Below are 54,300 nucleotides of genomic sequence, written 5' to 3'. Positions count from 1 at the left end.
CAGTTTCGATCTTAACCAACTCGGCAGTGCGAATGGTTTCGTCCGATGCCGAGACCGCAACCATGATTGCCACAAGGCAATCTTGCGGGGACATTGGGTGGGGAACTTGCTCGGTCATGGGTTCGTCCTGCTTGGGTATAACTCGTCGCGCACGATATGAGGGGCCGGGAGCAGGTTCAACACCTTGTTTGCACCGGAGGCAGAGTCGACTTGGTTGGTGCGCACACGGGTCTCACTTGCCACTTGCCAATACCGTTAAAATGACAGGGCTGACCGGCAACAGTGTCCCAATCTATCTAAAATTCGCGTTCTGATCTATCTAGGCAGGTTCAAAGCAACTGCGCTCTTGCGGTCTGCAAGAAACGTGAGACTTCCAGCCCAAGACGGGATTCTATTGCAATTTGCAGTTCGGAATTCTGTGCAAATTCAGCATTTAAATCTGGCAGGTTCCAAACAATGATGCGTGATGGCTTTTTGGTGCGTACCGTGACAGGTGCAGTGAAGTGTTCGTCATTGCTCAGCAAGGCGGTGCCTCCGAGAAAGCGACCCTCGCCAAGTGTGTCCATTGGAGTGCCGTTCATTTCGACGCTGACTTCGCCGTCGGCAATGAGCGAAAGGTTGCGAACGTTTTCACCTTGTTGGAGCAGCGTAGTTCCCGTTGGAACCGATTTGCTGACACCCATCCGAAGAAGCTTGAAGGCCTCCGGTTCACTAAAATTTCGGAGGGCCAGTTCGTACAGTCGTCGTTCTTCTTCGGTAAACGGCGGAGGGCGGCGTTCCAACAAAAGGCGGGCAACCCAGTATATATTAATTGCCATGAAAAACAGGTTCCATCCAATCGGTGCCCATAGCGGCGTGCTTTGGAGATAGTAATAGGGCAACAGGATAACTGCGCCGACTATCGACAAGATACGTAGCCAAAGAATGTCTTTTACAGAGTAAGACAACAGATAAAAAACGTTCGCAGCGTTGACCAGCAGATCTAGTCCCAACATGTCTTTGCCCCATCCATGATGTACAGACGCCGACCACCGTAAAACACATTTAGAAATGGGCAAGACAAGTCCACTGTCACGGAAATAGTGGTAGACATGTGGCGAAAAGAGCCGTGCTTTATTGACTCATGCTGCATGAGCACAATAGGAGAAGCCGGGTCGGTTGCATGGGGTAGCTGGCACTGTTCCCCCGATGGAGATCAAATCAAATGTCTGAACTGCGTGAAACCGCGATGTCGTCCAAGGCCTGGCCTTTTGAAGAGGCGCGCCGGTTGCTCAAACGCTACCAAAAAGGCGCTCCGGAGAAGGGATATGTGTTGTTCGAGACCGGATACGGTCCTTCCGGCCTGCCGCATATCGGAACATTTGGCGAAGTCGCGCGGACCACGATGGTCAAACGCGCGTTCGAGTTGTTGTCTGATATTCCGACCAAGCTGATTTGTTTCTCGGACGATCTGGACGGGATGCGCAAAGTGCCCAGCAATGTTCCAAACCCGGAGATTCTGGAACAACATTTGCAGCGCCCGCTGACTTCGGTGCCGGATCCGTTTGGCGAATATGACAGCTTTGGCGCGCATAACAACGCGATGCTGCGTCGGTTCCTCGATACCTTTGGGTTCGAGTATGAGTTCTACTCGGCTAAGGAATTCTACGAGTCCGGGCAGTTTGATGAGGTCCTCAAGCGCGCGGTTGAGCGCTATGACGAGATCATGGCGATCATGCTGAAAAGCCTGCGTGAGGAGCGTCAGCAGACTTATTCGATCTTCCTGCCGCTGCACCCCGAAAGTAGGCGGGTCATGTATGTGCCAATGAAAAAGGTCTGCGCCGAGACCTACACTGTCACATTCGACGACGAGACGGGCAAAGAATGGACCGTTCCCGTCACCGGCGGCAACGTGAAGCTGCAATGGAAGCCGGACTTCGGCGCGCGCTGGGCGGCACTGGGTGTCGATTTCGAGATGTACGGCAAAGAGCACGCCACGAACGAAAAAATCTATGACTCGATCTGCCGGGCTCTGGGCGGTCGCGCGCCGGAACATTTCTCGTACGAGTTGTTCCTGGATGAGAATGGTCAGAAGATTTCGAAATCGTCCGGTAATGGCGTATCAATTGACGAGTGGCTGACCTATGCGCCGACCGAGAGTCTGGCATACTTCATGTATCAGAAGCCAAAGACGGCCAAGCGGATGCATTTTGATGTGATCCCGAAGGCGTACGACGAATATCATCAGCAACTGAGGGCCTACCCGGGGCAGGAGTTGAAGGCGCAGTTGAATAACCCGGTTTGGCATATTCATGGCGGAAACGTTCCGGAATCAACACTGATCGTGCCATTTGCGATGCTACTGAACCTAGCATCTGTTTCGGGCGCGGAAGACAAAGAGGCGCTATGGGGTTTCATCCGCCGTTATGCACCGGAGGCTACCGCGGAAAGTCACCCCGACCTGGATCAGGCGGCTGGATTTGCAGTGCGTTACTTCAACGATTTCGTCAAACCGACCCGCAAGCATCGCGCACCGACGGACCAGGAACGTGAAGCATTGGAAGCGCTGAAAGCTGCGTTGGAAACCTATGACGGGCCGATCGAAGACGAGGCACTGCAATCTGTGGTATATTCCATAGGGCGCGAGCGATTTGACCCGATGCGCGGCTGGTTCACAGCGCTCTACGAAGTACTGTTGGGCGCATCCCAGGGGCCTCGGTTTGGCGGGTTCATCGCGCTATATGGCGTGTCCGAAACCATTTCGCTGATTGACAAGGCTTTGGCCGGGGAACTGGCCTGATTTGACCTGATTACGCATGGGGCTACTCTTCCTTCAGGAGGTGGCCCCATGCGTCGTTTTTTACTTGCAGTGTCCGTGAGCATCGGATTGGCCTCGGGGGCGTTTGCCCAGAACGCCGAGATTGAGGCCAGCATCGCGGCGCAGATACAAGCCTTTAAAGCGGATGATTTTGCGACCGCCTTTACCTTCGCCAGCCCCAACATTCAGCGTCTGTTCCAGAACCCCGAGAATTTTGGAGATATGGTGCGAAATGGGTATCCTATGGTTTGGCGACCCAGCGATGTGCGTTTTCTGGAATTACGCGAGGTTGCCGGAGCATTGTGGCAAAAGATCATGATCACCGATGGTGGTGGCCGGGTGCATATTCTGGACTACCAAATGGTGCGGCAAGGCGGCGGCTGGAAGATCAACGGTGTGCAAGTACTTGGGAATTCGGACCCCGCCGCCTGAGGCAACACCACCGTAACGGAGGTATGAGCAGCGGTTAATCCCTTTTCGGTATTCAAACTTTCGCGCTCGGGAATTGCCCGGGCCTTGGGTTTTGACGCGCGTAGCGGGCGCGATTGGGAAAGGGATATCAATGAACAAGGCAATCACCGACGGTATCGTGTTTATGCCGCCTGCTTTCGCAGATGGTCTGGGCGTCTGGTCTAGTGGCGACGGGACGCCAGGTTCTCCGACATATGACGGGTCGGGCACCGGCGTGTTTGTGCCTGCGGACGCGGATTTCGGAGGGTGTCTCGAGGTTTTTAAGTCCAGCCCCACCCAGCAGCTGCGCTTTATGGGTCAAACAGTTTTGCTGCCCGGCTGCTACATTCAGGTCAAGGCTCGGGTCAAGGCGATCAGCGGCCCGCTTCCGTCTGTCCGAATTGCTGGGTGGGCTGGGGGCGCGGGCGACGTGCATGTCTCCGGGGTGGTCGAACAAGGACCGGTGACACAGCTTTCTGGCTATGGAACGGTGCACGAGATTTCAGCCATTATTGGCACCGGTCGTCGGGCTGGCGTTGACATGTCGTGGGGACCGTCCGCCATTTTTGGTCACTTCGGGATCGACATCGAGGGCACTAACGGCGCCGTCGTGCGGATCGACGATATCGTTGTCACTGACATTACATCGGTTTTCCTGCGCGACATGATAGGAGTAGTCGATGTACGGGATTTCGGTGCGGTTGGTGACGGTGTTGCAGATGACACAGCAGCGTTTGAAGCTGCGGATCAGGCCGCGAATGGTCGTCGGGTTTATGTACCGCAGGGTAGTTTTCTACTGAACCAGAACACCAGCATCGGATCGGAGATTGAATTCGACGGCACGGTCACAATGCCTGACGACAAGATGCTGTTGCTGACCAAGAGCTTTGATCTGCCTACCTATATAAACGCTTTTGGGGACGAAACTCTGGCATTCAAAAAGGCGTTTCAGGCGCTGCTGAACAATTCGGACCATGAATCGCTGGACATGTGCGGCCGCAAAATATCGGTCAGCGCGCCAATCGACATGCAAGCCGCTGTGCCCAACCGCACGGGCTATTCCACACGCCGGGTGGTGCGCAACGGACAGTTCGATGTCAAAAGCAGTTCGGCCTGGGATACCGAAACTTTCACCTCGGTCGCGACGTACAACCCCAACACCCCATACAAGCTTTCGAATGTCGCAAATGTCGTGAACATTCCTGTCGGCTCGCTGATTACAGGCAGCGGCGTCGGGCGCGAAATTTATGTGCGGTACAAAAACGACGTTTCCGGAGAGATAACGTTGAACGCCCCGATTTATGACGCAGCGGGAACTCAGAACTTCACGTTTACTTCCTTCAAATATCTGCTGGATTTCAGCGGTTTCAGCGCGTTGCAGAAGTTCAACATGGAAGACATCGAGTTCCAGTGCAACAGCCGTTGCAGCGCAATCCGCTTGTCCCCAGGGGGCAATACCTTCGTTCTGAAGAACTGCTTTGTTAGCCGCCCAAGGGATCGCGGGATTACCTCAACTGGTGCTGGTTGTCAGGGGATGTTGATCGACGGTTGTCAGTTTCTGTCGGCAGAAGAAAGCCTGAATGTTTCGGCGCGGCGTTCAATTGCGCTCAATTCCAATGCCAATGACGTCAAGCTGCGCCACAACCGTGCCTCCCGGTTCCATCACTTCGCCGTTCTGGGCGGTGACAACAATCTTGTGTTAGGCAATCACTTCTTCCAGGGTGACAGCGTTCCCAACGGTGTGCGCAACGCGGGTTTGGTGATGATCGGTGGATACAACAGTTCGTCCATAGCCGAGAATTACGTGGATAACTGTTTCATACAATGGACTAACGAGCGTGACCCCAAACCCAATTTCACTTCCGGGTACTCTTTCAGCGCAATGAGCGTCACGGACAATATCTTTTATTCCAGCAACGTCGCCCCTTGGTTCAGCTATTTCGTTATCCGCCCATACGGAACCGGGCATTTCCTGAACGGGTTGACAGTGACAGGGAACAAGTTCCGTACAAATGCAGGCAATATCGACCGGGCTGAACGGGTGGATACTTCCTTTGCGGGCCTCAACCCCGAGCGGTTCTTCAATGTAACTTTCGAAAACAACACGTTTCATGGGATAACGAAGCATACTGCAAACCCGCTGAGAATCCGCCACTCACAAAACTCGACGTCGTCCGCCTGGACAATCAGTTCTCAAGGGCGATTGCCATTCGGCGGCAGGGCACGTGCATGTGACGCGGTGGTTCCTCTCGGCCCACTGAAGACTGTGTTGAACACTACTCGGTACACGGCGTCATATGTCGAGGTGAAGCAGGGCTCTAATCAGGACGCTATACGGCTACGGTGGCCCGAGTCACTGAAAGGCACGGTTTGGGCCACCATGCGCGTCGAAAACTGATAAAACCAGGCGCCGGTCGTCATTGGGTGGCCGGTGCGCTAATACATGCTCCACAGTGCAAGCTTGATGCCCAGGTCATCGTGCGCTTCGTTGCGTTCAACCCCCAGAATCCACGTCGTTTTGCCAGATTTTGGGCGGTACATGACAGAAGGGCGCGTGCTCCAGTAAAGGGGACGGCCCGGAGTATAGGATGTTTCTATCTGGACCAGCGGATCAAACCTTCGTTTCGAGGTTAATCCCACTGTCAGATCAAGCTTGCGGATCAACGCTTCGTGCGTGCGGTATTCCAGCGCCGTGTCGATTGCAATCCAGCCGCCGCCCCAGCCGGTTTGAATTCCTCTGCCATAGGACAAGGTTGCCTTGTACATCGCCCAGGTACGATACCCCTGATGGTGTGCACCCACCCCGAATTCGGCCGCGAGATGACCTGGCGTGCCGAATTCCGCGATGGGGAACCGCGCAAACACCAGGGCGTGCCCAAAAAGGTCTTGATGCTCTTCCGCATCCAGCCCAAGCGTGAGCCGAGGTCGAATTCCCCATTCGGCGTATAGCGATGCCTTGTATTTTATTGCTTCGTCGGCTTCTTGAAAGGCTGTGACGGAAGCAGCCGTGAACACCTTACCATCCTCTCGTAGCCAGGCGCCGGGCCAAGCAGGTGCGCTCAGTAGGCACATCAGCAGTGTCACAATCAGGCATCTCATGCGGGCAGCATCGGCTAGCATGGTTAACGGATGGTTAGTTTATTCCTCGTTTCTGGAACGAAATTGTGCCTTTGCATCAGACTTTTGCAATGAAACGGGTTGCGTTTTCAAAAGCTGTGTTAGGCTTGGTTAAGTAAAAGGAGAAGCCAGATGCCTCACATTTCGAAAAACAGCAGCAGTCAGACCGTCATAACAACATTCGAGATGACCCCGGGTACTTGTCAGGACCTGTTGGAAGCGCTGACCGACGCGTACGCGTCTTTCATTTCAAAGCAACCGGGTTTCATTGCGGCAGGACTGCACGTTAACGATGCACAGACCCGAATCGCGAATTATTCCCAGTGGGAGCGGCGTGAAGATTTTCTGGCCATGCTGCGTACCCCTGAGATGCGCGAGCGTAATCGCAGGGTTAATGAATTATGCAAAAGCTTTGAGCCCGTCATGTACGATGTCGCTGAAACATTTGGAGAATCCTGACCTAGATCAAGGCCAGCAAGCCCATTGCGGTTCAGTTTAGGTTCGTAATGACGGAGGCGCAAAACATGTACCACAACATCCTTGTTCCAATATCATTTGATGCCGAGAGAGACATCTCGGCACCACTGAAACTTGCGCAGCTGTTGGCCACGCCGGACGCGAAAGTCACTCTGCTGCACGTGGTCGAGCATATCCCCGACTATGCAATTTCCTATATGCCGGTCGAGTATCTGTCCGAAGCTCGGAAGGCCATACAGACCGAGCTGGACAGTTTGGCAGCACAGGTCCCTAACGCGATAGGGCTCGTGGTCGAGGGGCATTCAGGGCGTACAATTCTGGATTGGACCGAGGCCAACAACCCGGACCTGATAATCATGGCATCGCACCGACCGGGGATGCAGGACTTGCTGTTGGGCTCCACGGCAACCCATGTTGTACGTCATGCAAAATGCGCGGTGCATGTCGTGCGCTGATCCGGAACGGATCAGAAATCGCCAGGCGACAGTCGCCAGGCTTTGCCGAAACCGCCGTTGAGCAAGCCATCGCTGACATCGAATCGGACAAAGCCGAAATCGGTGAAATCGATGTACAGCCGCGCCTTTGGCCGCATGGACAAATAGCGCGAGCGCAAGTCTGCATGATCTCGCGAATTGCGCTCGACCATGTTGGCGGTGCAATGCAGGGTCAAACGCGGATGGGTTAACGGATCGCCTTTGTCGCCGGGTGCCCCGACCAGCAAGGAACAGGCCGGGTCGGCTTGAAGGGCGCATGTGTGTTCTGCCAGAGTCGAAATCAGGGAAATAGGTTGGTTTAACTCGTCCGTGGCCAGAGCAATCCGGGTTACCGAGGGCGTCGTGGTTTCGGGTCTCAAAACTGCCAGCGCTGCATATTCGGCGTTGGCAATCAGATCGCGTGCGATGGTGCGGGCCGTGTCGTCTACAGGTTGAAATGGATCGGATCGTTTCACTGCTTGCCCTCGAGTTGCGTCATCCCGATGCCTCGGCTTTGCCACATAGTTGGTGTATCGCCAAGCGCATGAAGTTCAAGACTACAGAAGACGACGGCCAGATTCCAACCCAGCGCTCCGCAGGGCGGCACCGGCGAGCGGACGCGCTGCGCAGAAGGGCGTTATCACCTATTCGCATTTTGTTTATGGTGCTCTGTCTGCCTGTGACGACCGCGATTATCGCAACTGGCGTTTTTTTGAGGGTCACCGATTACGACCGTCACGAAGCCGTAGTTCATTTGGTAGCGCTGGCTGGATGCGACGCGGCGCAGGCCATAGGTCTTGGCCCGTTTCGTGAGGGTCAGGCGGGATACCACACGCGCAACGATCCGGACGGCGATGGTGTGGCCTGCGGAGCTTTCGTAAAGAAAGGTGTTTCGAGCGCTCCTGTTGTGCCCACGCAGCCAACTACCAACCGAACCGTCGGCAGTGCAAAATTCGTGCGACCCTGACCGGTCTTTCGGGAAGGGCGGCATTTGGGGTGCTTTGCTGCTCTGTGACCTACATCTCTGAACTTGAGTGGGCTTTATGATATGACCCGGTTGGTGGGCGCGCTTTCGCCGCCCGCCACAGGGCGCTTGTGCCCAACGAGGGAGGAATACCATGTTTGCACGTGTAACTCAGTTCAAGATGAAGCCAGGCACGCGTGAGGCGGCGACGGCAAAGATGAACGAACTGAAAGACCAGATCATGGCTATGCCCGGCATGCACTGCTTTACCAATGTGATGAACGAAGACGGCACTGGTTACGTAATCTCGGTCGTCGAAAGCGAGGCGACTTCGAACGCGAATGCGCCCAAAGTGGCCGAGTTGTGGGGGCATTTCGCAGAGTTCATGGAAGGCCCGCCAACACCTGCTGGATTCGACGTGATTGCCCATTGGGATAAAGGCTGAGGCACGGTCGATAAGCTGTGCCTGAATTGTGTCTAGGGCCTTGCGGAACACTCTGAAGTTGGTAGCAATGCGCTTATGCGATTTCCTTCTATTCTTCTGTCGATTTCCACGACTGTAGTTGTCTGGTCAGTTCTTAACTTTGGCGCAATCCTCACACCCCCGCTGATTATCGCCGCATTGGGTGTTTGCGTTGGGATCGCTCTGCTGCTGCGGGCAATAGTCAGGCGGCGACCCTGGCCTAATTGGGTCGTCGTCGATGGCTCGAACGTGTTGTATTGGAACAATGACACGCCTTCTCTGGGGGCGGTGCGGGTGGTGATCAAAGAGCTGATGTCACTTGGGTTGACGCCAGTTATCTGGTTCGATGCAAATGTCGGCTATTTGGTCAGTGACAGATATATGGGCCCGGACAGGCTTGCGTCGGCATTGAAATACTCGTCGCGGTATATTTTTGTGGCGCCGAAGGGCACGCCCGCAGATCCTATGGTGATCAAGGATGCGCGGGAGCTGAACGCGCAGATCGTGACCAACGACCGGTTCAGAGACTGGGTCGAACAGTTCCCACAAGTGCAGCAACAAGATCTGTTTCTGCGTGGTACTGTGCAGGGCGGTGCCGCAACGATTGATATTGCGTCTTGACGGCGAACGCATACTTATCGGCAAACACAAGGATTGAGTGGCTCAATGACACGAGAGGAATTCAATACTTTCTGTTCCGGCCTCAGGGCTACCAGCCATGTCGTGCAGTGGGGCAATGCGGATGTGTGGAAGGTAGGCGGCAAAGTCTTTGCGATCTGTGGGTGGAACGACGGGAAAGACGCCTTCACCTTCAAGGCCACCGATCTGGCCTTTGAAGTGCTGGGCGGCGAACCCGGCATCCGCCCAGCGCCCTATCTGGCGTCGCGCGGGATGAAATGGCTGCAGGTCTATGATGAACGCGGCATGAACGATGCCTCACTGCGCGAGCATATCATCACATCGTATGATCTGGTCGTGGCCAAGCTGACCAAAAAGATAAGGGCAGAGTTGGGGGTTTAACCCTTCATCGCGTGCAGCAACTCCAGCAATTGCTTCCGGTCATCATCATCGGTGTAGTTGCCGGTCGCCAGGCGCTCGGCTATGTTCAGGCGCAGGCGTTCGTGCTGGGTGCGGACTTCTTCTCCGGCGGTTTCGGCGAGGGTCTTCATGATCACCGCCACCGCCTGCTGACGCTTGGTGGTGGGGTTGGCAATGTAGTCGACAAGGCTCTGCTGCCCGGAATCGAGGATGTTTTCGGCCAGATCGCGCAGCTGATCCCCATTGGGCAGCAGAGAGGCGGGGGCGCCCTCGGGCGGCAGGATTTCCGGCAGGTTGCGCGGGGTCTCGGCCAAGGCATTTGCGCCGTCGACAAAGGCTTCGGTGATCATCCGAGTGATCCTGATCGCGCGCGGGTCCTTGAACAGGGCCGAGGCGATGGCCACCCCGTAATCGGTATAGACCCACGGATTGACCCGCCGCCCACCGCGGCCCTTGGGTTTTGGAATCACATTCTGTGATTGCAAATCGGCGACTTCGGCATCGGTCAGCTGAAAGCGGTAATCCTCGAACAGGTCCTTGTTGCGCGAGACGGCCTGATTGAAGGCGCTGACGGATTTCCCGTAGAACTGCGCCAGATCCTCGGCCAGCACCACGCGGGTACCGCGCACCCGGTGAATAGCGCTTTGGACCTCATGCGTGGAGGGGAGGTTTTTTTGGTTCGTCATGGCAACCGTTTGGAATCACAATTTGTGATTTCAAACGTGGAGGAGAGAGCGCTGGGCTGCAAGGTTGAAGTGTAGGTCGCTCTAAAGTCGAATTTTACAAAGATTTAAACTTCGACCTGTTCTCAGGCAATTGAAACAGCCCGCTTTTTACCGTGGATCTTTGCAGGAGAATTTTATCCCAGTGCCACAAAATTGCAGCTCTTTCCGCTTTCTTTTTACTATTTTGAAGGTCTTTTGAAACAACGATCCAATCGCTGCCGAGCCTATTGAAATAATCAATATCAGAGATGTTCTTCGGAAAAACATCCCGCAGTGCGAAGGCCTCATGACTGTCGACTTTGATCAGTTCATGAAGCGACCGAGCAATGCAAGGTGGCATGTTATGGTCAAAAAGTACTTTAACCATTTGCCTCGTCTAAACTGCGCTCGAACTTAATGCACTTTCGGATAAGTTTTTCCGGCACTTCATAAATCTTTGAAAGATAACTTGTGTCGTTAAACTCACCAAATTCTGTGTAGATTGTGCCCGTCGAAATTCCGAACTCATCTAAAATTGGATCACCAAAATGGCGCGTGGGGTCCAAGACTACATCGGTGTGATTTCTCGGTCGCCACCTTGCTACCACCTCGCCCTCGTACTCCAAGTCATTTAGGGATTGTGAAATGATGTCCTTAAAGACCTTCTGACCGGGTCTTTTTTCGAAAGGCTTACGTATTCACCGTCGTTTTCAATTGCCTCCATGAGAATTTCGGAGCCATCAGTTTTGAACGATTGGGAAGCAAGCGGTCTCTCAATGCCAAACTTGTCTTGGGCAAACGAAATCGCAAACCTGATGGATTGTAGGGATACATTTGCGTTTCGCATCGCCGCAACAACGCGGACTTCAATCAAGTCCAAAAAACTAATCTCGGTAATGTCATCATCCAAAAACTGATAATGCGCATTCCAAAGCGGCAGGTGTGGTCCGCTGCCGCGAGTCCAGCGTAGAACCTGCTGCACGTTGGTTCCAACCAAACGCGCTGCCTCCCGAGGCGTGTAAACACCTTGTCCTAGTATCGCATGGTCAAGCGGCATCAGCGTCCTCCTGTAGGTTATCTAGCCCGGAAATTGCTACAGGGGAATCCAGTAATTTATCTTTTCCGCCGCTTCACATTCCCACCCCGCTGCCCCGGCCTGCCCGCCGTTGACCGTCCGCGCGATTTCACCGCGTCTTCCGAGGCTTTCTCAACCGCCCATTGCCGCGCCATGGGGTCGTCGGCGACGGCCAGATCGACCGCTTCCAGACGTTTGATCTCATCCCGGATATTGGCGGCCTCTTCGAATTCCAGGTTCTCGGCGGCTTTGCGCATCTGCTCGCGCAACCCGTCCAGATGGGCCTCGAGGTTGGCGCCGTGCATCGGTTTGTCGATGGTGGCGGTGACGCGGTTCATGTCGACGTCGCCTTCGTAGAGACCGGCCAGAACGTCCTCGACATTCTTCTTCACCGTCTCGGGGGTGATGCCGTGTTCCTCGTTATAGGCAAGCTGTTTGGCGCGGCGACGGTTGGTTTCATTCAGCGCGCGTTCCATGGAACCGGTCACCTTGTCGGCATACATGATCACCCGGCCATCAGCGTTCCGCGCGGCGCGGCCGATAGTCTGGATCAACGAGGTCTCTGATCTCAGGAAGCCCTCTTTATCCGCGTCCAGAATGGCGACCAGCCCGCATTCGGGGATGTCGAGCCCCTCGCGCAGCAGGTTGATGCCGATCAGCACGTCGAAGGCCCCCAGCCGCAGGTCGCGCAGGATTTCGATCCGTTCCAGCGTGTCGATGTCCGAGTGCATGTAGCGCACTTTGATGCCCTGTTCATGCAGGTATTCGGTCAGATCCTCGGCCATACGTTTGGTCAGGGTGGTCACCAACGTGCGGTAGCCGTCGGCTGCAACCTTGCGTACCTCGTCCAGCAGATCATCCACCTGCATCGAGACGGGGCGGATTTCGACTTCGGGGTCCAGCAAGCCGGTGGGGCGGATCACCTGTTCGGTGAAGACGCCGCCGGTCTGTTCGATCTCCCACTTGGCCGGGGTAGCCGAGACAAAGACGGATTGCGGGCGCATGGCGTCCCATTCCTCGAACTTCAGGGGCCGGTTGTCCATGCAAGAGGGCAAGCGGAACCCGTGTTCGGCCAGCGTGAACTTGCGCCGATAGTCGCCCCGGTACATGCCGCCGATCTGCGGGACACTCACGTGGGATTCATCAGCAAAAACGATGGCATTGTCGGGGATGAATTCGAAAAGGGTAGGGGGCGGCTCACCCGGCGCACGGCCCGTTAGATAACGCGAGTAATTCTCGATGCCGTTACAAACTCCAGTGGCCTCGAGCATTTCTAGATCGAAGTTAGTGCGCTGTTCCAGGCGTTGGGCTTCCAGTAGTTTACCCTCGCCGACCAGTTGGTCCAGCCGTATGCGCAGTTCCTTTTTTATGCCGATGATCGCCTGCTGCATTGTGGGTTTCGGCGTCACGTAGTGCGAATTTGCATAGACGCGCACTTGCTCCATCGTGGCGGCGCGTTCGCCAGTCAGCGGGTCGAATTCGGTGATCTGTTCCAACTCCTCGCCGAAGAACGAGAACTTCCACGCGCGGTCTTCTAGGTGGGCGGGCCAGATTTCCAGACTATCGCCGCGCACCCGGAAGGAGCCGCGCTGAAACGCCTGATCGTTGCGGCGGTATTGCTGGGCCACCAGATCGGCCATCACCTGCCGCTGGTCGTATTCGTTGCCAACCTTCAGGTCCTGCGTCATCGCTCCGTAGGTTTCCACCGAACCGATCCCGTAGATGCAACTGACGGAGGCCACGATGATCACATCGTCCCGCTCCAACAGCGCTCGCGTGGCCGAGTGGCGCATCCGGTCGATCTGCTCGTTGATCTGGGATTCTTTCTCGATGTAGGTGTCCGACCGGGCCACATAGGCTTCGGGCTGGTAATAGTCGTAGTAGGAGACGAAGTATTCGACCGAGTTTTCAGGAAAGAAGCCTTTGAACTCGCCATACAATTGCGCCGCCAGTGTCTTGTTGGGCGCAAGAATGATAGCGGGGCGCTGAGTTTCCTCGATCACCTTGGCCATGGTGAAGGTCTTGCCGGTGCCTGTCGCGCCCAGCAGCACCTGATCACGCTCTCCATCAAAGACACCGCCGGTCAGTTCCTTAATAGCCGTCGGCTGGTCACCCGCGGGTGCAAACTCGGTATGCATAATAAACTGCTTGCCGCCCTCGAGCTTCAGGCGCGCGCGAACGTCATCGGCGGTCAACTGGGTTTTGTCGGAATGGGCGTAGGGCATGGGTTGGCTCCGGGGTCAGGCCTCTACATTTGTTCTTATTTTGTCCACTTGCAAGGCCTGATCCGGCTTGGAAACTGCAGTTTCAATAATAGGCAAATTGGCCGTCAGGAATTTGTTCCGAATGCACCTTTTCTGCGAGCGCTTTCAGGTTGCCATCCAATACCCGGCCCATCATCGCCTTCAACAGTGTTTGCCCAATCAGCCAACCCAAGGGGCCGTACTTCATCTGATAATCCATACTCCAGATGACCCGTGAATGGCTGTTTGCAAGCGGTTCAATGGCGATGGCTGCGTGTGCTTCGGTCAAAGGCATTGCCGACATCTCGGATAAACGAACGCGATAGCCTCGGTTAACTCGCCACTCTGTGACTTCTTCGACAAGCGAGGTTCCGTTCTCAAAATGGCAGCGCCGTTTTGATCCGATGCCAATTTGAGCATTAGTCAAAGCATCCACGGATTTTACTTGCGGTGCGAATTCGTCGATATGCATGAACCGACTCAGAATGGCCCAGATGGCATCGGGCTGAGCATCTATTTCCAAGCTTCTTTTGTAGTGGATCATCTTTTTGTCCTCATCCTGGGGGAGTGCATTTCATAAATGACCCTGATGACAGTTTCTGGCATTAGAAGAGTTGCGCACTGCCTGAACGGCAGTTTCAGGGCCGCGACAATTGCCACCTTGTCCCGGCTCGCGCCCTGACGCATAAACAAGCCCAGCAACGTGAGTACGGAGAGGCGAAATGCGCGCACGGATTTACCAGCCCGCAAGAAATGCGATGACTTCTGGGATGGCCAAGACCCGCAAGTGGGTTCTGGAATACGCCCCTGCATCGGCGCGCGAAGTTGATCCACTGATGGGCTGGACCTCTTCCAAGGACACGCAGACTCAGGTGCGCCTGAAATTCGATACCAAAGAAGAAGCGCTGGATTATGCCAAGGACAATGGCATCGATGCGCTGGTCAGCGAACCGCATAAGCGCAAACCGAATCTACGGGCGCGCGGGTATGGCGAAAACTTCGCCACCGACAGGCGTGCACCCTGGACTCATTAATCGAGAATTGTTGAATGATCGAAATTCGCGAGGCTGATCCCACATCGGACGCGCTGCGCCCGGTGATCGAATCCCATTTTATGCATGGCGAAGCCGCAGGCCCTGCTGAAAGCAACCACACTTTGGACGCCGAATCTTTGGCTGACCGGGATATTCAGTTCTGGGCAGTTTTCGAGGATGAAAAAGCACTGGGTTGTGGTGCGCTCAAGGTTTTGCCTGACGGGACGGCTGAGGTGAAGTCTGTGCACATGCTGGCCCAGGCGCGCGGACGTGGTCTGGCGCGACAGATGATGTCACATCTGGCGGATCTGGCACATAGTGAAGGTGTTTCTGCACTGGTTTTGGAAACTGGTGCCGCGCACCTGACCGAGTATGACGCGGCCCGTAAGCTCTACGAGGCACTGGGTTATTCTTATTGCGGGCCGATTTATGGGTACGAAGCCGATCCGAACAGCGCCTTCATGCGCTTGGCACTTGAACCTCGCCCCCAAAAGCAGCAAGAAGGGCTCAGCGGTCCCGTAGCTCAACTGGATAGAGCAGCTGACTTCTAATCAGCAGGTTGAGGGTTCGAGTCCTTCCGGGATCGCCATTTTTATCAATGAGTTATGTGGCATCTCAAGGTTTTTGCGTTTTGTCTGGCTACCACCAGGCTACCACCGTTTAAGATTTCGCGCGATTATTGGCAGTCAGATCGGGTATCAATCCATCCCCGCGCCCCGCAGGGGCAAGTGGCTCCGTCGCACCAACTCGGCAGAGTTCAGGCTCCATGAAAGGCAAGGGACGCTCCTGCTAGGTCGGCGGGTGATCAACGCCCCCTGAGCACAGATTATTGCGAGGTAGCTTCAAATTGCCTGTAACTTTTGAAACTCTGTTATCACTACATTTAAATTATTGTTTTCACTTACTTATATTGGCTCTACTTGGTTACAAAAGGAGTTACAGATATTTCGATCCGTTACGCATAAGTAATTGATTTTATTAGATAAGAGGTTTCGTAACCCCCCCTTAAACTTGACACGCGAAAAATCTCATTACCTCCGCCGGTCCCTTGCTTAGCGCCCCGAGCTTTTCATGCCCCCCAACCCATGGGCTTTTTTCCATGACGCTGGCCGTGCGAAAATAAAGGCATACCCGCCGGTTAAGGTAATTGGGCACTAAAAATAGCAAACCCCGGTAGGTGGCTGAAATCCCCAATAGAAAGATTAAATTTCGGGGTCCTTGATTATTCAAGGCAATGTGCCACCTCGCCTCCGGTCGAAGGCTGGATATTTGTGCGCGACAGAGCCACTTGCCCATGCCGGGCGCGGGGAAAGAAAGTAAGCGTTACTCTGGCAACCTACCTCGCCCCTTAACCCGACGTTGACAGATCATCCTATCACGAGATGCTGCGCCACGTCCGAGGTCCGCTTAGCGGACGAAGCAGACTTTCGCTGCAGCTGCACCAAAGCCCGGTTGTGGAACTTGCCATTGCTTTGGTGTGGAACCGAACTCACGGCAGAATGTTTGCTTTCATTGCGTGTATGTCATCAGCCAGTTTCTGGCCGAAGTTCTGAGTTATCAGAGACGCCGGGCGATGTGCGGGGGTGAGAATTGAAACACTGCTGCTGATTCTCGGGCTAAAGCGGCGAAATACGATACCACCGGTACCGTGCAGGGGATCGTTGCAGCTAAAAGCTGTAATCAAATCGCAAATCAAATAGCATAGGCCCGCTTGGACAAACTGTAACCCAGGTAAGAATGTCCGCAACTCGAACCTACGCTCAAAACTTTTTCCGGTATTCTTAAAGGCAGCAGAGGTCTGTAGGTATGTCGGATGCTCTGAGAAAAGTGTTGCCAGATTTGCGCCATCCAGGTCTTCTGTTGAAATCAGGGATTTTGCAGCCAGCGGGTCCGAAGAGGGCATGGCACAAAGGCATTCCAGGTCGAAATCCTTCTGATGAATTGATTTTCGTGGCTCAGGTGTTTCGGTAAACCCGAGATCGTATTGCTGCGAGGCGATCAGTTCCTCTATGACTTTGGACGAGCGCATCATCAACGACGCCTTGATAGCGGGCTTGTCTTGCAAAAACTGGCCGAGAACACTTGGCATGAAGAACCCTGATGCAGCTGGGTGGCAAGCGACGCGCAGGCGTCCACGCTTCAGGTTCGATATTTCCTGCAGAGTGTTCTTGGACTGTGTAAGCCGCGACAGGACGGCCTCGGCCTCTTCCAAAAAATAATGCGCTTCGGGCGTCGGTGTCAGCCGGCCATGCTCCCGTTCGAACAGCCGAAATCCGATCTCATTCTCCAGGCCCGCAATCATCGCGCTGACCGACGGTTGCGTGCGTCCGAGCGTACGCCCGGCTTCGGAAATGGACCCAGTGCGCAGCACTTCGCGAAATGTCGTGAGTTGACGGATTGTCAGGTTCATGTGGTTCATCCCATTTCAGTCCATAGAGGCAAACTATGGATATAACGTAATTTCCAATTTGCTTCTATGGAAGAAGAGAAAGTAGGTACGACGACGACGGACAATCACGTCGCGAGGGGGGAAATGGAGCGTTTCGTAAAATACCTGCTGACCAGCATCATTTGCATCGTGGCCTTGGGCCAGTTTGTTCAGGTCATTACCCGCTATGTGCTGCAAATACCGGTGATGGGGCTTGAGGAAACCATGGCCTACCCGGCGCTGTGGCTCTACATCCTTGGGGCGGTAAACGCCTCGCGGGAAAATACCCATATCCGTGCAAATGTGCTTGAAATCTTCCTGAAGACCCCGCGCCAGCACGTCATTCTGGCGATCATAGGCGAAGTGATCAGCCTGATTGTCGGGCTCTGGCTGCTGAGTTGGTCCTGGGAATTCACCCGCTATTCCTGGCGCGTCTGGAAAGAGAGCCCGACGCTCTACATTCCCACATTTTATGCCGAGGTGGCTCTGACCATCGGTCTGACGCTGATGATGATCTACACGGCGATCCATCTGGTCCGCCACATTCTTGGATATGATACTGACGAGGAGATTCACCTTGGTTGAAGTCGCCCTGCTTGCCGTCGCTGTCCTGGTGATCCTGCTGACCCTTGGAGTGCCGTTGCCCTATTGCTTCGGTGGTGCGCTGATGGTGATGTATTTCATCGGCGGCGCCACTATGAAGGGCAACATGCTCTGGGGATTCCAGCAACTTGGAAACCCGATTCTGCTGGCCATTCCGCTATTTGTTCTGGCCGGATCCATCATGAGCGAAAGCGGTATTGCCGCCTCTCTGCTGCGCTTCGTCAGTGCCTTTATCGGCCACGTGCGTGGCGGTTTGGGAGTCGTGGCGGCGGTCAGCTGTGCAGTGATCGGGGCGATCTCGGGGTCCGGCCTGACCGGCATCGCGGCGATCGGACCGCTGTTGATCCCGGAAATGGAAAAGCGCGGCTATCCCCGCGAATACGCGACCGCTCTGATTGCCAATTCCTCGATCCTTGGTTTGCTGATCCCACCCTCGGTCACCATGATCATCTACGGCTGGGTCACCGACACCTCAATCCTCGCCTGTTTCCTTGCGACGCTTGGGCCGGGTCTGTTCATCATGTTCAACTTTTCAATGGTGAACCTTTGGATGTCGCGCAAGTTCAACCTGATCCTGGATGAAAAACCCACGTTCAGCGAACTCAGCAGCGAGGTTGCCAAACGCGGCGTTCACGCCTTCCCCGCACTGTTGATGCCGGTAATCATCCTGGGCGGAATCTATGGCGGCATCATGACCCCGACCGAAGCTGCCGCTGTAGCAGTGATCTATGCAGTGCCCGTCGGGTTTCTGATTTACAAGGGGCTCCGTTGGGAAAACTTTCTGATGGCCGGTAAGGAATCCGCAACCGCCGTCGGCGCGATCCTGCTGATGATCCTGTTTTCGATGATCCTGAGCCAGATGTATGTGATGGAAGGCATCCCGCAGGCACTGGTCGCCTCGGTTTTCGAGATCACCGACAACAAGGTTCTGCTGCTTATCCTGATCAACATTATGCTGTTTCTGGTCGGCATGGTCGTGAACGACGTGACCGCGATCATCCTGATCGCGCCGCTGCTCTTGCCGCTGATGAATGCCATTGGTGTCAGCCCGGTGCAGTTCGCCGCGATCATGGGGGTCAACACCGCGATGGGGGGAGTGACGCCGCCCTATGCTTCGATCCTCTATCTCGGGGCGCGGATCGGAAACGTGAAGGTCACCAAGGTGATCCCGCCCGCGATGATCCTGATCGTGACCGGTTACGTGCCCGTGGTGTTCCTGACATCGCTCTGGCCGGACCTATCGCTCTTCCTGCCCAGACTCTTTGGCTACTGATCTTGAACCAACTAAACCCAAACGGAGGAAACCCAATGAAACGCATGAAGAATACTGCTGCAATCGGAGCGCTGATGGCGCTGTCGACCACCGCGATGGCGGCTGATCTGAAGATGAGCCATGTACGCCCGCAAGGTACGACGATCGACGTCGAGCTGAACGCCTTTGCCGCCGCCGTGGACGAAGCAACCGGCGGTGACGTCAACGTCAAAATTTATGCCGCCTCGGCGTTGGGCGACTATACAACAGTGCAGGAACGAATCTCGGTCGGCGCGGTCGACATGGCGACCCAGCCGGCCGCCGCCGCCGCAGACCGCAAGATGCAGATCAGTTCATTCCCCTATCTCGCCGGAAACTGGGAACAAGCCCGTGCGATCTACGGCCCTGGCGGCGTAGTGCGTGAAACCATGGATGGGCTTTACGCCAAGCAGGACATCACCATGCTGGCCGCCTATCCGGTTTACTTTGGTGGCATCGCGCTCAACACCAACGCAGTGTCGCCGGGCGACCCGTCGGTCGATAACGGCATCAAGGTGCGGGTGCCCGGCATCAAGAGCTTTCAGCTGACCGGCGACGCATTGGGCTACATCCCTGCACCTATCCCGTTTTCCGAAGCCTTCACGGCGGTGCAAACCGGCGTTGTTGACGGTGTGATCGGCTCGGGTGCCGAAGGCTACTATGCCTCGTTCCGCGACGTGACCAAGACCTACATCCCGGCCAATACCCATTTCGAAGTCTGGTACATGATCATCTCGAATGAATCCCTTGCCGGCCTGGACGCCGAGGATCAGGACACGCTGAAAGCGGCCGCGGCAGAATTTGAAGCGACCCGTTGGACCGTGGCGGAAGCCGACCAGAAGGCCAACGAACAGAAACTGGCCGATCTGGGAGCTACCATCGTCTCGCTAAGTGATGCGGAACTGGCCGCAATGTCGGCCAAGGTTCAGGCGGAAGTCTGGCCGGTCGTGCTCGAAGACGTGGGTGTGGAATGGGGCCAGGCGATCCTGGACAAGGTTTCCGAATAAGCAGCCTCTCGTCTGATACAATCCGGGGCGGCACCTTTTTTCGCCCCGGCTCTACTCAAACCAAAATTCAGAAACTGAGATCATGGAAACCGACTTTGCAATCATTGGCGGTGGTGTTGTCGGCCTGTCTGTTGCATGGGGCCTTTTGAAACGCGGCAAGCGCGTTCTGGTCCTTGATGGAGGCGACGGCAGCTTTCGAGCCAGTCGGGGAAATTTTGGACTTGTATGGGTGCAGTCCAAGGGGATCAAACAACCCCGTTATGCCGCTTGGAGCCAGCAATCCGCCGCCGCATGGTCCGGATTTTCCGATGAGCTTACTGACGCGACCGGACATGACATGTCGCTTGAGCAGACGGGCGGCTACGATCTGCATTTCTCGGAAGATACGCTGACGAAAACAGTCACTCAATACGAGGAGCTGAAGGCGAAGCTGGACGGCAATTACCCATATGAAGTTTTGGATCGGAAGGCGCTCCTGACGGAGGAGCCAGAGATCGGCCCGAAAGTCGTCGGTGCGATCCTTCATCATCAGGACGGCCACGTAAATCCATTGAAGTTGCTGCGGTCTCTCGCCGACGACGTCAGGCGGCTTGGTGGACAGGTGCAGAACGAAAAAACTGTCACCGAAGTTGAAAAATCTGATGTCTTCACCATCACCTGTGCGGATGGAACCCGGGTGCAGGCCGACAAGGTGATCCTTTCCGCCGGTTTGGGCGCGATGGAACTTGGGCCCAAGCTGGGCTTCAAAGCCCCGATCCGGCCACAACGCGGCCAGGTTTTGATCACCGAAAAGCTGCCAAAACTCATCAACCGCCCCTCGCTGATCGCGCGGCAGGTGGATGAAGGCGGCGTCCAGATCGGTGCCACCAACGAAGAGATGGGGCTGAACGATGGGGTCACCCAGCCTGGCCTCTCTGGTCTCGCCTTGGAGGCGATCGCGGCCTACCCGGTGCTTGCCAGGGCGCAGCTCGTGCGCAGTTGGGGGGCTCTGCGGATTCTGTCGCCTGACGGCCTGCCAATCTATCAGGAAAGTCCCGAAATGCCCGGCGCCTTTCTGGTCACTTGCCATAGCGGCATCACCCTTGCGGCGGCTCATGCCCGTTTCTTGCCCGACTGGCTGGAAGGCACCAACGCCGCCCCGGATCTGGAGGTGTTCAGTGAAGACCGCTTCGTCGTTTCTTGAGTTGGAGGAAGGGCGCCCGCTGGTTCCAGTATGGTTCGAGGGCCAGGAACTGCAGCTGCCCGAAGGTTCAAATCTCGCGGCCGCGATGCTGGCCGCCGGGGTGGGGACGTTCAGGTACACACCGGTTTCGGGCGCTCCACGCGCGCCATTCTGCATGATGGGGGCCTGTTTCGACTGCCTCGTCGAAGTTGACGGTGTGACCCGTCAAGCCTGCATGCTCGAAGTCACGGACGGGCTGCGCTTGTCGATGCCGCGCAAAGGAAGGGAAGTGACCGATGCAGATAACTGATCTTGTCATCATCGGGGCTGGCCCGGCCGGGATGGCCGCGGCCGCAACCGCCGCAAATGCTGGCCTGCATGTTATCCTTCTGGACGAGCAGCGCCGTCCCGGCGGGCAGATCTACCGCGATGTGGGTCGGGTCGCACCTATCAGGGGCGAACTGCTGGGTAAGGACTATATAGACGGATTGCCCCTCACAGCCGGGCTGGATCACGGCAACATCACCCATATCAGTGGCGCGGTGGTCTGGTCGATCGAAGAGGGAATTCGGGTGCTCTACACCGCTGACGGTCGGGGAGGCGCAATCGAAGCGAAACGCATCCTCATCGCCACAGGAGCCCTGGAACGCCCGATGCCACTGCCGGGCTGGACCCTGCCTGGCGTGATGACAGCGGGGGCGGCACAGATTCTGTTGAAGCAATCCGGCGTCCTTTCGAAAAACGCGGTTCTTGTCGGATCAGGACCGCTGCTTTACCTGATCGCCGCGCAGATGATACGAGCGGGCACACCGCCGCTGGCACTGGTCGAAACGCAGACAAGGGCAGATTTTCTGCGGGCTCTGCCGCATTTAGGTGGAGCCCTTCGCGGTTGGCGATACCTGTTCAAGGGGTTGACGATGCTATCGGAAATCCGTCGTGCCGGGGTACGCCGCTATACTTCCGCGACGAATATTTCGATTGAAGGAGAAACTTCCGCCGACGGCATCCGCTTTACTGCGGGGGGAAAGCCCCGACATATTCCTTGCGACACAGTGCTCTTGCATCACGGTGTCGTACCTAACACACAGGCGGCTCGCTCCATTGACGTGGCGCATCACTGGGATGCACGGCAGCATTGCTTCGTGCCTAACCTCGATGACTGGGGCGGAACTAATGTCGAAACGGTCCATATCGCCGGTGACGGCGCTGGCATCGGCGGCGCGAAGGCAGCCGCATTGGCAGGCCGCCTTGCAGCGTTGAAAACGGCTGCCGATCTGGGTGCGATTTCGACGATCGAGAGGGACACCGCCGCCAAACCAATTCGGAGGCGTATCGCGCGGGAGCTAGCGGTACGCCCTTTCCTTGACACCGCCTTTCCACCCGCAATCGAAGCCACAAAGCCCGCCGACGCGACTATCATCTGCCGTTGCGAGGAAATCACTGCCGGAGACATTCGTCGCCATGCCGGGATCGGTTGTGTGGGTCCGAACCAGGCCAAGGCCTTCAGCCGTGCCGGAATGGGACCATGCCAAGGCCGGTATTGCGGACTGACTGTGAGCAGCCTGCTGGCCGAAGCGAACAGCGCTACGATGGACGAAACCGGATACTATCGGATCAGGCCACCGTTGAAACCCGTGACTCTCGGCGAACTGGCAGCAATGGGCGGTTCGGTGCACAGCGCAACCAACTAAGAAAGAAACCCCCATGATCGAACGTATCAACACCAGCCAACGCATGAGCAAAGTCGTCAAACACAACGGCGTCGCATTTCTCTGCGGGCAGGTTGGCGAAGGTGCCACTGTGGCCGAGCAGACCCGCGAGTGCCTGTCTCGCGTCGACGCGCTTCTAGATCAAGCGGGTTCCTCGCGGGAACAGATGTTGCAAGCAATCATCTGGCTGTCCGACATGGCCGATTTTAGCGAGATGAACGATGTTTGGGATAGCTGGGTTCCGGCCGGGTACGCCCCGGCTCGCGCTTGCGGCGAGGCAAAGCTCGCCCGGCCGGATCTGAAAGTTGAGATCATCATTACAGCTGCGTGTATTGCATGACGGCAAGAGGCTTGGAAAAGGCACATACAATTCACTTCGAGTTTAGTAAGATGACGTGTCTTGAATGAACCTAATCTGTACCTGACTAGGTCTTCAATGGTAGGAAAGCCAACCGTGGACCTACTGTTTACAATCCAGTTGATTGAATGTCGGCTCTTTCGATTCGCGCTGTTAATATCACGGTTGCAGCGAGTGATGGCTTCCCGCCCTTGGTGCAGGAGATCGAGGTCGCGATGCGCAGACTGCAGAAGTTGGGGTCCGCGACGTGAATTCACGCTATGTCCGCACAGCAGGCTTTGGGGCTGTTAGAACCGGGTCAATGTCCTATTGAATATGTCAGATGACCGCTCTGAGCCCATTGCCGACTTTCATCCGCCTTAAACATCTCTGAAGTACGACCCGCCAAACCGGACTTTCGCTGCAGGCGCAAATGATACGTCCAGCTTTGTCACGCAGTCGGTGCCTTGCTGGATGATACACGACATACAAAAGCTGTGTGCCGCCGCGTAGAATGCAATTGTTCCCCGCTCATCTGTTGGTGCGGAAGGCAACATTGCTGAAATTCCTTAGGAACTGGCTAGCGATACGACCGCGTTATCCCTGCAAAATACATGCGAATGAGCGTCGATCGGAAGTTGGGATGCTCAAGATTGGCTGCGAGAGTAGCGCCTTCTGCACTCAAACCCGCAGAAAAGACGCGAAAATAGGCCATCAATGCGTCATCTGAAAGGTCCGGATCAATTAGTCCGGCATCCTTTCCTTGAGCAAAGAAGCGAGACACAATCGTGTCAATTCGCGGTGTCAGAGTTTCTACGCGATAGGCGTTCAGCCTTTCATTCTTCGTGAAGGCTTCTACGACAAATGCTCCGCCAAACCGAACAATAGCGCGTTCCTTGACGCCTATGATGGCTTCAAGCTTGCCTTCAAAAGAGATGTCTTGATCAAGGATCAGCTCGGCATCTGTACAACCCTGTTCGAACTCGGACCGCATTATCTCGAAGATCAATCCATCCTTGCTGCCAAAATAGTTGAAGATCGTCATGCGACCAACGCCAGCGTGTTCCGCAATATCGTCCACGGAAGTCTGCTGAACTCCGTACATTGTGAACAGTTGCTCGGCAGATTTCAGGATTGAGCTGGTCTTTTTCAACCGCCGCCGTTCATGTCCGCTCATGTCGCCTCCAGGGTGCTTCCATAAACTTTATATACTTTGAATCATATCAAGTACATAAAGTTCAATCTCCCATACACTGATAAAATACCGGCTCTTCATGAACCAACCGAACATCAGTTGGTGAGCGGACGCAGATGCCTTTCAATGGAGAACAATGATGTTTAAAGGACTAAGCTTTTTAGCTGTGATCCTTGGTTTGCTCTGTCTTCCTGTGCTCGCTCAGGAAAGTGGTTCAACCAACGATTACGGTGGTGATCATTTTCAAAGCGGCTGGACTGTCATCGCGGATCAATCAGGAATTGATGAACTGTTCGTTGCTGGCTCAACCGTTCGAGTCAAAACTGATATTGCCGGATCAGCCTATTTGGCAGGACGTTCCATCACGGTGACTGGTGCAATCGCTGATGAGGTATTTGTCGCTGGATTTGACATCACTCTAGAAAAACCCGTCGGCGGAGACGCCACACTCGCTGGCAAGAGCATCTCGGTTCAAGAATTGGGTGGAGACCTCCGCGTGACGGGTGGAGACGTTGTTGTAGATGGTCCAATTGACGGATATGCCATCCTCGCGGGTGACAAGGTTCGCCTAAACAACGTCGTGACCGGTGACCTGTATCTTGCCGCGCACGACGTTGACTTCAGTGACGGTACGCATGTGCTCGGACGACTAGTCTTGTTCGAAGATGAGGAAGGAACTCTCATAGTCCCGGCTAGCGTTGTCCCAGAGGACCGCATCGAGCGCCGGGGTGTTTCAGAATGGAGCGACGCCGTTCCTGAAATGGCCTCGGAAACATGGCAGAGCCTGCTAGTTTCATTCCTCTATGGTGCTGCGGTAATTGCCTTATTTGCCTCCATCATTGCAGCACTTGTTCCCGAAAGGCTCGCTAAACTTCGCCTCGGACTTCTTGAACGTCCCTTGCACAATCTTTGGTTTGGGTTCCTCGCGGAATCCGTTGCAATCGGGTCAGCGATCATCTTAGCAACGACCTTGATAGGGATATTGCTGGTCCCCGCTTCACTTCTCGTTGCTCTGGTTATTGGATTTGCGGGATATGTGGTTGCTGCCTACTCACTGGGCGTCGCTCTTACGCTCATGATTGGCAAATCTGAGCCAGCAAGTTTTGCGAAACGCTTCCTTGCGGCAGGCGTTGGCGCAGCGGTTGTGAGCGCGGCTGCCCTGATCCCGTTCTTTGGTTGGCTGATTGCGTTGGCGCTCGTGTTGACCGGAGCGGGTGCCATCACACTCATGCTGTTCCACAGCCAGCATTCTTCGTGCCCCGTGAGCAAACGAGGCTTGCATAGCAGCAAGCGCGCTCACTTGCCGAAAAATGGTCAGCCTGCAGCTCTGAAGAAGACCCCGGCTGACCCTCCACCGATCGAGGGGTTTGACGCTTGGAAGGGGCATAGCGCTGCAATTCGACCGGTAAAGCACTAAACCCATTCGATTGAACGCTGAGGAGTTAAGACATGACCAACGACGCCAAACGCATCGATGTGCACCACCACATCCTCCCCGAATTCTACGTGGAAAGACTAAAGAGTATTGGTGTGACAAAGGCCCTTGGTGTGGACCTGTCCACCTTCGATTGGTCACCTGAAGGTACGCTATACATCATGGATAAGATGGAGGTCGAAACGGGGATCGCATCCATCTCCGACCCGGGTATTTGGTTTACCACAGACCCAGAGTTTTCGGTCAGTCTTGCCCGCGCCTGCAATGAATATATGGCGGAGTTGCGTGACAAGTATCCAGGACGGTTCGGTGGCATTGCGTGCATTCCACTTCCCGAACCAGATGCCGCGGTGGAAGAGCTTCGTTACGCCCTGGATGACTTGAAGCTCGATGGCGTCTGCCTCATGACGCACTACAACGGTGTTTATCTGGGTGATCCCAGTTACGATACGGTGTTCTCTGAGTTGAACAGGCGAAAGACCGTCTGTTTTGTTCATCCCATCGATCCACCGGTCGATGCCATACCGAACATAGATCTGCCGACTTCCGTTATCGAGGCACCCTTTGATACAACCAGAGCATTCGCAAATCTTATGCTCCAAGGTGTTCTCAACAAGTACCCGGATATCAGCTACATCCTTGCCCATGGCGGTGGTGCGATCCCTTATCTCGCCTGGCGGTTCGCCGCTGGCGTGAAGTATCAGCAAAAGGAAGGAAAGCCTGGGTTCCTGCGAACGGCTTATGACTTCTACATCAAACACGGCCCCGAAAGCGGTCTGAATGATCTGAGGCGCTTGTTCTACGATACAGCACTCGTTTCCGGTTCATACGCTCTCAACACGCTTCATTCATTTGCGGGCCCGCATCACATCGTATTCGGCAGCGACCTGCCTTTTGCGAAGATCATCGCCCCAAAAGTAGCCGACAATATCAAGCGCTACACGCGTTTCCCTGATCAGGACTACGAAGCGATTGACCGGGGCAATTGTAGTCGTTTGTTCCCACAGTTTGACGCGCAATCACCGAAAGGAGAAGCAGCATGAGTTCCGAACACCCCAACACAACTCTTATGAAGAAGCTCGATCTTCGCAATCTGGACGGATGCGCTGACCTGTTCGCACCAGGCTTTGTCTGGCACTACTTCAATCGAGCACTTCCGAATCTGGAGGGCGACTATTCAGGCGTTGAGGGTCTAAAAACATTCTTTTCCAAATTGGCCGGTGACACCGACGGAACCTTCAAGGTCGAACCGCTAGCCATACACGCTTTCGGGGACGAATTGGTCGTCGCCCATGTACGCGACACGATGATCAAAGACGAGCATTCGCTGGCGCTGGCGCTGGATGCGTTGGCGATCTGGCGCATCGTAGACGGGCGGATCGCCGAAGCCTGGGACATTCCCGCGATCAATACGATCTCAATCAATTGACATGGATTAGGCAACTATAGAGGACGGCCCAAAGCTGCCGTCCAAGCAGATACAGCTTGCTGCATCGCGGCTTCTCGGAAGCAGTCGTTTATGAACGTCCATTCAACATTGAATGGCTCGAAGCGCTGCCAAGCTTGATTTATACTGAGGCTCCGCTGCGACCACATTCAAGCAATGCACGCATTTCCCCATTTTCGAGGACCGAAGAATGACGAGGATCACGCATCGCTGAATCAAGCATGGCATGACCGAATTCATCGGAAGTTATACCGATGGATGGCATAAACCTTTAAAGCGGTCTGAAGGGGTAGTCGGCCATAGTTCTGTTTGTACTAATTGCCGCCACGTTTGAAACTTGAAAATCCATAGCGTGTAGGATTGTCGAATGAGAACTTAGGCCATCAATAAGCTAACACTGGTTAGCCTATTCCACGGCCAGCCTGTCCCAGACCCAGGTCGCAATTGGGCTATGTGTCTGTGATCTAAGCCTAAGCTCATGAATCGCAGAAACAATTCGGTAAGTGTCAGGCGCCAGCTCGATTAGGGCTCCGGTATCAGTCCAGATTTTGGCATAGTGGACCGGTATCAGGCCTATGTGGGTGCCTGCCAGTGTCAGATAGGTTGTTGACTCGATATTGCTTTGTGAAATCTCAGAATTTTCCTCGAACAGATGAATATCCAGAGCTTCATCAATTGGGTTTTGCAGGAAACTATGGGCGGAAATCTCGGTGGCGCGCACACATTTGGCCAGTGCCTCCGGATCGGTGATCTTGCTACAGGGATGATCGCGGCTGCAAAACAGGCCACTTGGTTCATCATAGAGGTGCCTGGTCTCGACATCTGCAGGAAGGCGGGCGTCCTTTGCCACGCCGACCAAAGCGATATCGAGGCGCCCCGCGCGCAACTCGGTCAGGCAATCGAGATAGTCGTAAACACCAATCCTAATAGTCAGCCCCTGGAATTTCGCATTAGCTTCGCTGATTGCGTCGGTAAGCGGGTTTTGGCGGTCGGTCAAAAGACAATCAACTACGCCGACGCGCAGCAATGCCTCAGCTTCATGTCCGATTTCGTTCAGGCGTGCTGCATAGCTATCAAGATGAGCAAGTAGTTGATTGGTCTCACGAAACACCTGTTCGCCCTGCGGGGTCAGCGAAAACCCCTTTCGACCTCGATTGCACAGGCGTACATTCAGCCGATGCTCAAGGTTCGCAATATGCGAGCTGATCGCCGGTTGACTGATTCCAAGCTCGTCCTGTGCCTTCACAAAGCCGCCTGCTTCGGCAACGGCCTTGAACACACGCAACAGGCGCAGATCGATATCAGTCAGTCTCATCTCATCCCTCACGCATGATCCACATGGATTCAAAGCAAAAAACAGGAAACATGTCGATTGGGTTATACATGTATCAACAGTTCTGTATGGTTCCGCAGTTTTGACGTGACTACCATCTGAAAAATACCGGACGCACCGATCAAGAGCACCTCTAAAGCGGCGCCTGTCCAAGATTTCAGGGAGCATCGCAATGAAACTGCGCAAATCAAACATCGTCGCCGCTGGTTTTCTGACCGTGTCAGGATTGGCTGTTGCCGCCGAAGAAATCACAGTCAGTGCATGGGGCGGGTTTTTCGAGGAAACGCTGAAAGCTGAAATCTATCCAGCGTTTACCGAGGAAACCGGCATCACCGTACGCTCGATCGCGCAACCTGCAGATCAGGCGTGGATGACGCAATTGACCAACGCGGCGCGCGCCAAAACAGCCCCCTCCGATCTGTCTCTCGTCGCCGACGAAGTTTTCCTGCGTGGCCAGTCCATCGGCCTATGGGCCAAACTGGATGGAAGTGAAATTCCGAACACCGCTACGCTTCTCGATGGATTCACAAAAATCGACGACGATGACACACTTCGGGCGGTTGGGGCGCTGTCCTGGTACACGACGCTTGTCACCAACTCCGAGGCAATTCCAGACGCGCCCGAAACTTGGGCCGACCTGTGGACTCGCGACTGGGATGGCAAGCTCGGCCTGACCTCAAATGCGAACAGCGGTCTGATGGAAGCCACCGCACTGACTTTCTTTGGCGGATACGAGGTGATGGAAACTCGCGAAGGCTTGGAACAGGTCATCGCGAAGATCGCCGAACTTAAGCCGAAGGTACAGCTTTGGTACCGCGACGAAGGTCAGTTTCAGCAGAACCTCGAAGCGGGCGAGTTGACCGGCGGGTTATACTATCACGACGTCACTATGCTGTCTGCGGCTAACGGCCTGCCGGTGGTTTCAACATTCCCAAAAGAAGGCGGAATACTGGGCGATGCCTACTGGATCGTTCCGCGTGACTCGGAAAACGTCGAGGCGGCGCAGAAATTCATCAACTACATGATCCGCCCGGACGTTCAGGCGCAACTGGCGCGCAAACTGGGCGTTGCCCCGGTGGCACAACGCGAGACTATGGACCTCACGGATGAGGAGTTTTCCGCTGTCAGCAGCGTAGACACACCAATTCGGCCGCAGACCCACATCCATTTGCGGGAAGGCGACTGGCTGTCCGACAAATATCTAGAGATGATCTCGCAATAACCTTGGTTATTCCCCGGCCGGGTCGGCGCGTCGTCGTTGGCCCGGCAACCAGAAAGCACCGTTTCAATGGCACAACTCGCACTTTCCAACATTCAGAAGTCCTTTGGCACATTCCAAGCATTAAAAGATGTGAATCTGGATATCGCCTCAGGTGAATTCATTTGTCTTCTGGGCGGCTCGGGCTGCGGGAAAACCACCCTGCTGCGGATTATAGCCGGGCTGGAGACTAAAACCTCGGGCGAGATGTTGCTGGACGATCAGGACTTTTCGACCGTGAATTGCCATCAGCGCAATGTCGGCATGGTATTTCAGAGCCTGGCGCTGTTCCCCCACCTCAATGTCGGTCAGAACATCGCCTATGGGCTGGAAGTGCGCGGTGTACACAAGGACAAACGGCAGGATCGTGCCCGCGAGTTGCTGGAAGTGGTCGGATTATCCGGGCTGTTCGACCGTCCGGTTTCCGCACTTTCGGGAGGTCAGCGGCAACGGGTAGCGATTGCCCGCGCCCTGGCGATTGAGCCTAAACTGTTTCTGATGGACGAACCTTTCAGCGCCCTGGATGCAGGGCTGCGGGAACATCTGCAGATAGAGGTTAAGAAGTTACAACGAAAGTTGGGTGTGACGACCATCTTCGTCACCCACGATCAGCATGAGGCAATGTCGATTGCCGACCGCATCGTCATCCTGAACGAGGGTCGGATCGAGCAAGCCGGGACACCGACCGAAGTTTACGCCCATCCCAGCACACGGTTCGTGGCAGATTTCATGGGCACCAACAACATCTTCACACCTGAGTTCACCCCCGGTCAGGCGACCATGCTGGACGGTGCCAATCTGGGGACGCCGTCAGGCGATATGGCCAATCTCTCGGGGAAACACACAATCGCCGTGCGTCCGGAGTATTTGCGGCTCGCACCGGCAAACGAAGACACCGGAGATCTGATCGGGACGGTCAATTTCGTGCGCTTGCTGGGCGCGTCCATCGAGACCGAGCTGAAGGTCGGAGAACGTACATTTGTACACACCCAGGTCTCGGACCGTGCCCCGGAATTCGCGGTGGGCGACAAGGCCGGCATTAGCTTCGACCTCGATCATGCCTGGGTTATCCCGTCATGAAACGCGCGGTCGTCCCTCATCTGATTGGACTGTTCCCGTTGGGAATGATGTCCTTTTTCTTTCTGGCACCGCTGGCTTTCATGGTCGTGGTCAGTTTTTACGAACGTGACCCGCTGGGCTTTTATAATGTCGCCTTCGTCTGGGACAATTACGCCAAATTCTTCTCGTCCTTTTATTACACGGTCTCCCTACGCTCATTGTGGTCCGCGTCTCTGGGGGCGGTTGTTGTCGTGCTACTGGCCTTCCCAGCGATGTACATCATCGTTGATATGTCCCGGCGCTGGCAACTGTTCTGGGTCATCTTGTTGCTATCGCTGATGTGCCTGAGCGAGGTGATCATCGGCTTTGCCTGGCTGATCCTATTCTCAGAAAGCTCGGGCATCCCGAAATTCCTTGGCTGGATTGGCTTATGGGAAGACCCGGACTCGTTGTCGCCAAGCTTTGGGGCTATGCTGACAGGGTTCGTCACGCTGGGCTTTTCGCTCGTCGCGCTAATGTTCTTCCCTCAAATGGCACAGCGTGACCGCAGCATCGAAGAGGCAGCGCTGACGCTTGGCACACCTCCGGCGCGGGTGTTTTCCAAGGTGGTGCTACCAAACTTCCTGCCTGCCATCATCTCTTCGGTCGTGACCATGTTCGTCTATTTCCTCGGCGTGTTCGTGATGCCGACCATGCTGGGTCGCCCTCAGGACTGGAACATGACGGTTATCATCACTGACAAGGCTGTCGGCGACGCCAACATGCCATTGGGCGCAGCGCTTTCGGTAATCATGTTGGTGTTTACCTTGATCATCATCTGCGGCCTGTTGCTGGGCTCGCGCAGAGGGAGGGTGCAGGCATGACCCGGTTGCTCAAACGTCTGTTCATTACCGCAATCGCCATCGGGCTGATCCTGCCCTTCCTGATCGTCGCCGGGGTGTCGATCAGCGCAGAAAGTAACATTGCCTTTCCACCACAGCAATTGTCAGCTCGTTGGTACACGGAACTGCTGACGCAGCGCGACTGGCTGATCCCGATCCGAAATTCGCTGGTCATCGCCGCTTTTGCCGCCTTGCTGGCAGTCAGTATCGCATTGGCCGCGAATTACGTGCTTTGGCGGCTAAAGTCGGGATTTGGCCGCCTGATCTTTGCCATCGGCGTCGGGCCGTTCATGCTACCACCGATCATCATCGCCATGGGAGCAAGCGTGTTCTGGGCCGAGATGGGCTGGTATGGCCGCGCCGAGGCGACAGTGATTTCACATGGTGTTTTCTTTGTCACTCTGCCGCTTGTGATTATCGCGCGCGGTTTCGCAGCGCTTTCCGACGACGTAATCGAAGCCTCGCGCACTATGGGCGCCACGCCGTTGCAGACATTCACCAAGGTCATCTTCCCGCTGGTTCTACCCTATGTCATCACCGGCTATGCACTGGTAGCGATCATAAGCGTTAACGAATACCTCATCTCTTATATGGTATCGGGTTTCGCCGTTGAGACCTTGCCCATCCGCATCTTCAACAACGTCCGTTATGGCTACACGCCGGTAGTCGCCTCTGCGGCGATGGGCTTTGCCCTGTTAACCATCACGGTGCTTCTGTTGTTGTCGACCATCACCGACCTTCTCAAACTTCTCGGAGCTTCACGCGACTAAGCCGTGCCCGAAACCAATCAGGATCTGAACAATGAAAAAGCTGTCCCGACAGGATTTGGAAGACATTCTCTATGGCGCGGCCATCCTTGGCACCGGCGGCGGCGGTGAACTGTCAGAAGGTCTCGCAATGATCGACGACGCGCTGGCCTTGGGCAAAGAATTCATCATGGTCGATCTGGACGAGGCCCCGCAGGACGCGCTGGTCTGCACCCCTTACATTCTGGGCGCGATATCGGCGCTGCCAAAAGAGGAAGAGCGACTGTACGAACGCCTGCCCCGTAGCACCGAACACGCCATTCTGGCCGCCTATCAACGGTTTCAGGACTATCTGGGACGCAGCTTCTACGGCACGATTTCCTGCGAGCTTGGCGGATCGAACACAGCAACCGCCTTTTATGCCGCAGCGATGGCGGGGGCCTATATCATCGATGCCGATCCCGCAGGGCGCGCCGTGCCTGAGATCACACATTCGACCTATTACCTCAATGGCTTGCCCGCTGCGCCGATCGTCATGGCTAATGAGTTTGGCGAGGCTGTCATCTGCGAAAATGTCCTCGACGATGCCCGGGCCGAGCACATCGTCCGCGCCCTGTCCAAAGTCAGCCGCAACAGCATTGCCGCGATCGATCACGCGCTTGAAATCAATGAGATCCGCGGCGCGGTCATCCCCGGCGCGATCTCACTGGCGCTGAATATGGGGCAAAAATGGCGCGAGGCGCGCGCGCAAGACAACGATATTGCCGAGACCATCGCCTCGGTGGGTGCGGGCTTTGTGGCATTCCGTGGCACCGTCAGCATTTGTGACTGGGAAACCAAGGATGGGTTTACCTACGGCAATATCCGCATCTCCGGGTCCCGTGACTTTGAGGGCGACACCTACCGGATCTGGCTTAAGAACGAAAACATGATCGGGCGTCTGAACGACGAGGTCCACGCCACCATACCGGACCTGATTTGTCTGATCGACACTGAAACCGGAGAACCCGTCACCAACCCAAACTATTACCGCGACCAATCGGTGGCAGTTGTCGTTCTGCCCGCACCGGAACCGTTTACCTCAACCAAGGGGCTCGAGGCATTTGGCCCTGCCTATATCGGGCTCGATCAGCCTTACCAGCCGGCCGTTGCAGCGCTGAAATAATCCACGCCGAGTTGATCCGCGCATAACCGTAAACAAACCAAAGACGATCCTTTTACCGGAACAAGACCATGACCGACCAATCGTTCCTGACCAGCGTAAACACATTCATTGATACCGCGATCACTCATGTCGATCTGCCAGAAGGGTTGGCTGAACGGATTGCTCAATGTAACTCAACCTACTCCGTCCGTTTTGGTGTGAAACTCCGCGGCCGCATCCACAGTTTCGAAGGATGGCGCTCGGTTCACAGCGAACATATCGAACCTGTAAAGGGCGGTATTCGTTATGCGCCTGATTCCGATCAGGATGAGGTTGAGGCGCTTGCTTCACTGATGAGCCTGAAATGTGCGTTGGTCAATGTGCCCTTTGGTGGTTCCAAGGGGGCGCTGCGGATCAACCCCGCTGATTGGACGGAAGATGAGCTTGAGAAAATTACCCGTCGATTCACGCAGGAATTGGCGTTGCGAGACCTGATTCACCCAGGCCTCAATGTGCCCGCCCCGGACATGGGTACGGGAGAACGTGAAATGGCTTGGATGGCTGATGAATACCGCCGAATCGGATCGTCCGATGCGATGAACCACAGCGCTTGTGTGACCGGCAAACCGGTCGCCAGAGGCGGGATAGAGGGACGAGTCGAAGCTACGGGGCGTGGTTTGCAATATGCCCTAAACGCCTACCTCGCCCACCCCAAGACCGTCCCAATAGCCGGGCAAAAAAGCTCCAAAGGGTTGACTGTAGTGGTGCAGGGCTTTGGCAACGTGGGATATCACGCCGCTAAATTTTTGTCGCAAGACGGGTGCAGGATCATTGGCATTGTTGAGCATGACAAGGCGATCTTCAATGAAGACGGGCTGCCGGTCGAGGACGTGGCTGCGTTTCGGGGTAAAACCGGTTCAGTGGGAGGTTTCCCGGGCGCTGTGACCGTGCCAAGCGCTGTTGGGTTGACGCATTTGCCTGCAGACATCCTGATCCCGGCCGCCAAGGAAAACGCAATTACAACGGAAAACTGCGATCAGGTAAATTACAGCCTGATCGTAGAAGCTGCGAACGGGCCCGTCACGGCCGAAGCCGAAGACTGCCTGTCGCGACGCGGTATCGTCGTATTGCCTGACCTCTACGTTAACGCTGGCGGCGTGGTTGTCAGCTATTTCGAATGGGTCAAAAATATAACCCACCTGCCGTTTGGCCTGATGGATCGTCGCCAGAACATCCGCGCAGGCACAGCCGTGCTTTCCGCGTTGGAAGAGTTAGCCGGAAGGCCTCTCTGTGAACCACAACGCTCACAAATATCCCGGGATGCGCGCGAAATCGATGTCGTGCGATCAGGGCTCGAGGAAATAATGGTGCAGGCATTTGACGACATAATGAACTGCAAGGAAAGCATTGGGGACGTGTCGCTGCGAACTGCAGCTTATGCCGTGACTATTAAAAGAATATCCGAGTATTATCGGGCAATCGGTTTATAGCAAATCACCACTGGCATCAGATCAAGTGTGCGAGACGCGCCCTAAATGTGGTCGGATTAGTTCACTCACACCGGATCAAGCTGGTTTTCTCGTTGTGAAATGCTCGATCAATTGAGATTCCGGTCGATCAATTGGCGGACAAAGCTGACATCGGCTCGAGTCCGAGAACACTACTTCAACAGCTGTCTTCAGTGACGGAACATCCTGCATCTCAAGGCACAAAGTTGAATTCACCAATGGTCGTAACGCGAACTGCGCAACTCTTGAGGTCGCGTATTGGGCCCGTCTGTGCTGCCTTTGCCATTTAGCCTGGTAACATTTAGCAGAGTCGAAATGGAGATTGATGGGATTTCCAATCTCCGGCGCATTCCAAGCAACAGTCATCAGCAAAGCTGCAGAAGGTGGAGGTTCATGCGACAGGAGACCGGCTGAGATCGTTAGCTCTGTTTGGAGCGACCATGAACATCATGACCCGTGATACTTGTTCTTCACTGGGACCAGCACCGCGCACCAAGTGAAGAATTGCGCTTTCTAGATTAGCTGCATCGTCTTCGCGTTTGTCGATCATTGCTAATATGAATTCATGAGCCAAGTTCCTTGGCTCGATTAAGGCTTCCGCCCGCGTCAGACTCAACTCGCTGAGCATAAATTCAAGCAAGAAAGCGATTTCGTTCCGCCGCTCGGGGGAACTTTCCGTAAATGACAATTCCGAAAGTTTTCCGTGTGTTTCTGTCAGAATAACGTTTAACGGCAACGGTTCTTTAGCATCAGGCTTCCGTGGCTTTGCCAGGAATGCTTTCAGTCGATCAAGGACGATCGGAACTTCCTTCCTTCAAGTTATTGAAGCACAAGCTTTGCAACATCAAGGTCTCGTAAAATACCAGCATTCTTACCAGCGCAATGTATTACTTTGTCGGTCCTGTACCTGCACTCGCTACCAGTGCTCGTGAGTGGCAGTAGCAACTCAATCGGCGATCCTTCTTGTTGCAAAAAACATGAACAAGTGTGTCTTTTCAATAACTTTATGACCATTCACACTCAAGAAACGCAATTTATTGTTGGGTGAGTTGTTGTGGTCCCTAAAGATGATCTCAACAGAGACTAGCCTTCAAAAGGTTCAAGAATGCGCAGAACGATCCTTTCCTCTATCCTTGTTATGTTTGCTGGCATTGTGCATGCACAAGCGCCCGAGTGTAACAGGCTCTGCTCTCGAGATTTTATGTTCAGCCTCGAGTCCGGGTTTGATGTTATCCCTCTTGTTGCAGATGGTGAGCATGCCAACGGGTATATGGAAGACGGAAGAACGCCATTGATTTGGGCTGCCCTGGATCCAGATCATGAAGACGCCTTATACTTCTCAGATGCTCTTATTTTTGCCGGAGGCGATGTGAATGCTCGCGACAATACCGCCGGGAATACGCCTCTTCACTGGCACCTTCTCCGGAACAGAGAGGCATCCGCAGACGTGGTTGCGCTTTATATCAAAGAAGGAGCGAATGTTCTCGCAAAGAATAAAGCAGGCTACTCTCCGGTTGATTATGTCAATGGAGCGTTAGATAGCAGCGTCATCATTTCTGATGAAGTCTATGACCTCATCAACGATGAAGGTGAAAGACGAAAGGCATACCTCTTTGCCGTCGAGCTATATCAGAGCGAGATTTTTGAGCAGGCTGTTCATCATTTCAGATCTCTAGCAAAAGATGGGTATTTGCCGGCGCAATATGCTCTCGCGCGCATGCTGGAAACCCCAGAGAGTGATGAGATCGCCCGAGATATTGATGAGGCACTCCACTGGTATACTGAATCGGCAAATGAGGGATATGCGAACTCGATCTATCACTTGGGTGCCGGCTATTACCAAGGGGAAAGCTTTGGGCAAGACGATGCACTTGCTAGTGAATGGCTCTCTATTGGATCGCGCAGGGGCGACGTGAACTCTCAAGCCCAATTGGGTTTGATGTATGCGAATGGGAGGGGTTTCGAAAGAGACCTCAAGAGAGGGATGATGTGGTTGCTCGTCTCTCTTCGGTTTGGTCACGACGATGAGAGACGAGTGGATGTCCTCAATAAAATTGCCGCCGCACTTCCTTATGAAGACGTCAAGCAGGTCGAACATATGGCCCAAGAATGCATTATGGGCTTCTTTGAGCATTGCTGAGGAAAAAAGATGAATAATATTATTTAAGTTGTGTGCCCTCGCCTCCTCATTGGGTGTTTCCGCCCAGGCTGAAGGGGTGTGGCCTCCGGAGCCTCTCGTTCGAGATCGTGAACCTCATGTTCTGAAGATCGACGCCAATACGGTGCTCTGCGAGGTCCAGTGGGACGGTCACAGAGAGAACGGAGAGATTCTGGATATTTCCGCAGAGGCGGACTTCTATATTGAGAGTGTCTTGATACCCATGTCGGGTGAGTATGTGTTCATCAGCTCAGACCCGGTTCAGGTATTCGGGGAAACGCAGGAGTTTCAATACGTCGATGACGGTGTGGAAGTGGAGCTTACGCTTTTTGGTCATGTGTCAGATTCTGGCGATAAGATCCTTGAGCTCAGCGAAGTAGTTCACTTGGCTTTTGACAACAAAATCAGAAGTGATCTCCGGGGTCGTCTTTTTTGCCCTTAGTGGGCTTGTAAAGAACTACAAAGGGGCTCTAAACAACGGCCTCGCCGCATCGCTTCGCGGTCAGATCAGAGCAGGCACTCAGATCAGGCAGGGAAGGATGGCAGTGCGATTGGAATGGTGGGTGATGAGAGACTCGAACTCCCGACATCTTCGGTGTAAACGAAGCGCTCTACCAACTGAGCTAATCACCCGTGAGGGGGGATTTAGCCAAGCCAGCGGGCAGGCGCAAGAGGGTTGGCAGAATTTCTTTGCTTCAATTGCGTAATGTGTCGGATCAGGGCGTTATATCCTTGATAGCGGCCAGCAGTTGGGCGACCTCGTGTTCGGTGTTGTAGTGACATAGCGAAATGCGGACACAATCGTTCAGCCCCAGCGGGTCCAGAACATTGCCGCTGTAGTGATCGGCCTTGCGCGTATGGGTGCGGATGCCTTGCGCGTTCAACAGCGCAACCACCTGAGCCGAGGGGATGTCGCGCACTGTAATGGAAACCAGCCCTTCACGCGCCGCATTATCGGCACCGGCCAGGATCGAGACATGATCCATGTCGCGCAAACCTGGCAAGTTGCCCGTGCCGTTGATCATCGCATTGGTCAGATGGGTTTCATATGCGTGAATCGCTTTTCCGGCGGCCCGTAGCCTGTCGCCGCGATCCGAAGAATCACTTACCTGCGCACCCAACCAGTCGAAATACGACACGACGTCAGACATTGTGGCATAGGCGCCTGTATCTCGCGTGCCGAATTCCCACCCATCGGCCGGGGCATCGATTAGCTGGTCATGAGGTAGGGATGTCAGCCTGTCGGAAATCCAGGCGATTCCATAACCGTGGCGAGAGAAAACTTTGTAGGGTGAGATCGCATAGCCATCCACTTCGTAACTGTCGATATCCATCTGACCGTGGGCCGCGTGCTGAATACCGTCAACGATGATGAAACACTCAGGCGAAACTGTACGGATAGCTTTGGCGATGGCAGCAACATCCATGCCCATACCGGTGACTGGGGACGCATGCAGGATCGTTGCCACTGTCACGTCCGGAGTCATGAACGCCGCGTAATCGTCGGCGGTAACCAGCCCGGTGGCATCGTCATGTGGGACGTTAACGTAGTCCAGTCCGGCAATCCCGGCCCAACGGCGGGCGGCGCTGCGGCTGGCAGGGTGTTCGATCGAGCTGCCGATGACTTTGCTGCCCGCAGGAGCGTTTACACAGGCAGTGCGGATCATGCGGAACAACAACTCGGTACCGCTTTCACCCACAAAGAACTGACCAGATGAGGCGTTCATGAAGACAGATAGGTCGGCCTTGGCCGTGTTGATGATATCGACTAACGCATGGCTGGCCACGTTCTCGCGGCCTTGGTTGTCTGGGATGGCTGCAAATTTCGCGGATGTCTCGGCAACTTTATTCAGAGTCAATGCACCACCGGCATTTTCAAAGAAAATGCGCGGGCCCTGAAACGGACAAGTTTCGACATGAGCGAAGCGGGCACGGATTTCGTCGATAAGTCCGGGGGTCTGATGCAACATGAGCTAGGTCCTTTGGTCTGCAGCGGTAGCTTCAGCCTGAATTCAGCGCAGGATCAATCCCGTTTGCGACAGATTCTATAAGCTTTGGCAGCGGGCTAAGTCTGCAAAGGGCCTTGCCTGTCCGGTGCCGCCTCCGATATGCCCGTGGGGACTGCAACCCTCTGAACCGGAGGCACAAGATGACCGGCGTCTGCCGCTGTCTGATCGCCGCTTTGGCCTTTTGCGCTGTGCTGGCGGCTCCGATTCGAGCCGGCGCAGAAAGTGTGTTGGTGTTTGCAGCAGCCAGTCTGAAGACAGCCCTGGATGAGCTGGCCGTCGAGTTTGAGCAGGAGACCGGGCAGCAGGTAACAGTCTCCTATGCTGCGTCCTCGGTTCTCGCGCGGCAGATTCAACTGGGTGCGCCTGCGGATCTGTTCATCTCCGCCAATGTAGACTGGATGGACGTGCTGCAGCAGGATCAGTTGATCGACCCTGTTTCTCGAGTGGATTTGCTCGGTAACGAGCTGGTTTTGATCGGCGCGCAAAGCGCAGAAAGGACCGAGATTGGCCCTGATTTCAACCTGCAAGCCAAGTTGGATGGCGGTTACCTTGCAATGGCGCTGGTCGATGCGGTCCCTGCGGGGATCTATGGCAAGGCAGCTTTGCAGGGATTAGGTTTGTGGGACGGTGTCCATACGCGTGTCGCGCAGGCAGACAATGTGCGCGCTGCTCTTGCCCTGGTGGCAACGGGAGCCGCGCCTTTGGGGATCGTCTATCAGTCCGATGCGCGGGTCGAAGACAGAGTGCAGGTTGTCGCGCTCATACCATCTGATCTGCATCCGCCGATCATCTACCCTGCAGCATTGACCAGTTCGGCTGGACCAGAAGCCCGGAACTTTCTGTCTTACCTGCAATCGGACCAGGCGAAATCTGAATTTCTGAGGCAGGGGTTCTCCCTGCCTGATGGGTAGTCGAATGGATTGGCTGGGACCAGCAGAGGCCGAAGCGCTGCGGTTGTCGCTGCGTGTGTCCTTTTGGGCCACGCTTGCTACTTTGCCCTTTGGGATTTTCATTGCCTATGCACTTGCAAGGTGGCGTTTCCCCGGTCGTCAGGTGCTGAACGGTCTGGTGCATTTGCCACTGATCTTACCGCCGGTGGTCACGGGGTATCTGTTGCTGCTGACCTTTGGTGTGCAGGGGCCCCTCGGCAAATTGTTGGCAGAGTTCGGCATCGTGGTGGCGTTCCGCTGGACCGGAGCTGCATTGGCTGCGGGGATCATGGCCTTTCCCTTGATGGTGCGCGCAATTCGCCTGTCGATCGAGGCAGTGGACCCTCGGCTCGAGGAAGCCGGCGCAACACTTGGGGCTTCACGGTTACTGGTTTTCGCCACGGTGACTTTGCCGATGATCCTGCCCGGTGTGATCGCGGGCGCCATTTTAGCCTTTGCCAAAGCGATGGGAGAATTTGGAGCAACCATTACCTTCGTCTCGAATATTCCCGGCCAGACGCAGACCCTTCCTTCGGCAGTCTACGCATTCTTGCAGGTTCCGGGAGGTGAGGCTGCTGCCACCCGTTTGGTCATCATTTCGATCGTCATCGCGATGGGGGCGTTATTATTGTCAGAGTATGTCGGTCGCCGCGTGGCACAAAGGGTGGCCGGGTCATGAGTCTGTCCGTTCGCCTGAACCATCAACTGCCAGGGATCGCTTTGGACCTGGATTTCGACGCACCGCCGGGTGTGACGGTTCTGTTCGGACGTTCCGGATCTGGCAAGACAACTGTGGTCAACGCGGTTGCCGGTTTGTTGAGGCCAAATGCCGGGCGCGTCGCAGTCGGAGACTGGGTTCTGTTCGATACGAACAAAGGCGTGTGGTTACCGCCGCATCGACGGCGTTTGGGATATATCTTTCAGGAAGGAAGATTATTCCCTCACCTGACCGTACGCCAGAATTTAGCTTATGGTCGCTGGTTCGCACCCCGTAAGGAACGCCGGGAAAACCCGGACCGTGTGATCGAGATGCTGGGGATCGGGCACCTGCTGAACCGTCGCCCGGCGATGCTGTCAGGGGGCGAGAAGCAGCGGGTCTCTATCGGGCGAGCATTGCTGGCCAGCCCTCGCTTGATCCTCGCGGACGAGCCGCTGGCCGCGCTGGACGATGCGCGAAAGGCAGAAATCCTACCTTATTTCGAGCGGCTGCGCGATGAAGTCTCGGTGCCAATTCTATACGTCACACATTCCGCCGCCGAGGTAGCCCGGCTGGCAACCTCTGTAGTGGCGTTACAGGATGGTAAGGTCCTGCGCCACGGACCGGCGTCGGACGTGCTGGCGGACCCCTCTGTTGCGCCTGCCGGTGTACGCGCCGTTGGTGCTCTGCTGCAGGTAAAAGTCGCGGCGCATCACGCAGACGGGTTATCCGAACTCGAGGCTGGCGACGCGCGGCTGTTCTTGCCACGTATCCCGCACCAGATCGGCGAACCGCTGCGTATTCGCATCCCGGCTCAGGAGGTGATTCTGTCCAGTAAGCCGCCCGAGGGCTTGTCTGCACTGAATGTGCTTGAAGGCCGGGTCGAGGCGGTACGGTCCGGCGAAGGCCCGGGGGCAATCGTATCGGTCCAAACTTCGGCAGGTGTCGTATTGGCGCGTGTCACCCGGCGTTCAGTTGCTGCATTGGGTCTGCAACCGGGCAGCCCATGCCATGCTGTCATAAAAACCGTAGCGCTGGCGCCGCAGGATGTGGGCGGGCGCATTTCCAGAGAAAACGGGGCGGGCTAGACGAGTGCGCGCGCCTCATGCTCGCGCAGGATCAAGCGGGCAGCGCGTCCAAAGCTCATGCCGTTGGGTGCTGCTTGATCGGGATAAATTGCGGCCAATTCCTGCAACGCCTCTGACGACAAGGTGTGCAGCGCCTCTTCGCCCAGAAACAGGCTTTCAGCCAATGCGCCTTCGGCAGTCAGGATTTCATGGCGGTCAAGCAGGATGTGCAGGTATTCGACGGGCCGATCCGAAGTATCGATCGATATACCGGGCCAGCCACACAAGTGTTTGGCTGCGACCAGAACTTCGGGCGCACCGAACAGCAGATCGACTTTCGGACCGCTCACCAGAATGCGGTGCTGTTGCGAAACCAGCAGATCGCGCGCCGGAGTGTTTCGCCCAAGGCTGCCGGCCGTGATCCGAACCGGTCGCATGTCGGGATTGTCCCTTAATCGATCTGACCCGAGTTTGCTGCTTTCGATCCATCGGATTGGCTGCAATCCGTTATCCGCAGTCATTACTTCGTCACCGACATCGAGCGTTTCGATGGCGCGTGACCCATCCGCTGCATCGATCAGCGTACCCGCGGTAAAACACACGCCTTCGATCGTGATGGTGACCTGCTGAGTCTGAGTGTACGGCTGAGCCCCAAGGATAAAGGTCTGAACGTCTCCTGAAACCTGAACGGTAAACGTGTCGGTAACGACTTGGTTGTCCAGCAAGCTGTCGAAAAAGGCGGGGTCGACTGTGTAGGTCCAATCCCCTGTCACCGGGTCGATACTCGCCGTGCCGTGGGCGGGAGGCGTTTGAATCGCCCAGGTCTCAGAGAGGATTGGAAAGTTGCCGCTCACGTCCAGATCACCAGTTGCCTGGTTGGGCGGCTCTCCTGTCACGAATCCTGTTGTATCGCCGCTGATCGTGATCGAGACCATCTTATGCTCCCTCCTGTTTCAGCGTCTGCGCGAATTCCTTTTTCTTAAATAAACGCATATGTATTTCACCCGCGTCATCCCGGGTCCATTCGACGATCCGGTTGCGGGTCAGGTCACTGTCCATTCGGTTGGTCCGCACACGCGGATGCGGAATTTCACGCTTGAGAATATCCACCATCTGGTTGGTTTGTCCAAACGGCGCGACAAAGTCGACGATCCAGAAGGAGGAACCGCAGGTGAAGTCCTTGTCGGTCAGCGGTTTTTCCTGAACCGCGTATCTGTATTCCGCCTCGGGGCTGAGACCCGCAAAAGTGACAAAGCCGCGGGGAAAGCCGTTCTGGCGGAAGATGTGGTACTGGCCCAACCGCAAAGGCGTTTCAAAGGCGTAAAGCACCTGCGCCAGTCGTCGTTGCTGGTGCGTTTTCGTCAGTGCCGCAAGGTAAAACAACGCGCCAAAATCGGCGTATTTTTCCGGTGTCAGATCGAACCAGTCTTTAGGAAACGACGTTTGCACACAGCACCCCGGAAACTTCTACTTCAGAAATAATAGCGCTCATCACATTCAATCATAGTGTTTTTGCTAGTTTAAGCAGCTTGGGGATGACAGTGTTGCGAGACGGACATTCTACAAAGTCCTTGCCTGCTGCCTGTTCAGTCTGTTCTCTGGAGAGACAGGTTTTTTGATTTTGTCACTTTGGGGTGAGCAATGAAGCGTATTTCGAAAGCGATTCTTATAATCGCAGTGATGCTGCCGCCGGGATTGGCGCAGGCTGTCGGATTTGGTGTTGGCATCCGAATGGGATACCAAACCGAGGTCACGCCTCTGGAAAATGGGGTTTACGAAGTGAGGGCCATCAGCTCATCCGCGCCGGTAGCCTTTTGGTGCGGAATCGGAGATTTCGCGATCCGCACACTGCGCACAAAGTCCTCGCAGCGCATCTATATTTCGCGCGCCTACGAGCGTGGCACAAAGACGGTTCAGTTCACGCTGACTCCACCGCCCGGGGTCGACACAAACCCCGGCTATTCCATCACCGTAAAGCGCGTAGGTGAGAACATGTCGGCAGCATCAGCATGGCGCTATTGCACTGACAACTTTATGATGGATAGGCGGTTCTGAAAATCATACCCATTTGGCCAGCGGAGGCAGGCTCATAAGAACGGCATCCGGATCGTGCCCGGTTTCAAGCCCGAATTTCGTGCCCCGGTCATAGACCAGATTATACTCGGCGTAGAGGCCGCGATGCACCAGCTGGGTGTTTTTGTCTTCGTCCGAAAAGCCCTGCTCACGGCGCTTTTCGACTAAAGGAAGAAAGGCTGGCAGAAACGCGCGGCCAATATCCTGCGTCAGGGCAAAATCCGACTGCCAGTCGCCGGTGCAATAATCATCCATGAAGATACCGCCGACACCGCGCGCCCGTTTGCGGTGGGGGATATAGAAATACTCGTCCGCCCAGTCTTTCAGGCGCGGGTAGTGACCGGGGCCATGTGGGTCCAGATGTGCCTTTTGCGTAGCATGGAAATGCGCCGTGTCATCGTCATATTCGATGCAGGGGTTCAGGTCCGAGCCGCCGCCGAACCACCAGGCGTGTGGTGTCCAGAACATGCGGGTATTCATGTGAACTGCGGGCACATGCGGGTTCTGCATATGCGCAACCAGGCTGATGCCTGATGCCCAGAAACTTGGATCTTCGGTCATGCCGGGAATGCCTTTGCGAGCTGCCATTGCCTGTTGCGCGCGTTCACCCAGGGTGCCGTAAACAGTCGAGACGTTGACGCCAACCTTTTCGAAGACACGCCCGCCCCGCATGACCGACATTAACCCGCCACCGGCATCGGATCCGTCCTCGGATTGGCGCGTGGTCTCTTTGACTTCGAACCGGCCTGGTTTTGCATCGGAAAACGGACCGCTATCGTGGCTGTCCTCGAGTGCCTCAAACGCCGCGACAATGTCATCACGCAGTTGACGGAACCACGCAGAAGCAGTGGATTTTTCAGTTTCAAACATGGGTCTCAATGGGCTGGGGCGGCGACCGGGTCCAGCAGGGTGCGGCCACCGTCGATGGTCAGAATTTGTCCGGTCATGAAACCCGCCGCGTCAGAGGCCAAGAACTGTGCGGTTTCGACCAGTTCGTTCGGCGCGGCAATGCGGGCCAATGGTGTGTGTTTTTCGATGTCGTCGCGGAAATCGCGGTTGTCCTTCAGCGTTGATTGCAACGATGCACTCATAACTGATCCCAGCGCGATTGAATTTACCCGGATGCGGTTTGGGGCCAGCGCTACGGCCAATGACCGGGTCATCTGATCCAGCGCAGCGGTCGATACCGAATATGCCATCAGATCGGGGTGCGTGCGCCGGGCCGCGATGGACGACAGGTTGATGATGGAACCCGCAGGGTTCTCGTCGTCGTCCCCGGCCTGCTTGATCATACGCTTGGCGATCAACTGGCTGAGACGCAGGGCCGGCATCAGATTTTGGTTCAGAAGTGTGCGAACCGAATCGTCCTCCATGTCCAGCGGGTCCGAAGGTATTACCTGCCGTGATCCGTTGACCAGTATGTCTACCTGATCAAAGGCATCCAAGGTGGCTGAAAGCAAATTGGCGATCGTCAACTTTTCACGCAAGTCCCCTGTAAAGTACCTGATATTACCGTCATCAGCCTGATCGCCCAGCTCTTCTGCCAGTCGCTTTTCATCCATGTCGGCGAACATGACATTAGCCCCGGCATCCGCAAAATGGCGCCCGATGGCCAGACCGATTCCACTGGCGCCCCCGGTCACGATCGCTGTCTTGCCAGTTATGGAAAAGGACATGGGCTTTCTCCTGAGTTGCGGGGCACGTTAGCCGGGATTACCGACGAGGGCGAGAGGCATGAAACACCTTGAACCGATTGTCGCCGGCAACCTCGTCGACGCGGAGAAACACCTCGGTCAGAGCGGTCTCGTAAGGCAGGTGGCGGTTGGCGACCATCCACAGACCGCCTGCGCGGGCCAGATTGCGTGCAGCGGAGGTGATGAACCCCCGGCCCAAAGCAGGATCAGCGGCGCGGGACGTATGGAAGGGCGGGTTCATGACGACCGTGTCCAGAGGTTCCGGGGCTGTCCACGTGACAGCATCTGCCCAATGAAACTGCGCCCGTTCGTCCGCGATATTGTCGCGTGCACAAGCAAGTGCCACGTGATCAGCCTCGACCATATGTAGACTGCGAATTTTGTCATCTACCAGAAGCTGAGCAGACAGAAAGCCCCAGCCTGCACCCAGATCAGCGACCCGTGACCCCAGCTTTTGAGGCAGTGCTTTGGCCAGCAAAGCAGACGCCGGATCAATCCCGTCGGCGGAAAATACGCCGGGCGCGGTTCGAAACCCATCCACCTGCTGCCGGTCCGGTGCCGCCCAATCTGCAAAAGCCTGTTCGTTGGACTGGAACCAAAAGATCTTGCCATGTGCCTTAGAGATTGGCCCTTCGATGGAAACCCGTTTGCGAACATCCTTCAGCACGCTGTCGATGCCATCTGTCTTGGCGCCGTCTACAACGACAACACCGCTGGCTCGGGAACATGTTTGACTGATCAGCGCACGCGCCAGCGCTTTTGCGCGCGGCAGGAAAACGACTGCATCTTTGCAGGAGGTTTCCGACTCGGGTTTGGTATCAAAACCCAGTGAGGCGAAATGATCGTGAAACGGCCGGAAGGGCTGTACAATCTCAGTCTCCCTCGAAAGGGCTGACAGGTCGTGCTCGGGCGTCGCTCCGATTACGGACAGCGGCCCTGACAGGCTCAGGCCGGTATCCAGTGCAAGGCTGAGGCGAGGGGACATTACTAAATCCAGCAGGCGGAGCGGATCAGGCGCCAAACAGGCTGCCTTACTCTTCGCGTTCCATTGTGCATTGCAGGGGGTGCTGATGGCGGCGCGCAAAGTCCATCACCTGACCCACCTTGGTTTCTGCGATCTCGTGACTGAAGACCCCGACCACGGCCACGCCCTTCTTATGGACCGTCAGCATAATCTCGAACGCCTGCGCGTGGGTCATGCCAAAGAACCGTTCCAACACGTGAACGACGAATTCCATCGGTGTGTAATCGTCGTTCAGCAACAGCACCTTGTACAGCGGCGGGCGTTTGGTCTTTGGACGCGTCTGTACCAGGACCGACGTGTTGTCATCCTCATCCGATTTGTCAGACATCATCCACGGGGTTTCGAGCATTGCCTTAAAGAATCCGTTTCATGCTTCGGTTTGTGTCAGGGCTTATATAACGTCAGGTCAGTCAGAGAAAAGAGAAACCGGACGGAATCAGAATGAGTAACAGGCTGACTATAATCGGTTTCGATGCCGATGACACGCTATGGCACAATGAGCGGTTCTTTCAGCTCACACAGGCGTATTTCGCCGAGTTGCTGGCCGACCACGCAGAACGTGACCACCTGATGGAGCGGTTGCTGGCCGCGGAAAAACGCAACATCCGACACTATGGATTCGGGGTGAAGGGGTTCACCCTGTCGATGATTGAAACGGCAATCGAGGTGACCGATGATCGCGTTCCCGCCTCGGTAATCCGGCGTTTGATTGAGGCCGGACAAGAGATGCTCGCCTATCCGATTGAGCTTTTGCCACACGCCCGCGAAGCGATTGAAGAAGTCGCCCGCTTGCAAAAAGTGGTACTGATCACCAAGGGGGACCTAATCGATCAGGAGCGGAAGCTGGCACAATCAGGCTTGGGAGAATTGTTCGACGCGGTCGAAATTGTGTCGGAGAAAGTGCCGGAGACCTACCGGTCTATTTTTGCACAACATGGCGATGGTCCGGCTTCGGCGATGATGGTGGGCAATTCCATGCGATCCGATGTGGTGGCACCCATACAGGCCGGATGCTGGGGGGTCTACGTGCCTCACGGACATGTCTGGGAAGTAGAGAAAGCCGAAATACCAACCGGGAATCCGCGCTACCGCGAATTGATGGATCTGAGCGAACTGGCCGAACTTGTTCGGGCACTTTGCTAATGTTGCGGTTTGGCCTCAGTTTCCAAAAAAGCGCGGCTGGTCTGATCTTGGTGCCTTATTTTGTCGCTGGTGTGGTGGGTTGGCAGTCGATGCGCACAATATATAGGGGTGCCTAGGCGGCCAAAACATTCGCGTGAAATTCCAGCTTTCGGTTTATTTCATTGGGCCTCTGTGCTAGCCTTGTTCGTAATAAAATAATTTTAGCTGACCGGGAAAACCCGGCGGCGCGAGGCAGACAGAGGCAAAGATCGTGCAGATTCGGCGGACAGTTCCGGCCCGAACGGGCTTTCTCTTTATAGCATTCGTGTGGCTGCTTGTTATTGCGCCACTGAAGGTCGCGGCGGCCCCCTACGCGGCAATGGTAATTGATGCGCGTACCGGGGAGGTTCTGCATTCCCGCAACGCGGATACCCGGCTGCACCCGGCGTCCCTGACCAAAATGATGACCCTCTATATCGCGTTCGAGGCGGTGCGAAATGGTGAGATCACACTGGACACACCGGTCCGGATCACAAAGAAAGCCGCGTCCGAGCCTCCTTCCAAGCTGGGTTTGAGATCGGGACAGACGATCGCGTTTCGCTATCTGATCCGCGCCGCAGCTGTGAAGTCTGCCAATGACGCGGCTACCGCCATCGGGATCGCGCTCAGCGGATCAGAGGCGGCGTTCGCCCGTCGCATGACACGGACGGCCAAGGCGATGGGAATGAGCCGGACGACCTTCAAGAATGCCCATGGGCTGACTGAGTCGGGGCACTTGTCCACGGCGCGCGACATGACGACTCTTGGCCGCCACCTGCTCTATGACTATCCGCAGTACTACAATCTGTTCTCGCGACAATCGACGCATGCCGGGATTAAGACAGTTCCAAATACGAACCGTCGTTTGCTCGCTGCTTACAAAGGGGCCGACGGTATCAAGACTGGCTACACCCGCGCCGCGGGTTTTAATCTTGTTGCTTCAGCCAAACGCAAGGATGAGCGTATTATTGCGACCGTCTTTGGCGGTAAGTCCGGCGCATCACGCAACGCTAAAGTGGCCGAGTTGCTGGATATGGGTTTCCGCCGTGCACCGTCGCGTGCTCCGATCCGCAAACCTGCGCGGCCAGTTTATGCAGGGAATGCTGGATTGGGCGCAGTGGTCGCAAGCCTGACCGGAGCGCCCAAGTCCAGCCTGCGTCCGGTTCTGCGACCGGGGGCTGGTGCTGCCGTACAGGTGGCTGGGGCCGTAGCCGAAACCGCTGTCAAAAATGGGGCTCGCATTCAAAATGGTATCGCTGCTGCCATTGCAGCTGCGGATATCGCGCCTTCAAACGACAGTGATACACGCCCGGCTCCCCGCCCAGAGGATTTGGTGTTGGCCTCAACAGGATCAGCGCAAAAGCTCGAGCCAGAGCAAGAAGTTGTTACCCGCCTGTCCACATCGGGTGGGCACCTATGGGGCGTAAATGTGGGCCGCTATACGACGCGTTACGAGGCCGAGAAAGTCTTGTTGAAAACAGCCTTGTCGGAAATGACCACTCTGGAGGGCACTTTGCGCAAGGTTAACCAAAGTTCGCGAGGCTTTGATGCAACGTTTCAGGGCATGACCCGCGAACAAGCCGATCTGGCCTGCCGCCGTCTGCAAGCGCGAAACGTCACCTGTTTCATGATCGGGCCGTCATAAGACCCGACGTACTCTCACTCTTGAACCTTGGCTGTGAACGAAAGTTCACAGCCTTTTTCATTGTGGGGTGTCAATCAAATACGTGGCCGTGTTCGTATTGCTCGTCCTGTCCCGCAGCGGCGGTCAGGGCGGCTACATTATCCTTGGTAAAGAAACCATCATATTTGTGGCAGCGCTCGATATACTCGGTAATTAGCAAAGTGTTCTTCGAGTGCTTCGAGAAGATCTGCTTGAGGTTCGGATCATCTTTGCACTCTCCAACCACATGCGCCAGGAAAGGTACGCCTTTGTCCTTAAGCGTGTTGACGACGAAATCGACATTCTTTTCCCCTGCTCCGTGATCGCCATCCTGAATCTCAACCGCCATGTGGTGCAGACGGCGTCCGAAGTTGCGCACGAAGTCCTCGGTCGGCATGGGTAGCTTGGCGAAGGAGTTCACGAAGGACGGGGTGTTGTTTGCTGTGAACACCTTGGCGGGCGATTTCTTGTCATCGTCCACGTTGGCGTTCCGGTTTACGTTGGTCGATGAGTTCATGTCGAAGATGTTGTAGGCCCCCCAAAAGTAATAGGGCACCATCGTCAGGAACTCGAGGATAGCATCTTCGCGTTCACCGGCGAGAACGCGCGTGGCCAAGTGGTCGATGCCCAGCATCAGCGGCGCAATTCTGCTGTCTGTTCCAAAGGCCTCAGCCTGATCCAGACGCGCCTGCTCATCCGCGCTTAGCAGTACCCGGTCGCCCAGCCCCAGACTGTCTGTGTCTTCAAAGTCCAGCGTGGAATATCCCACCCGATTGCAGGTGAAATCGGATGGCGTTGTAAAGCGAAACCCGTCCTGCGTGTAGAATGGGTTCTCTGTGTCACCGCTGTATTCGAACCGGATGTTCTGATCTTCAAGTGTTTCAATAAGCGTGTTCAGATCCGAAGCCGCAAAAATCTCACCGACATAACGGGTCTGCGGAGTGTTTCGCGCCAGCGGATACATGCGGTTGATGCGCGGGATGAAGTCCTCGAACGTGTCGCTGAGAGGTGCCATCACGATCATTGCGGGGTAGTCGGGATGGGAGTGCAAGACCGAGAATTTATGGGTCGATCCAAGATAGCTGGCCGTGTGGCGATAGGGCGTCATAACGTACAATTCGACCATCGTGTCGAACAATGCAGCCGCCTCGACCTGGATCACAATCGCGCGCATAGCGCCCACCTGCTCGGCAATACCCGAGCTGGTGCGGCGTTCGTAAATCTTTGGAAGATACTCGGTGAAGAAGTCCGAGTTCTTCTTGTCACCTCGTGGCTGATAGGACATCAGGTCGAAAGACATTTGTGCCTCCTTGCGCGAAACTTGGCCGCGTTCGGGAAAGCCGGGGTCTCCCACGCGAATTACATTGCTTCAATTACAGTATTCAGAACATGCACTTGCAGGCATGCTAGGGTCTGAATCCTGTTCGGGCAACAGTAAGAAGCTGGGTCGCAGAGATTGCGCGTATCTGTCTATCGGATGAATTTCGTTACATCGACCCCACCTGCGATCAGGTTCTCGCGAACCGCGCGTGCGATCTGAACGGCGGTCGGCCCGTCGCCATGCAGACAGATCGTATCGATCGATGTTTCCAGCCGCTTTCCGCTTTCTGCAATAATCGCGTCTTCGCGAACCATGTTCAGGATGCGGGGCCCCGCAAGTTCTGGATCATGGATAACAGCGCCTGGCAGACTGCGATCAACCAATGTGCCATCATCGTTGTAGGCGCGGTCTGCAAAGATTTCTCCCACCCATTTGCAACCGAGCTCCCGCACAGCCTTTTCCTGCTTGGTGACGGCCAAAACCATGATGATGATATCGGGATCGACATCCAGTGCGCCTTGGTAACAGGCCCGCGCCATGTCAATATCGACCGAGCACATATTGGCCAATGCCCCGTGCAGTTTCAGGTGACGCACTTTGGTTCCAATTGCAGTTGCCACACCCATTGCCGCCCCTAACTGGTACCGCACGAGATTGCGCAAGGTATCATGTGGGACTTTCATGTTGCGACGTCCAAAGCCCTGCAGATCCGGAAATCCGGGATGCGCGCCGATACCGACATCGTTTTCGGCAGCCAGGGTCATGGTTCTCGACATCACATCAGGATCACCCGCGTGAAAACCGCACGCGATATTGGCCGACGTGATGATCTGCAGCAGGCTTTCATCGTCACCCATCTTCCAGGGGCCAAAGCTTTCACCCATATCGGCGTTCAGATCAACTTGCGGCATCGGCATATCTCCTTAATCCGTGGCAGAGATTACTCCGCCAATCAATTGGTAGGACAACAGGTCGGCGATGTCATGGGGATCGCGGATCAAGGCCTCAACCCTGCCCGGTAGGCGGGCAAGGTCCGTAACAAAATCCGATTGAATTGCGACGGCCTGTTCCAGTGTCACAAATTCGAACTGCAACCGTCCTCCTGCCGGGGTTTGCGCCGCGCGGGGCAGATCGCAGGGCAGTACTGTCGCGATACGGGGATAACCGCCAGTCGTCTGGCATTCTGGCAGTAGGATGAAAGGATTTCCGGTGCCCGTCATCTGTATGTCGCCGGGGGCAATGACTTCGGAAAGCACGTTTAGCTGGCCCTTGGCTGCAAACCCATCTCCGTCACTTTCCAGTTGCATCCCCATTCGGTTGGCACGGGCACCGCGCCGGAATTCGGTTTTGGCAAACCGATCCAGGGTGGCCTGATCGAACATCGGAGTTTGAAAACTGGCGACGACCCGCAGGGCGCCACCCGAAAAACGGTCTTCCGCACGCAGTTTCCGGCCCGGCTTCCCTGCCTGATATCCGGCCGGCAGCACGTCTCCTGCCTGTAGGGCGCGGCCAACCTTAGCCGTCAGATGGGTGGACCGCGATGCCAGAAAAGGCTCGGTATCAATACCTCCGCCGACATGCAGATAGCCGTAATTGCCTTGCGAGGCCGCACCAACGTACAAACGCTGGCCCGGTTCCAGCATGTGTGACGCGTTCCATATAACCGGGCTCCCATCGATCGTCGCCTGCATTGGTGCTCCGGTCAGCGCAATCTGCGTCTGCTGTGTAGCCTCAAAGCGCCCACCCATTCCGGCCATTTCTAGTGCTGCCAGGGCAGGACTTTGACCCAACAACGCGGCTCCTTCATGCAACGCTAGAATATCCGCCGCTCCAGACCGAGACAGGCCCTGGTCTAGAAATCCCTTTCGCCCCAGATCCTGAATCGTGCAGGCGGGACCAACGCTGAGGACGGTCAGGCTCATGGTTCGATCTCCTGACAGGCCGCACTATCCGCGTGACCGGACTTGATACTTTCGAGCTCATCCCTCGATACCGACTCGAACAGCATCTCGTCCCCGGGGTTCAGGGCAAAGGCCTGACGGCTTTCGGGGCGGAAACATCGAAATGCTGTCTGCCCGACATGGCGCCACCCGGTCGGAGTCGGCCCGGAAAACAGGACGAATTGCGAGATCGCCAGAACCAGCGCTCCTTCAGGCACCATCGGGGTCAGCTCTTTCAACCGGGGAATGTTGAACTCGGGGCCAAGCGGCCCGAGATAGGGTTGCCCTGGCGCAAATCCGATTGTCAGCACGCGTACCCGTGTCTGGCTAAGGCGGCGGACGGCCTCGTTTGGTGTCAAGCCGGCTGCTGCTGCTGCCTCATCCAGTTGCGGTGCGAGGTCGGTTCCGTAAACAGTGGGGACACGCCAAAGCTTTCGTCCGTCGGGCAGAGGGGCGTTGTACCAATCACGTTGGTCCAGCATTTGCCGGACATGATCTTCTATTTCGACATGCGGTAGGGAGAGTGGATCGAAGCGAACATAAGCCGAAGCCAGAGACGCAGATGTTTCAATGACACCCTCCAACCGCAGGCTGTCGACGGCGCTTCGAAAGGCCAGCGCGGCGCGGTTTGATGACTCCGTCATCGAGTCCGAGAAGGTTACCAGCAGGCCGTCGTAACCAACTGTACGAACCAGAGGAAAGGAATTGGCATGGGTCATGGTTGGCATTCAGGAAAGGTGGTGGGTTTGTCGTGTGACCTGACCGCATCTTGGGCAGATGCGCAAGGCTCTGAAACAAGTTGCCGTGTATTGGGGTGCCGTCCAGGGCGCTTATTGGGGTCATTGAGAACTCAGAATGTCTTTTTCTCGGCAGAAAATGAATCACTTCGAGCAATTCGAGTCGGGTGGCGCTTGTGTAGTGGATGTCCCGAGTCACTATATCTGGTGCAATGGTGTAGGGACCTCCGGGAGAGAGCCATAGTTGTTAGGTTGATCTATGCCGAAACAGGATGGATTCCCCTTGATCGGTAACTAGTAAACGATTGATTTAAAAAGGTTAAATAAGAAATGGCAAAAAAAATGCGCGGAATGTGATTTTCCACTTGCGGGTATTTGTAGTTATCCTTAGAACCCCCTTCACCGGCGCTGCTGAGGTGGTGCTGACACGCTGGCGAGACGGCGGGACG

At 55.6% G+C, this 54,300-nt stretch carries 58 protein-coding genes and 2 tRNA genes (1 of these 60 only partly in view); 35 read left to right on the top strand and 25 right to left on the bottom strand.

The features are described from left to right. Positions 1-118: the 5' end (the start) of a tellurite resistance TerB family protein gene (locus tag AC2TDA_RS18315; RefSeq protein WP_480849001.1), read on the bottom strand. 305 nt of this gene lie to the left of the window's left edge; 118 of the gene's 423 nt are visible here — the first part of the coding sequence; its start codon is at positions 116-118; its stop codon lies beyond the left edge, outside the window. 211 nt (positions 119-329) lie between these two features. After that, positions 330-995: a cyclic nucleotide-binding domain-containing protein gene (locus AC2TDA_RS18310; protein ID WP_480880176.1), complete on the bottom strand. Its 666-nt coding sequence runs from the start codon at positions 993-995 to the stop codon at positions 330-332. A 209-nt stretch (positions 996-1,204) separates the two neighbouring features. Between AC2TDA_RS18310 and AC2TDA_RS18305 the strand changes: the two genes are divergently transcribed. From AC2TDA_RS18305 to AC2TDA_RS18295, 3 genes are all read left to right on the top strand, one after another. Further along, positions 1,205-2,779, top strand: a complete 1,575-nt coding sequence (locus tag AC2TDA_RS18305; RefSeq protein ID WP_480880174.1) for a lysine--tRNA ligase — start codon at positions 1,205-1,207, stop codon at positions 2,777-2,779. 48 nt (positions 2,780-2,827) lie between these two features. Continuing rightward, entirely contained in the window at positions 2,828-3,229 is a 402-nt protein-coding gene (locus AC2TDA_RS18300) for a DUF4864 domain-containing protein (RefSeq protein ID WP_480880173.1), read from the top strand. Positions 3,230-3,359: 130 nt separating this feature from the next. Continuing rightward, positions 3,360-5,645 (top strand): glycosyl hydrolase family 28-related protein, encoded by a 2,286-nt coding sequence (locus tag AC2TDA_RS18295; RefSeq protein WP_480880171.1) that lies wholly within the window; start codon positions 3,360-3,362, stop codon positions 5,643-5,645. A 38-nt stretch (positions 5,646-5,683) separates the two neighbouring features. On the opposite strand, the gene AC2TDA_RS18290 is transcribed toward AC2TDA_RS18295, so the two are convergent. Then, complete coding sequence (locus AC2TDA_RS18290) at positions 5,684-6,346, bottom strand: hypothetical protein (protein WP_480880169.1); 663 nt, start codon at positions 6,344-6,346, stop codon at positions 5,684-5,686. Positions 6,347-6,496: 150 nt separating this feature from the next. Between AC2TDA_RS18290 and AC2TDA_RS18285 the strand changes: the two genes are divergently transcribed. Both AC2TDA_RS18285 and AC2TDA_RS18280 read left to right on the top strand, forming a co-directional pair. Further along, entirely contained in the window at positions 6,497-6,823 is a 327-nt protein-coding gene (locus tag AC2TDA_RS18285; RefSeq protein ID WP_480849010.1) for an antibiotic biosynthesis monooxygenase family protein, read from the top strand. Between the two features lie 65 nt (positions 6,824-6,888). After that, entirely contained in the window at positions 6,889-7,296 is a 408-nt protein-coding gene (locus AC2TDA_RS18280; RefSeq protein WP_480849011.1) for a universal stress protein, read from the top strand. An 11-nt stretch (positions 7,297-7,307) separates the two neighbouring features. On the opposite strand, the gene AC2TDA_RS18275 is transcribed toward AC2TDA_RS18280, so the two are convergent. Continuing rightward, on the bottom strand, positions 7,308-7,790 hold the full coding sequence (locus tag AC2TDA_RS18275; protein ID WP_480849013.1) for a HugZ family pyridoxamine 5'-phosphate oxidase: 483 nt from the start codon (positions 7,788-7,790) through the stop codon (positions 7,308-7,310). On the opposite strand from AC2TDA_RS18275, the gene AC2TDA_RS18270 reads away from it, so the two are divergent. The 4 genes from AC2TDA_RS18270 to AC2TDA_RS18255 all read left to right on the top strand — a co-directional run bounded on the left by AC2TDA_RS18270 (position 7,772) and on the right by AC2TDA_RS18255 (position 9,761). Then, positions 7,772-8,281 (top strand): excalibur calcium-binding domain-containing protein, encoded by a 510-nt coding sequence (locus tag AC2TDA_RS18270; RefSeq protein ID WP_480880167.1) that lies wholly within the window; start codon positions 7,772-7,774, stop codon positions 8,279-8,281. The genes AC2TDA_RS18275 and AC2TDA_RS18270 overlap by 19 nt on opposite strands. Before the next feature lie 151 nt (positions 8,282-8,432). Continuing rightward, positions 8,433-8,723, top strand: a complete 291-nt coding sequence (locus tag AC2TDA_RS18265; RefSeq protein WP_480849016.1) for a hypothetical protein — start codon at positions 8,433-8,435, stop codon at positions 8,721-8,723. 75 nt (positions 8,724-8,798) lie between these two features. Then, positions 8,799-9,362 carry an NYN domain-containing protein gene (locus AC2TDA_RS18260; protein ID WP_480880166.1) on the top strand — a complete coding sequence of 188 codons (564 nt, stop codon included), beginning with the start codon at positions 8,799-8,801 and terminating at the stop codon, positions 9,360-9,362. A 45-nt stretch (positions 9,363-9,407) separates the two neighbouring features. Beyond that, positions 9,408-9,761: an MmcQ/YjbR family DNA-binding protein gene (locus AC2TDA_RS18255; protein ID WP_480880165.1), complete on the top strand. Its 354-nt coding sequence runs from the start codon at positions 9,408-9,410 to the stop codon at positions 9,759-9,761. Here AC2TDA_RS18255 and AC2TDA_RS18250 read toward each other — a convergent pair. From AC2TDA_RS18250 to AC2TDA_RS18230, 5 genes are all read right to left on the bottom strand, one after another. Beyond that, complete coding sequence (locus AC2TDA_RS18250; protein ID WP_480880164.1) at positions 9,758-10,465, bottom strand: ORF6N domain-containing protein; 708 nt, start codon at positions 10,463-10,465, stop codon at positions 9,758-9,760. The two genes, AC2TDA_RS18255 and AC2TDA_RS18250, sit on opposite strands and share 4 nt — an antisense overlap. 94 nt (positions 10,466-10,559) lie before the next feature. Continuing rightward, positions 10,560-10,871 carry a PIN-like domain-containing protein gene (locus AC2TDA_RS18245; protein ID WP_480880163.1) on the bottom strand — a complete coding sequence of 104 codons (312 nt, stop codon included), beginning with the start codon at positions 10,869-10,871 and terminating at the stop codon, positions 10,560-10,562. A 243-nt stretch (positions 10,872-11,114) separates the two neighbouring features. Next, positions 11,115-11,540: a hypothetical protein gene (locus AC2TDA_RS18240; RefSeq protein WP_480880162.1), complete on the bottom strand. Its 426-nt coding sequence runs from the start codon at positions 11,538-11,540 to the stop codon at positions 11,115-11,117. Positions 11,541-11,596: 56 nt separating this feature from the next. Then, positions 11,597-13,783, bottom strand: a complete 2,187-nt coding sequence (gene uvrB / locus AC2TDA_RS18235) for an excinuclease ABC subunit UvrB (protein ID WP_480880161.1) — start codon at positions 13,781-13,783, stop codon at positions 11,597-11,599. Between the two features lie 82 nt (positions 13,784-13,865). Next, positions 13,866-14,345, bottom strand: a complete 480-nt coding sequence (locus AC2TDA_RS18230) for an SRPBCC family protein (RefSeq protein WP_480849027.1) — start codon at positions 14,343-14,345, stop codon at positions 13,866-13,868. 178 nt (positions 14,346-14,523) lie between these two features. Between AC2TDA_RS18230 and AC2TDA_RS18225 the strand changes: the two genes are divergently transcribed. From AC2TDA_RS18225 to AC2TDA_RS18215, 3 genes are all read left to right on the top strand, one after another. After that, the gene (locus tag AC2TDA_RS18225; protein ID WP_480849028.1) at positions 14,524-14,835 is read left to right on the top strand and encodes an ETC complex I subunit; all 312 of its coding nucleotides are present in this window, start codon (positions 14,524-14,526) and stop codon (positions 14,833-14,835) included. Between the two features lie 14 nt (positions 14,836-14,849). Beyond that, a complete protein-coding gene (locus AC2TDA_RS18220) occupies positions 14,850-15,386 on the top strand; it encodes a GNAT family N-acetyltransferase (RefSeq protein WP_480880357.1) in 537 nt (178 codons plus the stop codon). Next, a tRNA-Arg gene (locus AC2TDA_RS18215) sits at positions 15,348-15,424 on the top strand. Before AC2TDA_RS18220 ends, AC2TDA_RS18215 begins: the two co-directional genes overlap by 39 nt. A 900-nt stretch (positions 15,425-16,324) precedes the next feature. On the opposite strand, the gene AC2TDA_RS18210 is transcribed toward AC2TDA_RS18215, so the two are convergent. After that, positions 16,325-17,245 (bottom strand): LysR substrate-binding domain-containing protein, encoded by a 921-nt coding sequence (locus AC2TDA_RS18210; RefSeq protein ID WP_480880160.1) that lies wholly within the window; start codon positions 17,243-17,245, stop codon positions 16,325-16,327. A 123-nt stretch (positions 17,246-17,368) separates the two neighbouring features. Between AC2TDA_RS18210 and AC2TDA_RS18205 the strand changes: the two genes are divergently transcribed. The 7 genes from AC2TDA_RS18205 to AC2TDA_RS18175 all read left to right on the top strand — a co-directional run bounded on the left by AC2TDA_RS18205 (position 17,369) and on the right by AC2TDA_RS18175 (position 23,375). After that, positions 17,369-17,848 carry a TRAP transporter small permease gene (locus AC2TDA_RS18205; RefSeq protein WP_480880159.1) on the top strand — a complete coding sequence of 160 codons (480 nt, stop codon included), beginning with the start codon at positions 17,369-17,371 and terminating at the stop codon, positions 17,846-17,848. Beyond that, entirely contained in the window at positions 17,841-19,139 is a 1,299-nt protein-coding gene (locus AC2TDA_RS18200) for a TRAP transporter large permease (RefSeq protein WP_480880158.1), read from the top strand. Before AC2TDA_RS18205 ends, AC2TDA_RS18200 begins: the two co-directional genes overlap by 8 nt. Positions 19,140-19,174: 35 nt before the next feature. Next, complete coding sequence (gene dctP / locus AC2TDA_RS18195) at positions 19,175-20,164, top strand: TRAP transporter substrate-binding protein DctP (RefSeq protein ID WP_480880156.1); 990 nt, start codon at positions 19,175-19,177, stop codon at positions 20,162-20,164. Between the two features lie 82 nt (positions 20,165-20,246). Beyond that, entirely contained in the window at positions 20,247-21,347 is a 1,101-nt protein-coding gene (locus tag AC2TDA_RS18190; protein WP_480880154.1) for an NAD(P)/FAD-dependent oxidoreductase, read from the top strand. Further along, positions 21,322-21,636 (top strand): (2Fe-2S)-binding protein, encoded by a 315-nt coding sequence (locus AC2TDA_RS18185; RefSeq protein WP_480880152.1) that lies wholly within the window; start codon positions 21,322-21,324, stop codon positions 21,634-21,636. The genes AC2TDA_RS18190 and AC2TDA_RS18185 overlap by 26 nt, the downstream gene beginning before the upstream one ends. Beyond that, entirely contained in the window at positions 21,623-23,017 is a 1,395-nt protein-coding gene (locus AC2TDA_RS18180) for an FAD/NAD(P)-dependent oxidoreductase (RefSeq protein WP_480880150.1), read from the top strand. Before AC2TDA_RS18185 ends, AC2TDA_RS18180 begins: the two co-directional genes overlap by 14 nt. A gap of 13 nt (positions 23,018-23,030) precedes the next feature. Next, the gene (locus tag AC2TDA_RS18175; RefSeq protein ID WP_480880149.1) at positions 23,031-23,375 is read left to right on the top strand and encodes a RidA family protein; all 345 of its coding nucleotides are present in this window, start codon (positions 23,031-23,033) and stop codon (positions 23,373-23,375) included. 577 nt (positions 23,376-23,952) lie between these two features. On the opposite strand, the gene AC2TDA_RS18170 is transcribed toward AC2TDA_RS18175, so the two are convergent. Next, complete coding sequence (locus AC2TDA_RS18170) at positions 23,953-24,549, bottom strand: TetR/AcrR family transcriptional regulator (RefSeq protein WP_480880148.1); 597 nt, start codon at positions 24,547-24,549, stop codon at positions 23,953-23,955. Positions 24,550-24,706: 157 nt separating this feature from the next. Here AC2TDA_RS18170 and AC2TDA_RS18165 point away from each other — a divergent pair, with 157 nt between their 5' ends. Genes AC2TDA_RS18165 through AC2TDA_RS18155 form a run of 3 tightly spaced genes read left to right on the top strand, consistent with a single transcriptional unit; the run spans position 24,707 to position 27,431 of the window. Next, positions 24,707-25,984, top strand: coding sequence for a DUF8173 domain-containing protein (locus AC2TDA_RS18165; RefSeq protein WP_480880146.1), 1,278 nt, complete (start codon positions 24,707-24,709; stop codon positions 25,982-25,984). A 32-nt stretch (positions 25,985-26,016) separates the two neighbouring features. Next, positions 26,017-27,045 carry an amidohydrolase family protein gene (locus AC2TDA_RS18160; protein ID WP_480880145.1) on the top strand — a complete coding sequence of 343 codons (1,029 nt, stop codon included), beginning with the start codon at positions 26,017-26,019 and terminating at the stop codon, positions 27,043-27,045. Next, the gene (locus tag AC2TDA_RS18155) at positions 27,042-27,431 is read left to right on the top strand and encodes a nuclear transport factor 2 family protein (RefSeq protein ID WP_480880143.1); all 390 of its coding nucleotides are present in this window, start codon (positions 27,042-27,044) and stop codon (positions 27,429-27,431) included. Before AC2TDA_RS18160 ends, AC2TDA_RS18155 begins: the two co-directional genes overlap by 4 nt. Before the next feature lie 424 nt (positions 27,432-27,855). Here AC2TDA_RS18155 and AC2TDA_RS18150 read toward each other — a convergent pair whose 3' ends face one another. Beyond that, on the bottom strand, positions 27,856-28,764 hold the full coding sequence (locus tag AC2TDA_RS18150; RefSeq protein ID WP_480880141.1) for a LysR family transcriptional regulator: 909 nt from the start codon (positions 28,762-28,764) through the stop codon (positions 27,856-27,858). 190 nt (positions 28,765-28,954) lie between these two features. On the opposite strand from AC2TDA_RS18150, the gene AC2TDA_RS18145 reads away from it, so the two are divergent. From AC2TDA_RS18145 to AC2TDA_RS18115, 7 genes are all read left to right on the top strand, one after another. Further along, positions 28,955-30,004 carry an ABC transporter substrate-binding protein gene (locus tag AC2TDA_RS18145; protein WP_170574813.1) on the top strand — a complete coding sequence of 350 codons (1,050 nt, stop codon included), beginning with the start codon at positions 28,955-28,957 and terminating at the stop codon, positions 30,002-30,004. 66 nt (positions 30,005-30,070) lie between these two features. Then, positions 30,071-31,120 (top strand): ABC transporter ATP-binding protein, encoded by a 1,050-nt coding sequence (locus tag AC2TDA_RS18140; protein WP_170574815.1) that lies wholly within the window; start codon positions 30,071-30,073, stop codon positions 31,118-31,120. Then, complete coding sequence (locus tag AC2TDA_RS18135; protein WP_480880139.1) at positions 31,117-31,962, top strand: ABC transporter permease; 846 nt, start codon at positions 31,117-31,119, stop codon at positions 31,960-31,962. The genes AC2TDA_RS18140 and AC2TDA_RS18135 overlap by 4 nt, the downstream gene beginning before the upstream one ends. Continuing rightward, entirely contained in the window at positions 31,959-32,750 is a 792-nt protein-coding gene (locus tag AC2TDA_RS18130) for an ABC transporter permease (RefSeq protein WP_480880138.1), read from the top strand. The genes AC2TDA_RS18135 and AC2TDA_RS18130 overlap by 4 nt, the downstream gene beginning before the upstream one ends. A gap of 31 nt (positions 32,751-32,781) precedes the next feature. Continuing rightward, positions 32,782-33,891, top strand: a complete 1,110-nt coding sequence (locus tag AC2TDA_RS18125; protein WP_480880136.1) for a DUF917 domain-containing protein — start codon at positions 32,782-32,784, stop codon at positions 33,889-33,891. Positions 33,892-33,959: 68 nt separating this feature from the next. Then, positions 33,960-35,360 (top strand): Glu/Leu/Phe/Val family dehydrogenase, encoded by a 1,401-nt coding sequence (locus tag AC2TDA_RS18120; RefSeq protein ID WP_480880135.1) that lies wholly within the window; start codon positions 33,960-33,962, stop codon positions 35,358-35,360. 1,123 nt (positions 35,361-36,483) lie between these two features. Then, positions 36,484-37,518, top strand: coding sequence for a tetratricopeptide repeat protein (locus tag AC2TDA_RS18115; protein ID WP_480880134.1), 1,035 nt, complete (start codon positions 36,484-36,486; stop codon positions 37,516-37,518). Between the two features lie 575 nt (positions 37,519-38,093). Here the strand turns inward: AC2TDA_RS18115 and AC2TDA_RS18110 are convergent. Continuing rightward, positions 38,094-38,169 (bottom strand) — tRNA-Val (locus AC2TDA_RS18110). A gap of 83 nt (positions 38,170-38,252) precedes the next feature. After that, entirely contained in the window at positions 38,253-39,506 is a 1,254-nt protein-coding gene (locus tag AC2TDA_RS18105; RefSeq protein ID WP_480880131.1) for an aminotransferase class V-fold PLP-dependent enzyme, read from the bottom strand. Positions 39,507-39,685: 179 nt separating this feature from the next. On the opposite strand from AC2TDA_RS18105, the gene modA reads away from it, so the two are divergent. From modA to modC, 3 genes are read left to right on the top strand one after another with little or no spacing between them, the layout of a single operon-like run. Beyond that, the gene (gene modA / locus AC2TDA_RS18100; RefSeq protein WP_480849038.1) at positions 39,686-40,456 is read left to right on the top strand and encodes a molybdate ABC transporter substrate-binding protein; all 771 of its coding nucleotides are present in this window, start codon (positions 39,686-39,688) and stop codon (positions 40,454-40,456) included. Positions 40,457-40,460: 4 nt separating this feature from the next. Next, complete coding sequence (gene modB, locus AC2TDA_RS18095) at positions 40,461-41,153, top strand: molybdate ABC transporter permease subunit (protein WP_480849039.1); 693 nt, start codon at positions 40,461-40,463, stop codon at positions 41,151-41,153. Further along, positions 41,150-42,259: a molybdenum ABC transporter ATP-binding protein gene (gene modC, locus AC2TDA_RS18090; RefSeq protein WP_480849040.1), complete on the top strand. Its 1,110-nt coding sequence runs from the start codon at positions 41,150-41,152 to the stop codon at positions 42,257-42,259. The genes modB and modC overlap by 4 nt, the downstream gene beginning before the upstream one ends. On the opposite strand, the gene AC2TDA_RS18085 is transcribed toward modC, so the two are convergent. Together AC2TDA_RS18085 and AC2TDA_RS18080 are read right to left on the bottom strand one after the other, a co-directional pair. Continuing rightward, positions 42,256-43,173, bottom strand: coding sequence for a Hint domain-containing protein (locus AC2TDA_RS18085; protein ID WP_480880129.1), 918 nt, complete (start codon positions 43,171-43,173; stop codon positions 42,256-42,258). The genes modC and AC2TDA_RS18085 overlap by 4 nt on opposite strands. Before the next feature lies 1 nt (position 43,174). Next, a complete protein-coding gene (locus tag AC2TDA_RS18080; RefSeq protein WP_480849043.1) occupies positions 43,175-43,687 on the bottom strand; it encodes a toxin-activating lysine-acyltransferase in 513 nt (170 codons plus the stop codon). A gap of 192 nt (positions 43,688-43,879) precedes the next feature. Here AC2TDA_RS18080 and AC2TDA_RS18075 point away from each other — a divergent pair, with 192 nt between their 5' ends. Further along, positions 43,880-44,293, top strand: coding sequence for a hypothetical protein (locus AC2TDA_RS18075; protein ID WP_480880128.1), 414 nt, complete (start codon positions 43,880-43,882; stop codon positions 44,291-44,293). A 3-nt stretch (positions 44,294-44,296) separates the two neighbouring features. On the opposite strand, the gene hemF is transcribed toward AC2TDA_RS18075, so the two are convergent. The 4 genes from hemF to clpS are packed head-to-tail and all read right to left on the bottom strand — an operon-like array spanning position 44,297 to position 47,378. Beyond that, entirely contained in the window at positions 44,297-45,181 is an 885-nt protein-coding gene (gene hemF / locus AC2TDA_RS18070) for an oxygen-dependent coproporphyrinogen oxidase (RefSeq protein WP_480880127.1), read from the bottom strand. 5 nt (positions 45,182-45,186) lie between these two features. After that, complete coding sequence (locus AC2TDA_RS18065; protein ID WP_480849047.1) at positions 45,187-45,987, bottom strand: SDR family NAD(P)-dependent oxidoreductase; 801 nt, start codon at positions 45,985-45,987, stop codon at positions 45,187-45,189. Between the two features lie 37 nt (positions 45,988-46,024). Next, complete coding sequence (locus AC2TDA_RS18060; protein ID WP_480880126.1) at positions 46,025-46,990, bottom strand: class I SAM-dependent methyltransferase; 966 nt, start codon at positions 46,988-46,990, stop codon at positions 46,025-46,027. A 46-nt stretch (positions 46,991-47,036) separates the two neighbouring features. After that, positions 47,037-47,378, bottom strand: coding sequence for an ATP-dependent Clp protease adapter ClpS (gene clpS / locus AC2TDA_RS18055; protein ID WP_480849051.1), 342 nt, complete (start codon positions 47,376-47,378; stop codon positions 47,037-47,039). Between the two features lie 92 nt (positions 47,379-47,470). Here clpS and AC2TDA_RS18050 point away from each other — a divergent pair, with 92 nt between their 5' ends. Further along, positions 47,471-48,172, top strand: a complete 702-nt coding sequence (locus AC2TDA_RS18050) for an HAD family hydrolase (RefSeq protein ID WP_480849052.1) — start codon at positions 47,471-47,473, stop codon at positions 48,170-48,172. A gap of 250 nt (positions 48,173-48,422) precedes the next feature. Next, complete coding sequence (locus tag AC2TDA_RS18045; RefSeq protein WP_480849054.1) at positions 48,423-49,835, top strand: D-alanyl-D-alanine carboxypeptidase family protein; 1,413 nt, start codon at positions 48,423-48,425, stop codon at positions 49,833-49,835. Between the two features lie 70 nt (positions 49,836-49,905). Here the strand turns inward: AC2TDA_RS18045 and AC2TDA_RS18040 are convergent, their stop codons facing one another. The 5 genes from AC2TDA_RS18040 to AC2TDA_RS18020 all read right to left on the bottom strand — a co-directional run. Then, a complete protein-coding gene (locus tag AC2TDA_RS18040; protein ID WP_480880125.1) occupies positions 49,906-51,153 on the bottom strand; it encodes a hypothetical protein in 1,248 nt (415 codons plus the stop codon). 170 nt (positions 51,154-51,323) lie between these two features. After that, on the bottom strand, positions 51,324-52,085 hold the full coding sequence (locus AC2TDA_RS18035; protein WP_480880123.1) for a LamB/YcsF family protein: 762 nt from the start codon (positions 52,083-52,085) through the stop codon (positions 51,324-51,326). A gap of 12 nt (positions 52,086-52,097) precedes the next feature. Beyond that, positions 52,098-53,096 carry a 5-oxoprolinase subunit C family protein gene (locus AC2TDA_RS18030; RefSeq protein ID WP_480849059.1) on the bottom strand — a complete coding sequence of 333 codons (999 nt, stop codon included), beginning with the start codon at positions 53,094-53,096 and terminating at the stop codon, positions 52,098-52,100. Then, the gene (locus AC2TDA_RS18025) at positions 53,093-53,833 is read right to left on the bottom strand and encodes a 5-oxoprolinase subunit B family protein (protein ID WP_480880121.1); all 741 of its coding nucleotides are present in this window, start codon (positions 53,831-53,833) and stop codon (positions 53,093-53,095) included. The genes AC2TDA_RS18030 and AC2TDA_RS18025 overlap by 4 nt, the downstream gene beginning before the upstream one ends. A 275-nt stretch (positions 53,834-54,108) precedes the next feature. Further along, a partial coding sequence (locus tag AC2TDA_RS18020) for a hypothetical protein (RefSeq protein WP_480880119.1) occupies positions 54,109-54,300 on the bottom strand: 192 nt, incomplete at its 5' end.

It is taken from the genome of Ruegeria sp. HKCCD6426, assembly GCF_057221115.1.
This window is presented reverse-complemented; position numbering and strand designations above follow the sequence as displayed.

What these genes read in the sequence shown, in the direction of transcription:
- AC2TDA_RS18310 (WP_480880176.1), bottom strand. Translation starts at nt 995, where the DNA reads ATGTTGGGACTAGATCTGCTGGTCAACGCTGCGAACGTTTTTTATCTG.
- AC2TDA_RS18305 (WP_480880174.1), top strand. Translation starts at nt 1,205, where the DNA reads ATGTCTGAACTGCGTGAAACCGCGATGTCGTCCAAGGCCTGGCCTTTT.
- AC2TDA_RS18300 (WP_480880173.1), top strand. Translation starts at nt 2,828, where the DNA reads ATGCGTCGTTTTTTACTTGCAGTGTCCGTGAGCATCGGATTGGCCTCG.
- AC2TDA_RS18295 (WP_480880171.1), top strand. Translation starts at nt 3,360, where the DNA reads ATGAACAAGGCAATCACCGACGGTATCGTGTTTATGCCGCCTGCTTTC.
- AC2TDA_RS18290 (WP_480880169.1), bottom strand. Translation starts at nt 6,346, where the DNA reads ATGAGATGCCTGATTGTGACACTGCTGATGTGCCTACTGAGCGCACCT.
- AC2TDA_RS18285 (WP_480849010.1), top strand. Translation starts at nt 6,497, where the DNA reads ATGCCTCACATTTCGAAAAACAGCAGCAGTCAGACCGTCATAACAACA.
- AC2TDA_RS18280 (WP_480849011.1), top strand. Translation starts at nt 6,889, where the DNA reads ATGTACCACAACATCCTTGTTCCAATATCATTTGATGCCGAGAGAGAC.
- AC2TDA_RS18270 (WP_480880167.1), top strand. Translation starts at nt 7,772, where the DNA reads ATGGATCGGATCGTTTCACTGCTTGCCCTCGAGTTGCGTCATCCCGAT.
- AC2TDA_RS18265 (WP_480849016.1), top strand. Translation starts at nt 8,433, where the DNA reads ATGTTTGCACGTGTAACTCAGTTCAAGATGAAGCCAGGCACGCGTGAG.
- AC2TDA_RS18260 (WP_480880166.1), top strand. Translation starts at nt 8,799, where the DNA reads ATGCGATTTCCTTCTATTCTTCTGTCGATTTCCACGACTGTAGTTGTC.
- AC2TDA_RS18255 (WP_480880165.1), top strand. Translation starts at nt 9,408, where the DNA reads ATGACACGAGAGGAATTCAATACTTTCTGTTCCGGCCTCAGGGCTACC.
- AC2TDA_RS18250 (WP_480880164.1), bottom strand. Translation starts at nt 10,465, where the DNA reads ATGACGAACCAAAAAAACCTCCCCTCCACGCATGAGGTCCAAAGCGCT.
- AC2TDA_RS18245 (WP_480880163.1), bottom strand. Translation starts at nt 10,871, where the DNA reads ATGGTTAAAGTACTTTTTGACCATAACATGCCACCTTGCATTGCTCGG.
- AC2TDA_RS18240 (WP_480880162.1), bottom strand. Translation starts at nt 11,540, where the DNA reads ATGCCGCTTGACCATGCGATACTAGGACAAGGTGTTTACACGCCTCGG.
- uvrB (WP_480880161.1), bottom strand. Translation starts at nt 13,783, where the DNA reads ATGCCCTACGCCCATTCCGACAAAACCCAGTTGACCGCCGATGACGTT.
- AC2TDA_RS18230 (WP_480849027.1), bottom strand. Translation starts at nt 14,345, where the DNA reads ATGATCCACTACAAAAGAAGCTTGGAAATAGATGCTCAGCCCGATGCC.
- AC2TDA_RS18225 (WP_480849028.1), top strand. Translation starts at nt 14,524, where the DNA reads ATGCGCGCACGGATTTACCAGCCCGCAAGAAATGCGATGACTTCTGGG.
- AC2TDA_RS18220 (WP_480880357.1), top strand. Translation starts at nt 14,850, where the DNA reads ATGATCGAAATTCGCGAGGCTGATCCCACATCGGACGCGCTGCGCCCG.
- AC2TDA_RS18210 (WP_480880160.1), bottom strand. Translation starts at nt 17,245, where the DNA reads ATGAACCTGACAATCCGTCAACTCACGACATTTCGCGAAGTGCTGCGC.
- AC2TDA_RS18205 (WP_480880159.1), top strand. Translation starts at nt 17,369, where the DNA reads ATGGAGCGTTTCGTAAAATACCTGCTGACCAGCATCATTTGCATCGTG.
- dctP (WP_480880156.1), top strand. Translation starts at nt 19,175, where the DNA reads ATGAAACGCATGAAGAATACTGCTGCAATCGGAGCGCTGATGGCGCTG.
- AC2TDA_RS18190 (WP_480880154.1), top strand. Translation starts at nt 20,247, where the DNA reads ATGGAAACCGACTTTGCAATCATTGGCGGTGGTGTTGTCGGCCTGTCT.
- AC2TDA_RS18180 (WP_480880150.1), top strand. Translation starts at nt 21,623, where the DNA reads ATGCAGATAACTGATCTTGTCATCATCGGGGCTGGCCCGGCCGGGATG.
- AC2TDA_RS18175 (WP_480880149.1), top strand. Translation starts at nt 23,031, where the DNA reads ATGATCGAACGTATCAACACCAGCCAACGCATGAGCAAAGTCGTCAAA.
- AC2TDA_RS18170 (WP_480880148.1), bottom strand. Translation starts at nt 24,549, where the DNA reads ATGAGCGGACATGAACGGCGGCGGTTGAAAAAGACCAGCTCAATCCTG.
- AC2TDA_RS18165 (WP_480880146.1), top strand. Translation starts at nt 24,707, where the DNA reads ATGTTTAAAGGACTAAGCTTTTTAGCTGTGATCCTTGGTTTGCTCTGT.
- AC2TDA_RS18160 (WP_480880145.1), top strand. Translation starts at nt 26,017, where the DNA reads ATGACCAACGACGCCAAACGCATCGATGTGCACCACCACATCCTCCCC.
- AC2TDA_RS18155 (WP_480880143.1), top strand. Translation starts at nt 27,042, where the DNA reads ATGAGTTCCGAACACCCCAACACAACTCTTATGAAGAAGCTCGATCTT.
- AC2TDA_RS18150 (WP_480880141.1), bottom strand. Translation starts at nt 28,764, where the DNA reads ATGAGACTGACTGATATCGATCTGCGCCTGTTGCGTGTGTTCAAGGCC.
- AC2TDA_RS18145 (WP_170574813.1), top strand. Translation starts at nt 28,955, where the DNA reads ATGAAACTGCGCAAATCAAACATCGTCGCCGCTGGTTTTCTGACCGTG.
- AC2TDA_RS18140 (WP_170574815.1), top strand. Translation starts at nt 30,071, where the DNA reads ATGGCACAACTCGCACTTTCCAACATTCAGAAGTCCTTTGGCACATTC.
- AC2TDA_RS18135 (WP_480880139.1), top strand. Translation starts at nt 31,117, where the DNA reads ATGAAACGCGCGGTCGTCCCTCATCTGATTGGACTGTTCCCGTTGGGA.
- AC2TDA_RS18130 (WP_480880138.1), top strand. Translation starts at nt 31,959, where the DNA reads ATGACCCGGTTGCTCAAACGTCTGTTCATTACCGCAATCGCCATCGGG.
- AC2TDA_RS18125 (WP_480880136.1), top strand. Translation starts at nt 32,782, where the DNA reads ATGAAAAAGCTGTCCCGACAGGATTTGGAAGACATTCTCTATGGCGCG.
- AC2TDA_RS18120 (WP_480880135.1), top strand. Translation starts at nt 33,960, where the DNA reads ATGACCGACCAATCGTTCCTGACCAGCGTAAACACATTCATTGATACC.
- AC2TDA_RS18115 (WP_480880134.1), top strand. Translation starts at nt 36,484, where the DNA reads ATGCGCAGAACGATCCTTTCCTCTATCCTTGTTATGTTTGCTGGCATT.
- AC2TDA_RS18105 (WP_480880131.1), bottom strand. Translation starts at nt 39,506, where the DNA reads ATGTTGCATCAGACCCCCGGACTTATCGACGAAATCCGTGCCCGCTTC.
- modA (WP_480849038.1), top strand. Translation starts at nt 39,686, where the DNA reads ATGACCGGCGTCTGCCGCTGTCTGATCGCCGCTTTGGCCTTTTGCGCT.
- modB (WP_480849039.1), top strand. Translation starts at nt 40,461, where the DNA reads ATGGATTGGCTGGGACCAGCAGAGGCCGAAGCGCTGCGGTTGTCGCTG.
- modC (WP_480849040.1), top strand. Translation starts at nt 41,150, where the DNA reads ATGAGTCTGTCCGTTCGCCTGAACCATCAACTGCCAGGGATCGCTTTG.
- AC2TDA_RS18085 (WP_480880129.1), bottom strand. Translation starts at nt 43,173, where the DNA reads ATGGTCTCGATCACGATCAGCGGCGATACAACAGGATTCGTGACAGGA.
- AC2TDA_RS18075 (WP_480880128.1), top strand. Translation starts at nt 43,880, where the DNA reads ATGAAGCGTATTTCGAAAGCGATTCTTATAATCGCAGTGATGCTGCCG.
- hemF (WP_480880127.1), bottom strand. Translation starts at nt 45,181, where the DNA reads ATGTTTGAAACTGAAAAATCCACTGCTTCTGCGTGGTTCCGTCAACTG.
- AC2TDA_RS18065 (WP_480849047.1), bottom strand. Translation starts at nt 45,987, where the DNA reads ATGTCCTTTTCCATAACTGGCAAGACAGCGATCGTGACCGGGGGCGCC.
- AC2TDA_RS18060 (WP_480880126.1), bottom strand. Translation starts at nt 46,990, where the DNA reads ATGTCCCCTCGCCTCAGCCTTGCACTGGATACCGGCCTGAGCCTGTCA.
- clpS (WP_480849051.1), bottom strand. Translation starts at nt 47,378, where the DNA reads ATGCTCGAAACCCCGTGGATGATGTCTGACAAATCGGATGAGGATGAC.
- AC2TDA_RS18050 (WP_480849052.1), top strand. Translation starts at nt 47,471, where the DNA reads ATGAGTAACAGGCTGACTATAATCGGTTTCGATGCCGATGACACGCTA.
- AC2TDA_RS18040 (WP_480880125.1), bottom strand. Translation starts at nt 51,153, where the DNA reads ATGTCTTTCGACCTGATGTCCTATCAGCCACGAGGTGACAAGAAGAAC.
- AC2TDA_RS18035 (WP_480880123.1), bottom strand. Translation starts at nt 52,085, where the DNA reads ATGCCGCAAGTTGATCTGAACGCCGATATGGGTGAAAGCTTTGGCCCC.
- AC2TDA_RS18030 (WP_480849059.1), bottom strand. Translation starts at nt 53,096, where the DNA reads ATGAGCCTGACCGTCCTCAGCGTTGGTCCCGCCTGCACGATTCAGGAT.
- AC2TDA_RS18025 (WP_480880121.1), bottom strand. Translation starts at nt 53,833, where the DNA reads ATGACCCATGCCAATTCCTTTCCTCTGGTTCGTACAGTTGGTTACGAC.